The organism is Teichococcus coralli (genome assembly GCF_009829925.1).
Classification (GTDB): Bacteria; Pseudomonadota; Alphaproteobacteria; order Acetobacterales; family Acetobacteraceae; genus Pseudoroseomonas; species Pseudoroseomonas coralli.
Window position 1 is genome coordinate 280,424 of record NZ_SNVJ01000003.1, and the last position, 49,702, is coordinate 330,125.

The 49,702-nt window shown below is 69.8% G+C and carries 50 protein-coding genes, 2 tRNA genes and 1 pseudogene (1 of these 53 only partly in view); 32 read left to right on the forward strand and 21 right to left on the reverse strand.

The window, feature by feature from the left end:
* From E0493_RS05240 to E0493_RS05265, 6 genes are all read right to left on the reverse strand, one after another.
* A protein-coding gene (locus tag E0493_RS05240; RefSeq protein ID WP_160935862.1) for a pyridoxal phosphate-dependent aminotransferase crosses the window boundary here: on the reverse strand, positions 1-587 show its 5' end (the start). It extends 616 nt beyond the left edge of the window; only the first 587 of its 1,203 coding nucleotides appear in the window; the start codon lies at positions 585-587; its stop codon lies off the left edge, out of view.
* 107 nt (positions 588-694) lie between these two features.
* Positions 695-1,504, reverse strand: a complete 810-nt coding sequence (locus E0493_RS05245) for a DUF2189 domain-containing protein (protein WP_160935863.1) — start codon at positions 1,502-1,504, stop codon at positions 695-697.
* Positions 1,505-1,736: 232 nt separating this feature from the next.
* Positions 1,737-2,537 carry an ABC transporter permease subunit gene (locus E0493_RS05250; RefSeq protein ID WP_160935864.1) on the reverse strand — a complete coding sequence of 267 codons (801 nt, stop codon included), beginning with the start codon at positions 2,535-2,537 and terminating at the stop codon, positions 1,737-1,739.
* Positions 2,534-3,370, reverse strand: coding sequence for an ABC transporter permease (locus E0493_RS05255; RefSeq protein ID WP_160935865.1), 837 nt, complete (start codon positions 3,368-3,370; stop codon positions 2,534-2,536). The genes E0493_RS05250 and E0493_RS05255 overlap by 4 nt, the downstream gene beginning before the upstream one ends.
* Positions 3,370-4,425 carry an ABC transporter ATP-binding protein gene (locus tag E0493_RS05260; RefSeq protein WP_160935866.1) on the reverse strand — a complete coding sequence of 352 codons (1,056 nt, stop codon included), beginning with the start codon at positions 4,423-4,425 and terminating at the stop codon, positions 3,370-3,372. Before E0493_RS05260 ends, E0493_RS05255 begins: the two co-directional genes overlap by 1 nt.
* Positions 4,422-5,528, reverse strand: coding sequence for a polyamine ABC transporter substrate-binding protein (locus tag E0493_RS05265; protein ID WP_160935867.1), 1,107 nt, complete (start codon positions 5,526-5,528; stop codon positions 4,422-4,424). The genes E0493_RS05260 and E0493_RS05265 overlap by 4 nt, the downstream gene beginning before the upstream one ends.
* A 305-nt stretch (positions 5,529-5,833) precedes the next feature.
* On the opposite strand from E0493_RS05265, the gene E0493_RS05270 reads away from it, so the two are divergent.
* The 5 genes from E0493_RS05270 to E0493_RS05290 are packed head-to-tail and all read left to right on the forward strand — an operon-like array spanning position 5,834 to position 10,886.
* On the forward strand, positions 5,834-6,487 hold the full coding sequence (locus E0493_RS05270; RefSeq protein WP_160935868.1) for a hypothetical protein: 654 nt from the start codon (positions 5,834-5,836) through the stop codon (positions 6,485-6,487).
* Positions 6,488-6,538: 51 nt separating this feature from the next.
* Positions 6,539-8,989: a glycosyl hydrolase family 28-related protein gene (locus E0493_RS05275; protein ID WP_160935869.1), complete on the forward strand. Its 2,451-nt coding sequence runs from the start codon at positions 6,539-6,541 to the stop codon at positions 8,987-8,989.
* Positions 8,989-10,245, forward strand: a complete 1,257-nt coding sequence (locus E0493_RS05280; protein ID WP_160935870.1) for a hypothetical protein — start codon at positions 8,989-8,991, stop codon at positions 10,243-10,245. The genes E0493_RS05275 and E0493_RS05280 overlap by 1 nt, the downstream gene beginning before the upstream one ends.
* Positions 10,246-10,277: 32 nt before the next feature.
* Positions 10,278-10,649 (forward strand): phage tail fiber protein, encoded by a 372-nt coding sequence (locus E0493_RS05285; RefSeq protein ID WP_160935871.1) that lies wholly within the window; start codon positions 10,278-10,280, stop codon positions 10,647-10,649.
* Between the two features lie 45 nt (positions 10,650-10,694).
* Complete coding sequence (locus tag E0493_RS05290) at positions 10,695-10,886, forward strand: hypothetical protein (RefSeq protein WP_160935872.1); 192 nt, start codon at positions 10,695-10,697, stop codon at positions 10,884-10,886.
* A 45-nt stretch (positions 10,887-10,931) separates the two neighbouring features.
* Here E0493_RS05290 and E0493_RS23040 read toward each other — a convergent pair whose 3' ends face one another.
* A complete protein-coding gene (locus E0493_RS23040; RefSeq protein WP_202396915.1) occupies positions 10,932-11,096 on the reverse strand; it encodes a DUF6726 family protein in 165 nt (54 codons plus the stop codon).
* Between the two features lie 137 nt (positions 11,097-11,233).
* Between E0493_RS23040 and E0493_RS05295 the strand changes: the two genes are divergently transcribed.
* Positions 11,234-11,308 (forward strand) — tRNA-Thr (locus E0493_RS05295).
* A gap of 105 nt (positions 11,309-11,413) precedes the next feature.
* On the opposite strand, the gene E0493_RS05300 is transcribed toward E0493_RS05295, so the two are convergent.
* A complete protein-coding gene (locus tag E0493_RS05300; RefSeq protein WP_160935873.1) occupies positions 11,414-11,818 on the reverse strand; it encodes a hypothetical protein in 405 nt (134 codons plus the stop codon).
* Positions 11,819-12,038: 220 nt separating this feature from the next.
* Here E0493_RS05300 and E0493_RS23045 point away from each other — a divergent pair, with 220 nt between their 5' ends.
* The 10 genes from E0493_RS23045 (at position 12,039) to E0493_RS05345 (ending at position 18,671) form a co-directional block, all read left to right on the forward strand.
* Positions 12,039-12,212 (forward strand): hypothetical protein, encoded by a 174-nt coding sequence (locus E0493_RS23045; protein ID WP_202396916.1) that lies wholly within the window; start codon positions 12,039-12,041, stop codon positions 12,210-12,212.
* 85 nt (positions 12,213-12,297) lie between these two features.
* Positions 12,298-12,852, forward strand: coding sequence for a dCTP deaminase (gene dcd, locus E0493_RS05305; RefSeq protein WP_160935874.1), 555 nt, complete (start codon positions 12,298-12,300; stop codon positions 12,850-12,852).
* Between the two features lie 18 nt (positions 12,853-12,870).
* Positions 12,871-14,145 (forward strand): UDP-N-acetylglucosamine 1-carboxyvinyltransferase, encoded by a 1,275-nt coding sequence (gene murA / locus E0493_RS05310; RefSeq protein WP_160935875.1) that lies wholly within the window; start codon positions 12,871-12,873, stop codon positions 14,143-14,145.
* Between the two features lie 42 nt (positions 14,146-14,187).
* Positions 14,188-14,904, forward strand: a complete 717-nt coding sequence (gene hisG, locus E0493_RS05315) for an ATP phosphoribosyltransferase (RefSeq protein WP_160935876.1) — start codon at positions 14,188-14,190, stop codon at positions 14,902-14,904.
* Entirely contained in the window at positions 14,901-16,196 is a 1,296-nt protein-coding gene (gene hisD, locus E0493_RS05320) for a histidinol dehydrogenase (protein ID WP_160935877.1), read from the forward strand. Before hisG ends, hisD begins: the two co-directional genes overlap by 4 nt.
* A gap of 167 nt (positions 16,197-16,363) precedes the next feature.
* Complete coding sequence (infA, locus tag E0493_RS05325; protein ID WP_026033499.1) at positions 16,364-16,582, forward strand: translation initiation factor IF-1; 219 nt, start codon at positions 16,364-16,366, stop codon at positions 16,580-16,582.
* Complete coding sequence (locus E0493_RS05330) at positions 16,582-17,229, forward strand: Maf family protein (protein WP_160935878.1); 648 nt, start codon at positions 16,582-16,584, stop codon at positions 17,227-17,229. Before infA ends, E0493_RS05330 begins: the two co-directional genes overlap by 1 nt.
* Positions 17,214-18,317 (forward strand): ribonuclease E/G, encoded by a 1,104-nt coding sequence (locus tag E0493_RS05335; protein ID WP_160935879.1) that lies wholly within the window; start codon positions 17,214-17,216, stop codon positions 18,315-18,317. Before E0493_RS05330 ends, E0493_RS05335 begins: the two co-directional genes overlap by 16 nt.
* On the forward strand, positions 18,307-18,492 hold the full coding sequence (locus tag E0493_RS05340; RefSeq protein WP_160935880.1) for a DNA gyrase inhibitor YacG: 186 nt from the start codon (positions 18,307-18,309) through the stop codon (positions 18,490-18,492). The genes E0493_RS05335 and E0493_RS05340 overlap by 11 nt, the downstream gene beginning before the upstream one ends.
* A gap of 103 nt (positions 18,493-18,595) precedes the next feature.
* Positions 18,596-18,671: transfer RNA gene (locus E0493_RS05345), tRNA-Phe, on the forward strand.
* 151 nt (positions 18,672-18,822) lie between these two features.
* On the opposite strand, the pseudogene E0493_RS23850 reads toward E0493_RS05345, so the two are convergent.
* The 8 genes and pseudogenes from E0493_RS23850 to E0493_RS05385 all read right to left on the reverse strand — a co-directional run.
* Positions 18,823-19,809 (reverse strand): annotated as a pseudogene (locus E0493_RS23850) (site-specific integrase); the annotation flags it as partial.
* 242 nt (positions 19,810-20,051) lie between these two features.
* Positions 20,052-20,378 (reverse strand): DUF2190 family protein, encoded by a 327-nt coding sequence (locus E0493_RS05355; protein ID WP_160935881.1) that lies wholly within the window; start codon positions 20,376-20,378, stop codon positions 20,052-20,054.
* Between the two features lies 1 nt (position 20,379).
* Complete coding sequence (locus E0493_RS05360) at positions 20,380-20,601, reverse strand: phage head-tail joining protein (protein ID WP_160935882.1); 222 nt, start codon at positions 20,599-20,601, stop codon at positions 20,380-20,382.
* Entirely contained in the window at positions 20,598-22,376 is a 1,779-nt protein-coding gene (locus E0493_RS05365; protein WP_160935883.1) for a prohead protease/major capsid protein fusion protein, read from the reverse strand. The genes E0493_RS05360 and E0493_RS05365 overlap by 4 nt, the downstream gene beginning before the upstream one ends.
* Positions 22,366-23,757 (reverse strand): phage portal protein, encoded by a 1,392-nt coding sequence (locus E0493_RS05370; protein ID WP_160935884.1) that lies wholly within the window; start codon positions 23,755-23,757, stop codon positions 22,366-22,368. Before E0493_RS05370 ends, E0493_RS05365 begins: the two co-directional genes overlap by 11 nt.
* Before the next feature lie 4 nt (positions 23,758-23,761).
* Entirely contained in the window at positions 23,762-24,256 is a 495-nt protein-coding gene (locus E0493_RS05375; protein WP_160935885.1) for a hypothetical protein, read from the reverse strand.
* A gap of 366 nt (positions 24,257-24,622) precedes the next feature.
* Positions 24,623-24,874, reverse strand: a complete 252-nt coding sequence (locus E0493_RS05380) for a hypothetical protein (RefSeq protein WP_160935886.1) — start codon at positions 24,872-24,874, stop codon at positions 24,623-24,625.
* Between the two features lie 2 nt (positions 24,875-24,876).
* Entirely contained in the window at positions 24,877-25,122 is a 246-nt protein-coding gene (locus E0493_RS05385; protein WP_160935887.1) for a hypothetical protein, read from the reverse strand.
* A 129-nt stretch (positions 25,123-25,251) separates the two neighbouring features.
* Here E0493_RS05385 and E0493_RS05390 point away from each other — a divergent pair, with 129 nt between their 5' ends.
* Together E0493_RS05390 and E0493_RS05395 are read left to right on the forward strand one after the other, a co-directional pair.
* A complete protein-coding gene (locus E0493_RS05390; protein WP_160935888.1) occupies positions 25,252-25,413 on the forward strand; it encodes a ribbon-helix-helix protein, CopG family in 162 nt (53 codons plus the stop codon).
* A gap of 11 nt (positions 25,414-25,424) precedes the next feature.
* Positions 25,425-25,907 (forward strand): DUF2321 domain-containing protein, encoded by a 483-nt coding sequence (locus tag E0493_RS05395; protein ID WP_160935889.1) that lies wholly within the window; start codon positions 25,425-25,427, stop codon positions 25,905-25,907.
* Between the two features lie 69 nt (positions 25,908-25,976).
* Here the strand turns inward: E0493_RS05395 and E0493_RS05400 are convergent, their stop codons facing one another.
* From E0493_RS05400 to E0493_RS05415, 4 genes are all read right to left on the reverse strand, one after another.
* Positions 25,977-27,752, reverse strand: coding sequence for a phage terminase large subunit family protein (locus tag E0493_RS05400; RefSeq protein ID WP_160935890.1), 1,776 nt, complete (start codon positions 27,750-27,752; stop codon positions 25,977-25,979).
* Positions 27,736-28,293, reverse strand: a complete 558-nt coding sequence (locus tag E0493_RS05405) for a hypothetical protein (protein WP_202396917.1) — start codon at positions 28,291-28,293, stop codon at positions 27,736-27,738. The genes E0493_RS05400 and E0493_RS05405 overlap by 17 nt, the downstream gene beginning before the upstream one ends.
* Positions 28,280-28,447 (reverse strand): hypothetical protein, encoded by a 168-nt coding sequence (locus E0493_RS05410; protein ID WP_160935891.1) that lies wholly within the window; start codon positions 28,445-28,447, stop codon positions 28,280-28,282. The genes E0493_RS05405 and E0493_RS05410 overlap by 14 nt, the downstream gene beginning before the upstream one ends.
* Before the next feature lie 273 nt (positions 28,448-28,720).
* Entirely contained in the window at positions 28,721-30,544 is a 1,824-nt protein-coding gene (locus E0493_RS05415; RefSeq protein WP_202396918.1) for a VapE domain-containing protein, read from the reverse strand.
* 1,444 nt (positions 30,545-31,988) lie between these two features.
* Here E0493_RS05415 and E0493_RS05420 point away from each other — a divergent pair.
* The 4 genes from E0493_RS05420 (at position 31,989) to uvsE (ending at position 36,409) form a co-directional block, all read left to right on the forward strand.
* Positions 31,989-32,981, forward strand: coding sequence for a TRAP transporter substrate-binding protein (locus E0493_RS05420; protein ID WP_160935892.1), 993 nt, complete (start codon positions 31,989-31,991; stop codon positions 32,979-32,981).
* Between the two features lie 46 nt (positions 32,982-33,027).
* Entirely contained in the window at positions 33,028-33,534 is a 507-nt protein-coding gene (locus E0493_RS05425; protein ID WP_160935893.1) for a TRAP transporter small permease, read from the forward strand.
* Positions 33,531-34,850, forward strand: coding sequence for a TRAP transporter large permease (locus tag E0493_RS05430; protein WP_160935894.1), 1,320 nt, complete (start codon positions 33,531-33,533; stop codon positions 34,848-34,850). The genes E0493_RS05425 and E0493_RS05430 overlap by 4 nt, the downstream gene beginning before the upstream one ends.
* Positions 34,851-35,410: 560 nt before the next feature.
* Positions 35,411-36,409, forward strand: coding sequence for a UV DNA damage repair endonuclease UvsE (gene uvsE / locus E0493_RS05435; protein WP_160935895.1), 999 nt, complete (start codon positions 35,411-35,413; stop codon positions 36,407-36,409).
* A 106-nt stretch (positions 36,410-36,515) separates the two neighbouring features.
* On the opposite strand, the gene E0493_RS05440 is transcribed toward uvsE, so the two are convergent.
* Positions 36,516-37,691, reverse strand: a complete 1,176-nt coding sequence (locus E0493_RS05440; RefSeq protein WP_160935896.1) for a lactonase family protein — start codon at positions 37,689-37,691, stop codon at positions 36,516-36,518.
* A gap of 440 nt (positions 37,692-38,131) precedes the next feature.
* Here E0493_RS05440 and E0493_RS05445 point away from each other — a divergent pair, with 440 nt between their 5' ends.
* The 10 genes from E0493_RS05445 (at position 38,132) to E0493_RS05485 (ending at position 49,378) form a co-directional block, all read left to right on the forward strand.
* On the forward strand, positions 38,132-38,443 hold the full coding sequence (locus E0493_RS05445) for a hypothetical protein (RefSeq protein ID WP_160935897.1): 312 nt from the start codon (positions 38,132-38,134) through the stop codon (positions 38,441-38,443).
* A gap of 149 nt (positions 38,444-38,592) precedes the next feature.
* Positions 38,593-39,747, forward strand: a complete 1,155-nt coding sequence (locus E0493_RS05450; RefSeq protein ID WP_160935898.1) for a mandelate racemase family protein — start codon at positions 38,593-38,595, stop codon at positions 39,745-39,747.
* A 101-nt stretch (positions 39,748-39,848) separates the two neighbouring features.
* Positions 39,849-41,777, forward strand: coding sequence for an ABC transporter substrate-binding protein (locus E0493_RS05455; RefSeq protein ID WP_160935899.1), 1,929 nt, complete (start codon positions 39,849-39,851; stop codon positions 41,775-41,777).
* A gap of 14 nt (positions 41,778-41,791) precedes the next feature.
* Complete coding sequence (locus E0493_RS05460; protein WP_160935900.1) at positions 41,792-42,775, forward strand: ABC transporter permease; 984 nt, start codon at positions 41,792-41,794, stop codon at positions 42,773-42,775.
* Positions 42,776-42,785: 10 nt separating this feature from the next.
* Positions 42,786-43,919: an ABC transporter permease gene (locus tag E0493_RS05465; protein WP_160935901.1), complete on the forward strand. Its 1,134-nt coding sequence runs from the start codon at positions 42,786-42,788 to the stop codon at positions 43,917-43,919.
* 94 nt (positions 43,920-44,013) lie between these two features.
* Positions 44,014-44,598, forward strand: a complete 585-nt coding sequence (locus tag E0493_RS23050; RefSeq protein ID WP_456316342.1) for an ATP-binding cassette domain-containing protein — start codon at positions 44,014-44,016, stop codon at positions 44,596-44,598.
* A gap of 8 nt (positions 44,599-44,606) precedes the next feature.
* Entirely contained in the window at positions 44,607-45,689 is a 1,083-nt protein-coding gene (locus E0493_RS23055; protein ID WP_202396920.1) for an ATP-binding cassette domain-containing protein, read from the forward strand.
* Positions 45,690-45,807: 118 nt separating this feature from the next.
* A complete protein-coding gene (locus tag E0493_RS05475; RefSeq protein ID WP_160935902.1) occupies positions 45,808-46,821 on the forward strand; it encodes a sugar ABC transporter substrate-binding protein in 1,014 nt (337 codons plus the stop codon).
* Between the two features lie 12 nt (positions 46,822-46,833).
* Entirely contained in the window at positions 46,834-48,339 is a 1,506-nt protein-coding gene (locus tag E0493_RS05480) for a sugar ABC transporter ATP-binding protein (RefSeq protein ID WP_160935903.1), read from the forward strand.
* A gap of 10 nt (positions 48,340-48,349) precedes the next feature.
* Positions 48,350-49,378, forward strand: coding sequence for an ABC transporter permease (locus E0493_RS05485; protein WP_160935904.1), 1,029 nt, complete (start codon positions 48,350-48,352; stop codon positions 49,376-49,378).
* The last annotated feature ends 324 nt before the right edge of the window (positions 49,379-49,702 follow it).

Here is a 49,702-nt window from a genome sequence, read left to right on the forward strand (position 1 = left end):
TGGCGCAGCAGCACCTCAGCCAGCCCCTTCAGCTCGGCCTCGCTGTAGGCGGCGCCGGTCGGGTTGCAGGGGTTGTTCAGGATGAACCACTTGGTGCGGGGCGTGATCGCCGCCTCGAGCTGCTCGGGGGTGATCTTGAAGCCCTGGTTCTGCCCGGCGGAGACGATGACCGGCTTGCCCTCGGCCAGCGAGACGATGTCGGGGTAGGAGACCCAGCAGGGCGCCGGGATGATCGCCTCGTCGCCGGCGTCGATGGTGGCCAGCATGGCGTTGAAGATCACCTGCTTGCCGCCGGTGGAGACGACGATCTCCTCCGGCTTGTAGTCCAGCCCGTGCTCGCGCTTGAAGTAGGCGGCGGCGGCCTCGCGCAGCGTCCTGGTGCCGGAGACGTCCGTGTAGCGGGTCTCGCCGGCCTGGATGGCGCGGATCGCCGCGTCCTTGATGTTCTGGGGCGTGTCGAAGTCCGGCTCGCCCGCGGAAAGGCTGATGATGTCCTTGCCCGCCGCCTTGAGCGCCCGCGCCTTGGCGGTGATGGCGATGGTCTGGGAGGGGGCGATGCGGTCGAGCCGCTCGGCGGTCAGGTTCATGGTCGCAACGGATCCAGCACAGGAAGGCCGCGGACCCTAACGCCCGAACGGCGCCCCCGGCAACCCGCAGCGGGCTGCCGGGAGGCATTTCGGGGCGACCTGCCCCCTCAGTAGGTGACCACCTTGCGGTAGAGGTGCCAGGTGGCGTGGCCGAGCACCGGCACGGCCACCGCCAGCCCGACAAAGAGCGGCAGGCTGCCCAGCAGCAGCAGCACGCCGACGATGAGGCCCCAGAGCGCCATCGGCAGCGGGTTGGCGCGCACCGCGCGGATGGAGGTGCGGATGGCCGTGGCGGCATCGACAGCCCGCCCCTCGGCACCGCGGTCCAGCAGCATGGGGAAGGAGATCACCGTCAGCATCAGCACCGCCAGCGCGAAGAGGAAGCCCACCGCATTGCCGACGACGATCAGCGTGAGGCCCTCGGGCGTGCCGAAGAGCCGGTCGGCGAAGGCGCGGATCGAGGTTGGCTGCATGTCGCCGATGGTGGCGGCGTAGAGCGCCTCGGCCACCAGCAGCCAAACCACGAAGAGGACCAGCAGCATCGCCCCGAGGCCCAGGATGGAGCCGAAGGCCGGCGAATGGCGCACGTCCAGCGCGTTCACCCAGGAGACGGGCAGTCCCTTCTCGCGGCGGCGGCTCAGCTCGTAGATGCCGAGGGCGGCGAGCGGGCCGACCAGCGCGAAGCCCGAGATCACCGGCCAGATCAGCGGCATCAGCGCCCGCCCCGCCATGGCGTTGGCGGCGATCAGGCCGATGATCGGGTAGATGATGGCCAGGAAGATGAGCTGTGTGGGCGTGGCCAGGAAGTCGTCCCAGCCGCGCCGCAGGGCGTCCCAGACGTCAGCGGTGCCGATATGGTGGATGGAGGCCCGCTCGGGCGGCGAGGCGCGCTCCAGGGTCCAGACGGTGTCCATCATGTGTCCTCCCGTGCCGCTCACCGCGGTGGCGGCGACGTTGCGTTCGGCGGAAGGCCCGATGGCGGCCGGAAGCGACCACGCAGGTCGTCCACAGGAAAGATCATGGGGAATGGCCGGGCCGTTGCAAGCGCGGGATGAATCCAAATCCGGCCGGATCCGGGCCCGGTATCGGTTGGCGGCGCCTTGTTGCCGGGCTGCCACAGGGCCGTGGCGGGCGGAGCGGCGCCGCGGCTCAGCGGCGGCCGATCACGCCGCGCAGCAGCAGCAGCGCGCCCCCGGCCGTCGCCAGGGCCACCAGCAGGATGACCACCGCCAGGGCGTTGATCTCCGGGGTCAGGCCGAGGCGGAGCATGGAGAAGACGACCATCGGCAGGGTGGTGCCGGCGGGGCCGGAAACGAAGCTCGCCACCACCACATCGTCCAGCGAGAGGGTGAAGGCGAGCAGCCAGCCGGCCACCAGGCTCGGCGCCAGCAGCGGCAGGGTGATGGTGGCGAAGCTGGTGGCGGGGCCGGCGCCGAGGTCGCGCGCGGCTTCCTCCAGGTCCCGCTCCATCGTGGCGAGGCGAGCCTGGACCAGCACGGCGGCATAGGCGCCGCCAATGGTGGCATGGGCGAGCAGGATGGTGGTGGCGCCGCGCTCGGCCGGCCAGCCGGTGGCGCCCTCCAGCAGCACGAAGAACAGCAGCAGGGACAAGCCGATCACCACGTCCGGCAGCACCAGGGGGGCACCGGCCAGGGCGCCGAAGAGCGGCCGGCCGCGGAACGGCCCCTGCCGCGCCAGTACCCAGCCGATGCAGGCGCCCAGCGCCACCGCCAGGGTGGCCGCGCCCGCCGCGACCCGCAGCGACAGCCAGGCGGCCGCCAGCATGCGCTCGTTGCCCGCCAGCGCCACGAACCAGCGCCAGGAGAAGCCGCCCCACTGGAATGGGATGCGCGCGTCGCTGAAGGCATAGCCGGCCAGCAGCAGCACCGGCAGCCAGAGGAAGAGCAGGCCGAGCAGCAGGCCGAGGCGGGGGAAGGCCGAGCGCCTCACGCGCGCGCCTCCAGCCGCTGGAACAGATGGATGGGAACCAGCAGGGCGAGCAGCAGCAGCACCGCCAGCGCCGCCGCCGTGGGCCAGTCGCGGTTCTGGAAGAACTCCTGCCAGAGCACCCGGCCGACCACCTGGGCGGAGGGCGGGCCGAGCAGCTCGGGGATGACGTATTCTCCGGCCGCCGGGATGAAGACCAGCAGGAAGGCCGCCGCGGCGCCGGGGGTGGCGAGCGGGAGCGTGACGGTGCGGAAGGCGGTGAAGCCGTTGGCGCCGAGATCGGCCGCCGCCTCCTCCAGCACCGGCTCCAGTCGGGAAAGGCTCGCGTAGAGCGGCAGCACGGCGAAGGGCAGGTAGGCGTGCACCATGCCAAGGAAGAGCGCCGGCCAGGAGTAGAGCAGCGGCAGCGGCGTCTCGATGAGGCCCCAGGCCTGGAGCAGGTGGTTGATCCAGCCCTCGTCGCGCAGCAGGCCGATCCAGGCGCCGAGGCGCGGCAGGAAGCCGGTCCAGAAGGGCAACAGCACCAGCAGCAGCAGCGGCGCGCGCCATGCGGCGCGGGCGCGGGCCAGGCCGAGCGCCATCGGGAAGGCCAGCAGCAGGCAGAGCCCGGCGGTGGAGCCGGCCACCACCAGCGCCTTGCCGAAGGCGGCACGGTAGTAGGGGTCGCCCAGCACCAGGGCGAAGGCGTCGCCGTTCAGCCCCGCCACGCCGGGCAGGGTGAAGGGCGGCACGCCTTCCGCCGGCCAGGAGACGGAAAGCACCAGCACCACCAGCAGGGGCAGCGCGACCAGCAGGCCCAGCCAGAGGACGGGAACGAGCAGCGGCAGGCGGCGCATCAGCCGAGCAGCGGCACCACCGCGGCCGCCTCCCAGGCCAGCTGCACCGTGCTGCCGCGCGGCGGCGGGGCGCCGTCCTCCTCGGCATGGCCGACGCGCAGCACCGCGCCTCCGGGCATGCGCACCAGCAGCAGGCTGTCGTCGCCGCGGAAGGCCACCTCCTCGATGATGCCCGCGGCGGTGTTGGTGCCGCTGGCGCCGGGGCGGAGGGCGATGCGCTCGGGGCGAAGGGCGCAGGCGGTGGTGGCCGGCGGCAGGGGGCCGGCGGGGCGAAGCGTGCCGCCAAGCGTGGGGCAGTCCAGCCCCCCTGCTCCGTCGGGCTGGCCTTCCAGCACGTTGGCGCCGCCCAGGAAGCTGGCCACGAAGCGGGTGGCGGGCCGCTCATAGACCGCGCGCGGCGGGCCGAGCTGCACCAGCCGGCCCTGCTCCAGCACCGCCACGCGGTCGGCCAGCGCCAGCGCCTCGCCCTGGTCGTGCGTAACCATGATGAAGGCGGCGCCGGTCTCGCGCTGCAGGGCGCGCAGCTCGAAGCCGGTGCGCTCGCGCAGGCCGGCATCCAGCGCGCCGAGGGGCTCGTCCAGCAGCAGGAGGCGGGGGCGCTTCACCAGCGCGCGGGCCAATGCGACGCGCTGCCGCTGGCCGCCGGAAAGGCGGTGCGGCAGCCGGCGGTCGAAGCCCTCCAGGCCGACCATCGCCAGCGCCCCGGCGACCCGCCGGTCGCGCTCGGCGCGCGGCACGCCCTCCCGCCGCAGTCCGTAGGCGACGTTGCCCGACACCGTCAGGTGCGGGAACAGCGCGTAGGACTGGAACATCATGTTCAACGGCCGCGCATGCGGCGGCACGCCGGCCAGGTCACGCCCGTCGAACAGCACCTGCCCGGCATCGGGGGCCTCGAAGCCGGCGACCATGCGCAGCAGGGTGGACTTTCCCGAGCCGGAGCCGCCGAGCAGGGCCAGGAACTCGCCGGACGGCACGTCCAGGTCGAGACGGTCCAGCGCGACCGTCTCGCCGAAGCGTTTCAGAAGGCCGCGCAGCGACAGCAGCGGAGTGCTCAACGCCCGGCCTTGAAGCGGTTCCAGAGGCGGCTGCGGGCGCGTTCGGCCTGCGGCGAGAGCGCCTTCACGGTGAAGGTGCGGGCCAGCATTTCCGGCGTCGGGTAGACGTTGGGGTCCTCGCGCACCGCTTCGTCCACCATCGACGTCGCGGCGGGGACCGCGTTGGGGTAGTGCACCGCGTTGGTGATGCCGGCCATCACCCCGGGCTGCAGCAGGAAGTTGATGAAGCGGTGCGCCGCCTCCGGGTGCGGCGCGTCGGCCGGGATGGCCAGCATGTCGAACCAGAGCTGCGCGCCCTTCTTCGGCAGGACATAGCCGAGCCGGACGCCCTGCCCCGCCTCGTCGGCGCGCGCCTTGGCCTGGATGACGTCGCCGGAATAGGTCATCGCCACGCAGTATTCGCCGGTGGCCAGCGCATCGAGGATGGTGCCGCTGGCGACAATGGCGCGGACGTGGGGGCGGATGGCCTGCAGCGCCTCGCCGGCGGCCTGAAGGTCGGCACTCCCGGCGCTGTCAGGATCGCGGCCGAGCCAGTGCAGCACGCTGGGCAGCACGTCGGTGGCGGAATCCATCACCGCGATGCCGCAGCCAGCGAGGCGCTTCGCGTTCTCCGGCTTCAGCAGCAGGTCGAGGCTGTCGAGCGGGGCGTCGGGCAGCAGCTCGCGCACCTTGTCGGCGCGGATGCCGAGGCCGATCGTGCCGTAGAGATAGATGGCGCCGTGCTTGTTGCCGGGGTCGCTGCTCCCGACCTGGCGCAGCAGCGTGGCGTCCTGGTTGCCCCAGTTCGGGATTCTGGCGCGGTCCAGCGGCTTCAGCGCGCCGGCGCGCACCAGGCGGGAGAAGGTCGGCTCGCTGGTCGGCACGATGACGTCGTAGCCCGAATGCCCGGCGGAAAGCTTGCCCTCCAGCGTTTCCAGGCTGTCGAACACGTCATAGCGGACCTGGATGCCCGTTTCCTTCTGGAAGCGCTCCACGGCGGCAGGGTCGATGTAGTCCGACCAGTTGTAGACGTTCAGGACCGGCTCCTCGGCGCGGCCGGCCAGCGGCATGGCCGGCATGAGGGCGACGGCACAAAGGGCGGCCACGAGCAGGCGTCGGAGCATCAGGCAACTCCCGGGCGAGGGCGAGAAGGCCGCACGCTAGTGAAGCTTCAAGCCGGGGTCCATCACGGATGGCGAGGGCAAGCCAAATTTGCGCGGCTTGTGTAGGATTTTTTTCTTGACCATGCCCTCCTTCATCTATTAATTCCTATCGCATCAACGGGCGAATTGCGCCTGGTCCTCCCCTCCCGCCGTCATTTCCCCCCCTTCGCCCGGCCCTCCCCCAGGCCGGATGGAGCGCGCGCCTGCGCGCCGGGCGGCGGCACGCCCCGGACCCGCCCCCCTTCTCGCCTCTCCAGGAGACGCGCATGCCTTTCGATCCGCGTGGACTGTCCTCGCTCGCCAGCACGGACAGCTTCACCCTGTGGCTCTACGTCACCAGCGACACCCGTGCCGCGGTGCTGGCGCCCGGCTACTTCGCCAGCGTGACCGACCGCCTGCAGCCCGGCCATGTGGTGGTGCTGCAATCGGCGGATTCGCTGACCTTCCTGCCGGTACGGAGCAGCGCGGGTGTTGGCAACGGGCTGGTGCTCGACGCCTCGGCGCCGCCACTGCGGCTGAACGCCTACAGCGCCTTCGGCCTGCAGTTCAGCATGCCGCTCGTGACGGCGGTGACGCGCAGCGTGGCGCTCGATCCGGTGCCGACCGGCCTTTATGTCGGCCGCAGCTTCACGGTGGGGGCGCGCACCACGGGGCCGGTGACGACGCTGGTCTTCACCATGCTCAACGCGGCGGGGACGGTGATCGCGGGGCCGATCTCGGTGGCCGTCGCCTCCGGCACCGCCTCGGCCAGCTTCACCGCGCCCGAACCCGGCTCGGGCTACCGCATCCGCGTGGCCGATGCGCAGGAGCCGCTGGCGGCACAGACCTCCGCTTCCTTTGTCGTCACCCAGCCCCTCGCGCTGCTGACCGAGTCCGGCGCGACCATCACCGCCCAGCAGGGCGGCGAAATGCTGCTCTGAGCGCACCCGTCCGACCGTCCGCTCCCTTCCGCCGCAAGGATTTCCGCCCCCATGTCCGACAAGAAGATCAGTGAACTGCCCTATGCCGCCGCACTCAATGACGCGGACCTGGCGCCGGTGGTGCAGGGCAGCGCGAGCTTCGCCGAAACCCGCCGCGCCACCCTCGCCCAGCTGCGCACCAGCGTGCTGACCGAGCGGGCGTTGCATGTGCGCGACTTCGGCGCGGCCGGCGACGGCATCACGGACGACACCGCCGCGATCCAGGCCGCGATCGATGCGGCGGCGGCGCAGGGCGGCGGCACGGTGCGGATCGGGCCGCGCCGCTACCGGGTCGTGGCGGCGGAACTGGACGTGAAGGACGGCGTGTTCCTGCAGGGCCGGCCCGGCTCCGGCGGCTGGCGGCAGAACGGCGACTTCGCGGGCGTGCGCTATGCGCTCCTGCTGGACGCGGCGCGCACCATCCGCGTGCGCCGCAACGCCGGGCTCGACGGCATCGCCGTGCTGCGCGACGGGCTGACGCAGCCGGCCAGCCTGCGGCAGGGGCTGGACGCCGCCGCGGCCTTCGCCGGCACCGCCATCACCCTCGGCGACGGCGGCAGCGGCAACAGCGACGGCAACGGTGCCGACAGCCTGCTCACCCGCCTGCTGATCCTCGGCTTCAACTGGGGCATCTACAGCGACGGCAACGCCCGCGTGCGCATCCAGGACGTGCTGGGCGACTGCACCAACGGCCTCTATCTCGGCCGCTCCTACGACGTCTCGCGCATCAGCGCGGTGAACTGGCACCCGCTGATCACCACCTCGCGCAGCTGGTCCAACACGCGGCTGCTGATCACCGGCATCGCCAGCAACGGCGGCGGGCGGTTCCGCATCACCACCGCCACCGCGCACGGCCTTTCCAGCGGCGACCTGGTGAACATCGCCGAGGTGCGCGACTCCGGCGCGCCCGCCACCTATGGCCGCTGGGCCATCACCGTGGTGGACAGCACGCGCTTCGACCTGAACAACTCCACCTACAGCGCCGGCTGGACCTCAGGTGGCGCCGTCTATGTCAGCGCCAACCGGCGCGCCGGCGCGGGCTACGTGGTCTACGACTGCGACATGGCCACGCTGGAGAACTGCTTCGAGTACGGTCACGACATCGGCTTCGACGTGCAGGACCAGACGCATTCCTGCAGCTTCTTCAACATCGGCGCCGATGGCTGGGTGGACGCGGCCGATCCGGCCAGCATCGGCGTCCGCATCGCCGGGACGGCGCTGCGCACGAAGTGGGTGGGTGGCTTCCTCTCCTCGAAGGGCTGCTCGATCCAGGTGAACACCACCGGCGGCGAGCAGCACGAGGTGATCGGCGTCAACGTCACCGGCGGGGCGCGGCGCATCGCCGAGGTGCTGGGCGGGCAGCTTTCGCTGATCGGCTGCGACTTCACCGGCGCGCCGGGCACCGGCAACGTCACCGTCAGCGCCATCCACCTGGGCAATGGCGCGGGCAACCTGATCGTCGCCGGCTGCGACACCAGCTCCACCACCTTCACCGCCGACAACGCGGCCGCCATGCAGCGCCTGCAACTGGCCGGCAACCGCATGGCCGGCGCCACCACGACGCAGCGCATCGCCGCCGGGCGGGTGGAACTGGCCTCGGTCTCCTCGGCCGCGGCGATCGAGACCCGTCTCTCGGCCGATACGGACGGAGCGGTGAACATCCATCGCCGCAGCGCCAGCGCGGGCGCGCAGATCAAGCTCTACGGCACGGGCAACACCAACGCCGCCAGCTTCAGCATCAGTGGCACCGACTGCGTCTTCGCGGGGGACAGCGGCAACCTGAACCCGGCGCTGACGCTCGGCGGCAGCGGCATGACCCAGGCACAGACCCTGCGCCTGCGCCGCCTCTCCAGCAGCGTGGCGGCGAACGACCGGCTCGCGGTGCTGGAGGCCACCGGCAACAACAGCGCCGGCAGCGAGCAGGTCTTCGCGCGGCTGGTGACGGTTGCCGAAGCCGTGGCCAGCGGCGGCGAGGCCGGCGCGGTGGTGCTCGAAACCCGCTCCGGCGGCAGCGTGGCCGAACGCTTCCGGCTCGCGGCCAACGGCACGGTGACGCTGACCGGGCCGCTGGTGCTGCCGGCGAACCCGGCCACCAACCTGCAGGCCGCCACCAAGCAGTATGTCGACGGCCAGTTCACCGAGCGCCGCACGAGCACCCTGCTGCTCTCCGGCGCCACCACGGTGAGCCATGCCAGCCACAACGCACGCATGCTGATCGCGAACGGCGGCACCAGCCTGTCGCTTTCCTGGGCGAACACGGGCGACGGCTTCTCCTGCACCGTCATCAACCGCACGGGAGGCGATCTCGGCCTGACGCTTTCAGGCTTCACCAGCAACACGGCACCGACCAACAGCGACGGCTTCACCCGCATCCGCGCGGGCGGCGTGGCGACGCTGCTGGTCTATTCGCCGGACGGGGGCACAACGAAGATCTGCCAGCTGGCGGGGGCAGGAGCGCCCTGATGAGCATCGCGATCGGCCTGCCCGCCCTTGTGGCGGATCTGAATGCGCTGCGCGTCCTCGGCCCCGGCCATCCCGGCAGGGTCGTCGTGCAGCGGGGCGGCACGGCGCTCACCCTCGATCCGGCGGGCGCCTACCAGGCCGTCGGCAGCGATATGCCACGCTTCCAGGGCGCCGCGCAGCGCCTGCTGGTCGAGGAAGCGCGGACCAATGCCCTGCGCAACCCGCGTGGCGCCTATGCCGGCACGGCCGGCTTCCCGACGGCGAACCCGCCAGACTACTGGTACACCTACACCTCGCCGGGCGTGACCATCAGCTTCGTGGCGACGGGAAGCGAGGACGGCATCCCCTATGTGGATGCCGACATCGTCGCCACCAGCGGGGCCTATGGCTGCCGTGTCGTGTTCGAGGGCAACAGCCAGGTCGTCTGCGCACCCGGCCAGGTCTGGACCTCGAGCTTCTTCATGCGGCTGCTCGCGGGCAGCGTCGGCAACGTGTCCTTCACCCACCGCGTCATGGAGCGCGCCGCGAACGGCACCTTCATCGCTTCCACGGACATCGGCGCGAATGCGCCGACCGCGGCCCCGCTCACCACCCAGCGGGCACGCGCGACGCGCGCCATCGGCGATCCCTCGGCGGCGCGCATCGTCAACGGCGTGGACTTCAACGCAAGCAGCGCCTTCTCGGCGCGCCTGCGCTTCGGCCTGCCGCAACTGGAGCTCGGCGGTGTGGCGACCTCGCCGATGCTGCCCGCCGCCGGCAGCTTCGGGCCGGCCAGCCGGGCCGCGGACCTGGCCGTCTGGGCACCACCGGGCGGCTTCGGCGGCAGCGGCACGGCGGTCATCCGGGCGATGCTGCCCGCCGCCGCGCCCTTCAGCGCCAGCCAGGGGTTGCTGCAGATCGACGACGGCGGTGACGCGAACCGCCTGCTGATCCGCAACACTTCCGGCAGCGCCACCGTCCATGGCGTGGCCGACAGCGGCGGCAGCACGCTGGCGGCCCTGAGCGGCGGCAACATGACCGCCGGAACGCCCTTCCGCGCCGCCCTCGCCTGGGCACCGGGAGAACTGGCCTTCTGCATGAACGGCGGGGCGGTGCAGTCCGCCGCCATCAGCACGCCTGCGGGCCTGTCGCGGCTGCTCGTCGGCCATGGCTCCAGCGCGCTGACCCGAGCGGCGAACGGGGAGGTGGAGTTGATCGACTTCCGCCCCGCGCGGCTGCCCAACGCCATGCTGCAGGCGCTTTCCGCCGCGGCCTGACTTTTCCACCCTCAAGGCAAGGACCACCTTCCATGCCCATCCTGACCGATTACGCCCGCAACCTCCTGGGCCGCGCGCTTTGCGGCCGCGCCCCCGCCCTGCCGACCGCGATCTATGCCGCGCTCGGCACCGGCGGCACCGCCAGCGGCTTGAGCGGCGAGCCGGCCGGCAACGGCTATGCCCGCCAGCGCATGACCTTCACCGGCAACGGCCTGCAGCGGAACGCGGAAACCGTTCGCTTCGTGTTCAACGGCGCCGTGGGCACCCTCACCCATGTCGGCCTCTACGACGCCGCCTCCGGCGGCAACCCGCTGGCCTACGGCCTGCTGGCGCAGAGCGCGGCCATCACCGGCCCCGGCACCGTGACCATCGCCGCCGAGGCGCTGACGGTCGACAGCCAGTAGGCGCCCCCGCCGCCCCATTCTCAACCCGCCTCAGGAGCACCCATGATGGAAACCTGGATTCGCGTGCAGATCAGCCAGCCCAGCACCTGGCGTGGCCTCTTCCTGGTCCTGACCGCCGGCCTCGGCATCTCGATCTCGCCCGAGATGCAGAACGCCCTGCCGAACCTGGCAATCGCCGCGCTGGGTGTCTGGGAGGCGCTGCGCAAGGGCAACCGCTTCGGCGAGCCGGGCGCCTGACGGCCAGGGCGGCGGATGCTCTCCGCCGCCCGCACCGCCCCAGGGCTACGGATCGATGGCCGCGGCGCAGGCATCGGTTGGCACCGCGGCGGCATGGCCCACCAGCGGCACGATCTTGAGGGCGGCCGAGCCGATCCGGCAGGGCGCCGCAACGAGTCCGCAGCCGGAAAGGCCAAGGGAGAGGGCGAGGAGCAGAAGGGCCTTGCGCATCATCCCGCTCTAACGCCCCTGCAGGGCGAGGGATGCGCAGCGGGAACTGCCGCGCGCGAATAGCCGGCCAAGGCACAGAAAAGGGGTTGCGCCCGCTCCCTCCACGGCCTAGAGAGCGCCTCGCTTTCACCGCACCCGCTGCTGTAGCTCAGTGGTAGAGCACTCCCTTGGTAAGGGAGAGGTCGACAGTTCAATCCTGTCCAGCAGCACCATCTCCCCAGACGCCGTTCCAGGCTGGTTTTCCGGGTTCGGGAAGGCGCTTTTTTTTCCGGCGTGGTGAGTTTTCGGCGTGTTGGCTGGCGCCCTTGTGGCCTGCCTCAGCGGCAGCCCTCGCCTTGCCGCTCGAAGTTGAGCACGCGCCCGTCCCGCACCTCGAAGGTCACGACGCAGGGCTCCGCCGGCACCCCCGCCCCGCCGAAGCCGAAGCCGATGCCCGTCCCCACGCCGCCGCCATGCCCCCAGCTTCCGCCGCCGAAGCCAAAGCCGATGCTTGGACTGATGGAGGGCGCGGTGGCGCCGCTGGAAAGGTCATAACGCAGGAAGCGCCGCCCCTCGACCTCGTAGACCTGGTGCGGCACGCCGAGGCTGCTGACGAGCTGGATCTCCGGGCCGGCGACAAAGGTCGCCATGCGGCGGTCGAAATCCGCCGGGCTGGAGGCGGAGCAGGCCGAAAGCAGCATGGCGCCCAGCAGCGCAGCGGCGGAGATGGGGACTGCGCGCATGGTCGTGGCTCCCTGCCATTGGTGGCCTTCAGCAACGTTGCGCCGCCCGCGCGGGTTGCGCCGGCAGATGCCTGCGCGAGGCCTGCCACCCGCAGGCGGCAAAGCGCCCTCTCCCTTGCAGATTCAATGCCTTGACCGAGAAGCCTGCGTTTGATAGGCGCATCTCCGGCGGTTCACCCGATCGGCCGCAGCCTCTTGTCCAGGACGCGTCTGCCACGCCATGGCGAAGCCTCCCCCGCCCCCGTCCAGCGCTGCACAGATGGAACGCGAGGCGCGCCGCGCCGCCGCGCTGCGCGAGAACCTGCGCCGCCGCAAGGCCCAGAGCCGTGCCCGCGCCGAAGAGGCCGCGCCGGCCTCGCCGCCCGCGCCATCCCCCGAGCCCCCGAAGGGCTGACCACCCGCGAAGCTCCGGTTGCCCGCGGCCCGCCGCTGGGCTATCCCGGCCCGCCTTTGCCGCTGCCGCACGGAAGTCTCCGCCCATGTCCATCATGCCTGACAGCTGGATCCGCCGCATGGCGACGGAGCACGGCATGATCGAGCCTTTCGTGGAGAGCCAGCGGCGCGAGGGGGTGATCTCCTACGGCCTCTCCTCCTACGGTTATGACGCCCGCGTGGCCGACGAGTTCAAGGTCTTCACCAACGTGGACAACGCCCTGGTGGACCCGAAGAAGTTCGCCGAGGACAGCTTCGTCACCCGCCGGGGCGAGACCTGCATCATCCCCCCCAACTCCTTCGCCCTGGCGCATACCGTCGAGTACTTCCGCATCCCGCGCGACGTGCTGGTGATCTGCCTGGGCAAGTCCACCTATGCCCGCTGCGGGCTGATCGTGAACGTCACGCCGCTGGAGCCGGAATGGGAGGGGCAGGTGACCATCGAGATCAGCAACACCACCCCCCTGCCCGCCCGCATCTACGCCAACGAGGGCATCTGCCAATTCCTGTTCCTGCAGGGCGCGGGGGCGCCGGAAGTCTCCTACGCCGACCGCAAGGGCAAATACATGGGCCAGCGCGGCGTCGCGCTGCCGCGCCTGTAATCGAAAGGGAGCCAGCCCATGGACCGCATCCGCGTGCGCGGCGGCAGCCGCCTGAACGGCCGCATCGCCATCGGCGGCGCCAAGAACGCTGCCCTGCCGCTGATGGCCACCGCCCTGCTGACCGAGGAGGCGGTGATCCTCACCAATGCCCCGGCGCTGGCGGATGTCGCCACCATGGGGGGCCTGATCGCCCAGCATGGGCTGCGCGTGGAGCATGACACCGAGGGCCGCCGGATCATTCTGGACGGCGCGGCGAACCAGTTCGAGGCGCCCTATGACCTGGTGCGCAAGATGCGCGCCTCCGTGCTGGTGCTCGGCCCCCTGCTGGCGCGCTACGGCCAGGCCCGCGTCTCGCTGCCCGGTGGCTGCGCCATCGGCACCCGCCCGGTGGACCTCCACCTGAAGGGGCTGGAGCAGATGGGCGCGTTGATCGAGCTGGACGCCGGCTACATCAACGCCCGCGTGCCGGCCGAGGCGAATGGCGGCCGCCTGAAGGGCGCCCGCATCATCTTTCCGCAGGTCTCGGTGGGCGCCACCGAGAACCTGCTGATGGCCGCCGCCCTGGCCACCGGCACCACCGAGCTGGTCAATGCCGCCCGCGAGCCGGAGATCAGCGACCTCGCGCACTGCCTGCTCTCCATGGGCGCGCGGATCGAGGGCATCGGCACCGACCGTCTGGTCGTCAAGGGCGTGGACAACCTGCACGGCACCACCCACGCCATCCTGCCCGACCGCATCGAGGCCGGCACCTTCGCCTGCGCCGGCGCCATCACCGGCGGCGAGCTGCTGCTGGAGGGCATGCGGCTGGAACTGTTCGGCGCCTTCAGCCGCGCGCTGCGCGAGGCCGGCGTGGAGCTGGAGGAGGAGGCGGAAGGCGTGCGCGCCAGGCGGCTGAACGGGCTGCATGGCGTGGACGTGATGACCGAGCCCTTCCCCGGCTTCGCCACCGACATGCAGGCCCAGTACATGGCGCTCATGGCGGTTGCCGAGGGCGCCTCGATGATCACCGAGACGATTTTCGAGAACCGCTTCATGCACGTGCCGGAGCTGACCCGGATGGGCGCGCGGATCAACGCGCACGGCTCCTCGGCCATCGTCCGCGGCGTGCCGCGTCTTTCCGGCGCGCCCGTCATGGCGACCGACCTGCGCGCCTCCGTCTCGCTGATCATCGCCGGCCTTGCTGCGGAAGGGGAAACGGTGGTCAACCGCGTCTACCACCTGGATCGCGGCTACGAGCGCATCGAGCGCAAGCTGGCCGCGGTCGGCGCCGAGATCGAGCGCCTCCCCGGCTGAGGCCGGCATGACATCGCTGCGTTTCCGGTGATAGAACCAGACATGGACCAGCCCATCACCAACAGCCCCGCGGCGACCATGGACGAGGCCCAGCCCTTCGTCCTGGCCCTGCCCAAAGGGCGCATCCTGAAGGAGCTGGGGCCGTTGCTGGCGCGCACCGGCATCGTCCCGGCCAAGGATTTCTACGCCGAATCCAGCCGCCGCCTGCGCTTCGAGACCAACGACCCGCATCTCGACGTCATCCGCGTGCGCTCGTTCGACGTGGCCACCTTCGTCGCCTTCGGCGCGGCGCAGATCGGCATCTGCGGCGCCGACGTGCTGCTGGAATTCGACTATCCCGAGATCTACGCCCCGCTCGACCTGGGCGTCGGCCGCTGCCGCGTCTCGGTGGCCGAGCCGGCCGCCGGGGCCGGGCAGGACGGCATGGCCCGCCATTCCCGCGTTGCCGTCGCCACCAAGTACCCCAACATCGCCCGCCGCCACTTCGCGGCCAAAGGCATCCAGGCCGAGGTGGTGCACCTCAACGGCGCCATGGAGCTGGCCCCTTCGCTCGGCCTTTCCCGGCTGATCGTGGACCTCGTGCAGACCGGCTCCACGCTGAAGGCCAATGGGCTGGTGGAGACCGACGTGATCGCGCACATCACCTCCCGCCTGATCGTCAACCGCACCGCGCTCAAGACGCAGCCGGAGGCGATCACCGGCTGGCTTTCCCGTTTCCGCGCCGCGCTGGCCGCCATTGGGACCGAAACCACCGCATGATCCGCCTGTCCACCGCCCATGCCGGGTTCGAGGCCGAGTTCCGCACCCTGCTCGACCAGGCGCGCGAAACCACGGCCAAGGTCGATGCCGCCGTCGCCGGCATCATCGCCGAGGTGCGGGCGGAGGGCGATGCCGCCCTGCTGCGGCTCACCGGCCGCTTCGACCGCTGGGCTCCGGCCAGCGCCGACGGCCTGCGGGTGACGCCGGCCGAGATCGAGGCCGCCCGCGCCGCCTGCGCCCCGGCCCTGCTGGACGCGCTGGACCTCGCGGCCACCCGCATCGAGCGCTTCCACGCCGCCCAACTCCCGCGCGACGTCGAGCTGGACGACCCGCTGGGCCTGACGCTCGGCATGCGCTGGAGCGCCATCGAGGCGGTCGGCATCTACGTGCCCGGCGGCAAGGCGGCCTATCCCTCCTCCGTGCTGATGAACGCCATTCCCGCCCAGGTGGCGGGCGTGCGGCGGATCGCCATGTGCGTGCCGACGCCGGACGGCGCGCTGAACGACCTGGTGCTGGCCGCCGCGCACCGTGCCGGCGTCACCGAGATCTGGCGCGTCGGCGGCGCCCAGGCCATCGCAGCCATGGCCTGGGGCACCGCCAGCATCGCCCCGGTGGACCGCGTCGCCGGCCCCGGCAACGCCTATGTGGCGGAGGCCAAGCGGCAGGTCTTCGGCCGCGTCGGCATCGATTCCATCGCCGGCCCCTCCGAGGTGGTGGTGCTGGCCGATGCCAGCCAGAACCCGGCGCAGATCGCCATCGACCTGCTGGCCCAGGCCGAGCACGACGAAAGCGCCCAGGCCATCCTGATCACCACCAGCGCGCAGATGGCCCATGCGGTGGAGCACGCGGTGGAGGAGGCGCTCGGCACCCTCGCCCGCGCGGAGATCGCGGCCGAGAGCTGGCGCCGCCACGGCGCCATCATCGTGGTGCACGACTGGGAGGAAGGCGCCGCCCTGGTGGACCGGCTGGCGCCCGAGCACCTGGAGATCATGGTCTCGCAGCCCGGCCCGCTGTTCGACCGCATTCGCCATGCCGGCGCCGCCTTCCTCGGCGCGCATTGCCCGGAGGCGCTGGGCGACTACGTGGCCGGGCCGAACCACGTGCTGCCCACCGGGCGCACGGCGCGCTTCGCCTCCGGCCTTTCCGTGTTCGACTTCCTGAAGCGCACCACCTGGATCGCCGCCGAGAAGCGCGGGCTGGAGGCCATCGGCCCCGCCGCCGTGGCGCTGGCCGAGGCCGAGGGCCTGACCGCCCATGCCCGCAGCGTGGCGATGCGGCTGGGGCAGGGCTGAGCCCCGCGCTGTTGAAGAATCCGCGCGCGGGCGCCATTTCAGCGCCGAACAGAGACTCCCGGGGCGGCAGCCATGCTTGACCGGCCCGGCGTGGCCCATCATGGTCCGCCCCGCCCGCGCTTCCGCGTCCGCACCGAACCCGCCCCGCAGCACCAGAAAGAGGCCTGATGTCGAAAGAAGATATGATCGAGTTCAGCGGCCAGGTCGTTGAACTCCTGCCCAACGCCATGTTCCGCGTGAAGCTCGACAACGACCACATGGTCCTCGCCCATACCAGCGGCAAGATGCGCAAGAACCGCATCCGCGTGCTGGCCGGCGACCGCGTGAACGTCGAGATGACGCCGTACGACCTGACCAAGGGCCGTATCACGTTCCGGTTCAAGTAATGCCCATGGCGGGCCAGCCGGCGCTCGAGGCCGCGGCGGCCGAAGCCGCACCGTCCCCCTCCGCGCCCGCCCGCCCGCCGCTGGTGCTGGCCAGTGGAAGTCCCAGGCGCCTCGACCTGCTGCGGCGGATCGGTGTGGTGCCGGCGCGCGTGCGCCCTCCCGAGATCGACGAGTCCCCGCTGGGGCAGGAACTGCCGCGCCAGCTCGCCACCCGGCTCTCCGCGGCCAAGGCGCGCGCCGTGATGGCCGCCGAGCCCGCCGCGCTGGTGCTGGCCGCCGACACGGTGGTGGGCGCCGGCCGCCGCATCCTGCCCAAGGCCGAGACCGAGGCCGAGGCGCGCGCCTGCCTGGCCCTGCTCTCCGGCCGCCGCCACCGCGTCTATACCGGCGTGGCGCTTGGCCTGCCCGACGGCCGGCTGCTGACACGGCTGGTGGAAAGCATCGTGACCTTCCAGCGGCTGACCCCGGCGCAGGTCGAGGCTTACATCGCCGGTGGCGAATGGCGCGGCAAGGCCGGCGGCTACACCATCCAGGAATCGGCCGAGGCTTTTGTCCGTTTCCTGTCCGGCAGCCATTCCAACGTGGTCGGGCTGCCGCTGCACGAAACCGCCCAGCTGTTGCGCGGCATCGGATGGCTGCGCCCCTGATCCTCGTCTCCTGCTCCCCCGGCGAGCAGCGCACCGCGCTGCTGCGGGAAGGACAGCTCGAGGCTGCCTTCATCGAGCGCCCCGCCCGCCCCGAGGGGATCGGCCACCTGCATGTTGGGCGCCTCTCGGCGCGCGCGCCCGCCATGGCCGGCGCCTTCGTGTTGCTGGCGGGTGGCGAGACCGGCTTCCTGCCCGACTCCGATGGCGCCAAGGGCCGCACCGAGGGCGAATGGCTGCGTGTCGCCGTGACCCGTGCGGCCCAGGGCGGCAAGGGGCCACGGCTGGCCGTTCGCGCCGGCCCGGCGGAAGGCCCGCTGCGCCTGCTGGCCCGCGGCCCGGACGCACCGCTGCGGCTGGCCGCGCAGCACCCCGGGGCCGAGCTGCGCACCGACAGCCCGGCCTGCGCCGCCCGGCTGCGTGCCGCCCTCCCCGCCGGTGGGGTCACGCTGCTGAGCCGCCCCGCCTTCGACGACGCGCTTGAAGACGCCTTCGCCGCCCTGGCCGCGCCGGAGGTGCCGCTGCCGGGCGGTGGGCGCCTGATCATCCACCCGACTCCCGCCCTGGTTGCCATCGACATTGATGCCGGCGGCGCGGCGGGGGGCCGCAATGCCGCCTCGCACCGCGCGCTGAATGCGGCGGCCTTGGCGGCGGCCGCCCGGCAGATCCGCTTGCGCCACCTTGCCGGCGCCATTCTGGTGGACATGGCCGGCATGCCCATCGGCCGCCGCAAGGACCTGCTGCCCGGCTTCGAGGCCGTGGCGCGGCAGGACCCGATGCTGCGCGTGGTGGGCCTGACCGGCCTTGGGCTGCTCGAGTTGCAGCGACGGCGCGTCCACACGCCGCTGCACGAGGTGCTGGGGCTGCCCCCCTCGCCGCTCAGCCGCGGCCTGGCGGCGTTGCGGCGGGGCGTCCGCGCCGCTGCGGCGCGGCCGGGCGCGCGCCTCACCCTCACCGCCTCTCCCGGCGTGCTGGCGGCTCTTGAGGCCTGGCCCGGCGCGCTGGAGGAATTCCGGCAAGCGGGCGGCCCGCTGCACCTGCGGCCCGATCCGCTCTGCCCTCCCGGCCAGGAGGATGTCCATGCCGAATGAGAAGCCCGATCCGCCCCGCCCAGCCCGCTGCCCCGTCTGCGGCAAGCCAGCCGAGCCGGCCTTCCGGCCCTTCTGCTCGGCACGCTGCAAGCAGGTTGATCTCGGCCGCTGGCTGAACGGCGGCTACGCCATTCCTGGCGCCCCGGCCGAGCCGCCGGAGGAGGGCGAGGCCTAAGCCAGGTTCGTAACAATGGCATTTCCCTGCTGGACAGGTGCCGCGCCTTCCGGTATCTCGCGGCTCCACCAACGGTGGCTCCGGAAACGGTGCCGCAGCATGGGCCCAGATAGCTCAGTTGGTAGAGCATGCGACTGAAAATCGCAGTGTCGCTGGTTCGATTCCGGCTCTGGGCACCATCCATTTGCTATCGCCTTTGTTTTCAGAGACTTGCGATACGCTTTTGTCCCACTCCGGCCCCGCCAGGCTAGAGTGGGACTTTTCGTTAGCGGGCTTCGCCGCAACGAGGCGGGAGAAAGCGCTCTCCGCCATCACCTTCTGCGCCGCAGCGCGGGTGTATCGGTCCACCTCCTTCAGGGTGCGATGGCCAGTGACGGCCATGATCTCATGCGCCGAGCATCCCAGCTCGGCCAAACGCGCCGCCGCGGCCTTGCGCAGGCCATGCGGGGAGCAGAGCGGCAGGCTGGCCGCCCGACACCAGGCGCGAAATCGATTGCCGAAGGTTTCCGCCGAGTAGGGCGTGCCCTTCCCGCTCACCAGGAAGGCCAGCTCTCCGGTTGGCGTGGCGTCGATGATCCGCTGCAACTCCGGGATGATCGGCAGTTGCAGGCGCACCGGGCGCTTGCTCCGGTTCTTGTGCTGCGTGAAGTGGAGCCAGCCATCCCGCACATGCTGGCGGCCAAGCTGCACCACGTCGCTGCGGCGCTGGCCGGTATAGAGCAGGAGCGCCAGGGCCAGACGGGGCTGCGTACCCACCGGATACTTCGCCTCGAACTGCGCCACCTCCTCCAGCGTCCAGGCGTGGAAGCCCTCGCTGCTGCCCGGAAGATAGGCGACCTTCAGGGCGGGATTGTCGTCCACCAGCCCGAGTGTCACCCCATACCGATAGGCAGCCCGCAGCGCCTTCAGGAGGCTGTTAGCGGCCTCCGGGGTGTCGGCCTTGCTGTCGCGGGTCTGCACCAGGTGGCGGGGCTCCAGGCGGCCCGCCGGCTTGGTGCCGCGCTCCACCCGGAAGCGGTCGAGGATCTGGCGCCGCACCCGCTGGGAGCGCTCGTCCATGCGGCGGAACTCGGCGGACTTGTAGTAGGCGACGCAGAGCGCATCCACGCTGCCGGGCAGCACTGCACCCACGAGTGCGGGCTTCGGCTTTGGCTTGGCATCCAGCGCCCGGCGGTACTCGGCATCGAAGGCATCGCTGCCGGGTTCCTCATACAGGCGCACCTTCGGCTTTCCCGGCTGGCGCAGGTAAACCCGCACATTGCCGTGGCGATCCGTGTCCCGAATGACGAAGCGATAGCGCCGCGCGACCTTGATCATGGTTCGTCCCAGGGGTTCGCATCACCGTCACCGGGAAGCGCTGAGAAAGCCACTTCCAGCGCCCGGCGGTCCCACACCTTCCGCGAGCCGATCCGCTTCGGGCCAGGCATCCGCCCATCCTGCACCATCTGGTCAAAGGTCGTGGTGCTGATGCCCAGGAATGCCGACGCTGCCGCCCGGCACAGGCCGAGCGGCTGGAGCGTCGGAGGAAGGGCGTCGTGGCGAGGCAAGGCGAGCCGCTGTCAGAAGCTGCCGTTGAGCCGCACGGCCGCCGTGGCATCTGCGCTGGCGGCGGTCTCCACGGCCACGCCGATCCGGGTGTTCCCCGTGGCGGTCTTGGTAACAACCTTCGCCGTGTTGTCCCAGAACAGCGCGTCACCCACGGAGAGGGCGCCGGTCGCCTTGGGCAGGGTGAAGACGCCAAAGGTGGCGATGTCCACCGTGGCGCCGCTGGCGGCATCCTCGGCGGCCACTCCGAAGATGGCGCCCAGCAGGACGCCAGCTCCGGAGGTCACGGCGTAGGGGGCGGCCACCGTCAGGTTCTCGCCGCGCTGAACGTAGTTGTGCATTTCACAGTCCTTTCGAGGTACGGAAGAGGATGGTCTGGGGAGGCGTGACGCCCTCCGCCGTGGCAATCAGCTCATTCACGGCATAGAGGGCGCGGGCCAGTTCAAGGTCGCTGCGGTACTCCACACGCCGGCCATCCGACGTTTCCACCGCACGAACCCCGGAGAGCCGGGAGCGCATCAGCGCGTCCCGCTCCTCCTTCAGCCTTGCAAGGCTGTCACTCATGCGCCGGCGTTCCGATAAGCGCCACGCCAATCCACGGCGCCGCAGCCGAAGTCGAGGACCACACGGAACTCGCGGGCCAGCACGTCCCACCCGTCGCGGGTCGCGAGTTGCGGCCCCTGGGCGCTGGAGAGGTAGGCATATTCAAAGACGGTGGAGACCGCCGGGTCCGCGAAGACGTACCAGGCGCCGGCCGGGAGCCGGGACTCCACCAAGAGCGTCAGCTTGCCGCTGAACGGGTTCTGGTCCGCCACGGTGCCGGCCGCCAAGTCCGCCAGGATCTGCTCGGCCAGGGTCTCCAGGTCGGGCGCTACCAGCAGGAAGCGCGGGGTGACGTTGATGGGGCTGGAGCCGTCGAGACCCTTCTGCGTCCGCATCGCCAGGCGGGCGGCGCTGAGAGTGGAAACGTTCAGGGTGCCACCCGTGGCGGCGAGGTTGCCGTGGTCGGCGTGGAACAGGCGCTTGCCGTCCCCCATGACCGGACCGGCGCCGCTGGACTGGATCAGCAGATTGACGAGCTGGTCCGCCTCGGTGTCCGCCGCCGCGCGCCCCATCATGGTCGCCCACTGGCCGAAGGCGCCCAGGTCGTCGTTGATGATCGCCTTGCGGGACAGCGCGAACATTCCGCCGAAGGTGTCGAGGGTGTAGCCCTCGGTAGCCTCGCCGGTCGTCAGGGCCTTGATCTCGCCCATCTCGTTGACCGGCTTCAGCTTGCCGAACTCCCCGATGCGCAGCAGGGAGACGGGGCGGAAGTCGCTGGCGTTGCGCTGGCGCGCGAGCTGGCGGAGGGGCGTCTGCGCCGCCTGATAGGCCGGCAGGAGCACCCGGTTGCCCACGCCCGTCAGAAGATTGGGAAAGTCGCTGAGGGTGTGCGCCGCCGCGCGGGTCAGCACCTCCTCCCGGCTCAGGCTGCCGACACGCTCACCACGGGCCGCCAGGAGGGCGCGGGCGCTGTCTGCCATCCCCAGGCCCATGTACGGGCGGGCCGCATCGCTGGGTGTCTGGCCGGTCAGGTTGGCCGCCAGGGCCTCGGCCATGCGGGTGACGAGCACGGCGGGGTCGTCGTTGGACTGGCCCACCTCGATCCGCTGCGTCTGGATGGTGCCGCCGCCGCGGCGCACCAGTTCCTCGAAGGCGGCGCTGCGGGCCTGATCCACGGTCGCGGCCTGATCGATCAGGGCGTCCGCAAAGGCGGCGTCGAGGCCGGAGACGTTGGCGATGCTGCGGATCTGCTGGTTGATCTCGGCGCGGTTGCCGGTCTCGACCGTCTGCGTTTCGGTTGCCACAGGGGCACTCCTCACTGAAGCGCCGGGATCAGCCGGCAGGGGAACAAAGGAAATCTCGCGCGGCGTCCAGGAGACGGCGGTGCGGGTGCGGGTGCCGTTGGCAACCGCGTCCTGCCAGCGGTCCACGCTGTAGCCGACGCTGACGTGCCGGATGACGCCATCGCGCACGTCCTGCACGATGGGCTGCACCTCGGCGCGGGTGCTGAAGCGGATGGTCGCCCACCCTTCCCCGCTCTCCACGCCCGCCTCCTGCACCACGCCCAGCACGTTCCGAAGATCGCGCTGCTGATGCGTGTCGAGGACGGACGCGCCGCGCAGATGGTCAAGCCGCACATGATCCGGCGCCAGGCTCAGGACTTCGCTGAACGGGCCCTGCGCATCGCGGCGGTTGACGGCGGCTCCGGTGCTCCAGACCACGCGCACCGTGCGCGCAGCCTCGTCGAAGGATTCGGGCTGGATCGCTGCGCTGCGCGTCAGCAGATCAACCGGCATTCTGCTCTCCTGTGTTGGCGGTGAAGCGCAGACCCAGGCGAGCCTCGCGCTGGCGGTCGGCGGCAATCTCGGCGTCCAGCGCCTCCGCGTCGTAACCCAGCTCCGCGATGGCCTGCCGGCGGGACTTCAGGCCAGCGGCAATCATGGTCGCGGTGGCTTCGGCATCCTTCGCCGGATCAATCCACGCCATCGGCGGCGGGTAGAACTCCGCATCGAGCCAGGCTTCCGGGTTCGTCTCGAAATCCGGCGCGGCGATCTGGCCCGAGAGGATCAGCGTGGCGACGAACCGGCGCCACACAGGGCGCACGAGCTGGTGGACGATGATGCCGTGCTGGATGGGCTCGATGCGCTGGCGGAAAGCGACCATGCCGGCGCGGAGACTGCTGTAATTCGCGTTGCTCAGGTCGCCGGTCAGCAGGTGCTCGGGGATGCCCAGCCCGGCCGCCACGGCGCGGAGCTGCGAGGCGGCAAAGGCGGCACCCTCGGCCATCTGCGCCGGGTTGCTGAACTTGATGTCCCACCCGCTCGGCAGATAGCGCAGCGTGCCAGGCTCTAGGCCGGTTTCCATGACGCTACCCGCCTGCGTGCCCTCGAAGGCGGCTCCCCCGGTGCCGTTCTGGTCCACCAGGAAGCCCGCGTGCATGGCCTGGATCTTCGCGGCCATCAGCGCGGCATCGCTGAATTGGTCATGCTCGTGCAATAGCGAGAGGACCGGCGCCAGCCAGGAGATGCCGCGCACCTGCCCCGGTGAAAGCGGGCGGTAGAGATGCACCATGTCGGCGGCGGGGATGCGAACGGTGTTGGTGCGCGTCTCGAAGGCGGCGGTCGGGTCTGAGGTGAAGACGTGGTAGGCGACGCGCCGGCCGTTGCTGTCGAACTCGATGCCGCCAACCACGCGGGCGCCGCCGCCCAGCTCGCGCGTGTCGGCCAGGTCAATCATCTCGGCAGGCAGCGCCTGCACTCGCAGGCCGGAGCGCGTCGGGATCAGCCGCGCGAACGCCTCGCCGCATTCGATCATGGTCTGCGTAAGAAGCGCCTGCTGCCCGTAATGGTCGCTGGCGCCATCAGCGTCCGCTTGAACCGTCCAGCGGTCCCAGGCGGTTTGCAGCGCGGCGCGCACGGCAGCGTCGGGGTGCTTGGAGGTCGGCTTGATGCCGTAGCCGGTCAGATGACTGACCAGAGCGGAGACGCCCGCGATGGCGTGGGGATTGTTGCGCGCGAAGTAGAGCGCCCGGCGGCGCACCGGCTCAGCGGCGGCGAGAACTTCCGGATTTATCGGTCCGAAGCTCGGGGCCGCGCTCCACCGCCGGCCGCCACCCGCCGCGTCAAAACGGCGCGTCGAAGGCTGCGGCAGGATGCGGCGGAGGAGATCGCGGAGCATGGGGTTAGTCGAGGCCCATCTCGCGCAGCGTCGTATCAAGGCGGCGGTGCATCTGGCCGATGTCGATCATGACCAGGATGCGGGCGGGCCCCTTCTGGTCGTCTTCTCCCGTGATGAGCAAGGCGGCCTTGGCGTAGTCAAAGGAGTGGAGCGAGAGAGGGCGATCACTCTCGTCCTCATCAAGCGATCCATCGCCAAAGAGCACGAGCATGTCCGCCCCAGAGCGGGAGTTAATCCCCCCCGGCCCGAAGTCTCGGCCAATGCGCGCGATCTGTGCGGCCTTGCCGATGCTGAAGCCGCTGCGCTTCGCCTCAGCCATCACGCATGCCTCGAAGATGTCGAGCTTGCCGAAGCGCGACCACGTGTTCTGCGCCTCGCGGAAGATGGGATGGAACAGGCCGCGGTTGCGCCACTGGCGGAAGTTGTCGGGGGTGAGGCGGTAGTCGGTCACCTGAGTGACGATCTCGCAGACTTTTCCGGCGGTGACGTTCAGCGACATGGGTGCCCCCTCTTCAATGCGGATAAGATATTCGCTTCGTCGCGCGAGGCAAGGAAAATCGAATGAGTTATCCGTTTTTTGGTGCGAAGTAGGCGTGCGGATGCTAAAAGGCTCCTGCTGCCCCGTCCGCCGGACAGCGGGGGCGGCACTCCTGAGATCGACGAACGATGGCGACTGGCCCGGCGGGTGACACCCCGCCGGGCCGCTTTGTTTACGGGGCGGAGACTATCCGCACCCCAGCCGGGGCGAGCCGCCGCTTGATGCGGGCAAGGCGCCACTGATTGACGACGATCCGCGCCTGCCAGAACGAGATCAGGGCGCGGAGGCACAGGTTGATGGCAGCGCGGCGAAGAAGGCCCAAGAGGCTCAGGAACATGCCGCGGCTCGGGTCGTGATGCCGCCAGCAGCCACCCAGAGCGGCCCCATGTGGGCGTCCGCCTCTCTATGCAGTTTGCTCAGGAGGTCCAGGAGAAGGATGAACTGCCCCTCCAGTTCCCGCCCCATCCTGTCCCCGTGCTGCTCCACGACCAGCTTCAGGAGGTTTAGGGCGGGTTCCATCTCGCAAAGGGGAGAGGATAGGCCGTCGTAGTGCTCGCGGAACTTCTCGCTAATCGCCATCGTCAGAGCACTCCCCCAATGATCACGCCGATGGAGAAGGCGCCCAGCGCGTTGACCAGGGCGAACCCGACCAGCGCGGCGCTGCCGGGCCTCCACGGCTCGGCGGGCTGCTCCGGCGGCGGAGACCAAGGACGGTCGGGGTTCGGCCAGAGGAAGCCCCGGATTGGCGGCAGCGTGCCGGTGGCGAGATACGCCAAGGCACGCTGCGCGAAGGTGGGGGCGATTGTGGTATGGATGGCTTCAGCCATAGCCTGCTGACCCTTTTTCAGCGGGTTGTGGTTAGGCCGGGCGAGGAGGTGCGAACTTCTTGCCCGGCCGCTCACACTCTCTTACAATGTCCACAACGCGGTCAACTGATTTGTAAGAGGATGTGAGAGATGGCCAAGGCAGCCGTCCTATCGTTCCGCATCAACGACGACACAAAAGAAGCAATCACTCGTGCGGCTGCCGCCGAAGATCGCAGTGTGTCCTACTTGGTAGAGCGCATCTTGCGCAGTTGGCTGGAGGAGCATGGATTCCTCGCCAAGGCCGCTGGATAGGGAACCCGGCAATGCGTGAAGGCTACGACGTCATGCAGGTTTGCGTGAACGGACATCAGATCAACAGCTCGGCGCAGTCCATGCCGCAGTTCAATCAACCCTTCTGCGACCAGTGCGGCGCGGAGACTATCACGGCTTGCCCTGAATGCAGGACGCCAATTCCAGGCTATTACTACGCGTCTGGCGTCCTCTCGGTATCGCGTGTTCCGGTACCCAATAATTGCACGCAGTGCGGCGTGGCTTATCCATGGCGGCAGGCTACATTAGCGAGTGCGGTAGAAATATTTGAACTGGAGTTGGACGGCCAAGACGCATCCGACGCGGCTGCACTTCTCCCCTTGATCGCTTCTGATAATCCTCGAACCGAGGTTGCAGCTCTGAAGCTGAAGCGCCTGATGTCGAAGATGGCAAAACCTGCGTACGACATCACTATCAAGGTCATCAGCGATTTAGCTTCTGAGACGGCGAAGAAGACGTTTGGGATGAAGCCTTAGTCCTTCGTTACCTCGCCCGGATGTCAGGGGCGGGAGTTTCCTCTCCCGCCCTTCTCTCCACAGTAGTGACTACCCCTCTCCCTCTAACCACCGCGACCTGATTACCGAAGGTGCCGCCTGCGTCTCCACTCCCCGCATCTCCTCCTCCCGCTGGTCGAAGTGCAGCGTCACGCCATGGCGGGCCGCGAAGGCATACACCAGGCAGTCCAGCGCCTCGGCCCGCGCCCCTGGCTTCCGCTCGAAGCGCCGCGCCGGCTGGCCGCGGACGTATCGGACCACCTTCCGCTCGCTGCAAAGCTGCTCGAAATAGACGGGCTCCAGCGTGTCGCTGAACCGGATGGACTGACCACGCGCCAGACGGCTCATGATGGTGGTCTTGAGCCCGTCCACGCCGATCAGGAACAGCCTGCCGCCCTTCACCTTCCCGGCGGATGCCTGGATCGCTGGGCGGCTCCCGAACACGCCCTTGCCGGCCATCACGCGGCGGCCAAGGCGGGGAAAGCAGAAGGCATAGACCTTCTCCGTCCAGTCGCCGTCGCCGCTGTCCACCACCGCCGCGTCCACCTTCAGCCAGCCGCCGTTGGCGTGCTTCCAGCGGGTCCGTAGCAGCTCCTCCAGCTCGGCCCAGGTCGCATCATCATCGGGCGTGCCCCAGATGATCATGTGACCCAGCACCAGCGCCTCGTCCCGGCTCCAGCCGACAAGCGACACTTCCAGCCGGTCATCCTGCACGTCCACGCCGGCCGTCACCGCCAGCACCTCGGCCGGGATGGCGTTGAGGCTGAACGGCTCCACTCGGCTCAGGAGCGCCGTCTCGTCCAGTTCCTCGCCGGCCTCCCGCCAGCCTTGCGCCAGGATGGTGTTGACGAAGGTCTGCAGCTCGTCGCTGTCATCCTTTGCCGTCAGGAACTCCTCGGCCAGCTTCGCCCAGGAGGCATTTGCCAGCAGAGAGACCAGCGCGTTGAGGCGGAACCCCGCGTGTCCTGCCACGCCCGGCCTCGTTGCCCGCCAGCGTCCCGCCTCCACCATGCCCGGCTTGTGCCGCTCCGCCACCAGCTCGCGGCAATGCGGGCAGCGGAAGGCGGCGGTGGCCGGCGCGTCGGTCTCCCATTCGATATGCGACCACTGGATTTCCGTGAAGGCGCCGCAGGCCGGGCAAGGCACCTCGAAAACCCGCTGATCGCTCGCCGCATAAGACCGCAGGACGTTGCTGGTCTCCTCCAGGAGCGGCGTGGAGCCCAGGACGATTTTGCGGTTGGCGAAGGAGAGCGTCCGGCGCTCGGCCAGGCGGATGCTGGAGCCCTCCTTGCCCGGCTCCATCGCGTCGGCCTCGTCAATCAGCAGCACCCGGACGTTGTGCCGGCGCAGGTTTCGGGGTGCCTTGGCCGCCACCACCTTCAACGAACCACCCGGAAAGCGCCGGCTCAGGAGCGTGTTGCGCCCGCCTTCGTCGGTGTCGGCCGCCAGCAGCCCGCGGAGGACCGGAGACGCCTCGAAGATCGGCTCCACGTCGCTGACGATGTAGTCCCGGCAGTCGGCCTCGGTCGGCAGCAGGGCCAGGATGGGCGCCGGCTCGTTGGCCACGAAAGACGCCATGGCGCCCGTCAGGAGCGTTGTGAAGCCCACGCGGACGGACTTCACCAGCGTCACCCGCTCAATGCCGGGGTCCGAGATCGCATCGGCAATCTCCCGCTGATAAGGCCAGAGGCGCACCGCGCCAGGCAGCGCAGAGACGCCCTCCGGGAGCCGTAGGCTGGTCTCCATCCACTCCGAGAGCGCCAAGCGCGGGGGCGGGATCAGGGCCCGCAGCGCGCGCTTGCGGACGGTCTCAAGCATGCTCGTCATTGCCAGCCTCCGTCAGGGCATCCCGGATCTCCCGATCAATCGTCGCCACGTCATGGGGCGTCAGGTGCCCAAGGCGCTGCTGGCACCGGCCCGGCACCCCCAGCATCCGGCCACGCAAGCCGCGCAGGATATCGGACCATTCCCGCTCAACCTTCGCCGCCTCCACCAGGTCGGCCGTGAGTTGCCCATTCTTCAGCGCCAGGTGGTCGGCCCGTTCCTTGGTCTCGCGGATGCGCTCGCGCGTTAGCTCGGAGCCGGCGGAGTGCTCGCCACGGGCGGCTGCGGCTTCGCGGAGATGCTCAGCGTAGTTCCCGATGCTGGCCCACAGGTCATAGGAGCCGTGACTCAGCTTCACGGCGATTTCCCGCTTGGCCAAGTCGCGGATTGCCCGCTCTGAGAGCCGTAGCCGGGCGGCCAGTTCAGCGCCGCTCACGGAAACGGCAGCCTCGCCCTCGGGGCTTTCGCGGGGGAAATGACGGGGTCCGAACCCCCGCGATTGGTTTTCGTGGGAAGGACCCGCGATGGTCTCAGGTCTGGCCATGTCCGGCCTCCAGTTCCCGCTTCGCCTGTAGGGCTGCGGCCAGGGTGGGATAGATCAGGGGCAGACGGTGCCCAGGCACGGCCAGCGCTGGGCGGGGTTCGCCCTCACGGTCGGCAGCGTCCGGCAGCAGCAGCACGCGCACGGGCTCGCTCATGCCGGCCTCCAGGCTCGCGCCAAGCGGCGCAGCTCGTGCGCCACCTCCGCCTTCTCCAGGTGAAACTGCTCAGGGTCTCGGCGGTCAGGCGCGAGCCGAACCACGCGCCGCGCCAGGGCTTCCAAGTCCTGACGCACTGACGCATCTGACGCAGATTCCCCTACGTGTTCTCGCGCGGGGGCAGGTGCGCGCGTTCCCCTCCTGTCCTCCCGTGATAACTTCCCCAAACCTCGTAGGGAAAAGTGCGTCAGGTGCGTCAGTGCGTCAGGTGCGTCAGCCATTGGACGCCCCCTTGCTCGGCACCCAATTGCGCTCTCCGTTGTTCCCTCGGGCGCCGCGTTCCCATTGCAGGCGCTCAAGGATGGCAACGATCCGCCGCTGATCTGCCGTGCCAATCTTTGCCGTCTCGATGGCCAGCGCACCCCGCGCCAGCGCAAGCACGGTGGTCTGGCGTTTGCCGGGCAGCCACTCGCGGATGGCCTCCTCCCACGCGTCCGCCTCGTAACGGGCCTCCTGCTCCTTGCGGATGTGCTCGGCCTCAAAGTTCCGATCCGGCCACCAGGCAGCGCCCTTGCGGTAGAGCGCCACGGCTTCGGCAAAGAGCTGATCCCGGTCCCGCTTCAGCGCCTCCACGGCAAGCGCGGTGCCCACCTTCACGGGCCAGAAGCGCCGCCCGCCGGTCTCGTCGCGCAGGTATGCTGCCTTATTCGTGGTGCCGATGAACACGCACTGGCGGGGCTCGATCACGTCTTTCCGGCCATAGCTCGGCCGGTACCGCTCCACCGGCCGAGTGATGAACGCCTTGAGGGCGGCGGCCTCCGCCTTGTCGAGGGCGCTCATCTCCGCCACCTCGATCAGCCATTTGCCGTTGAGGTGCTGGCTCACGTCCTTACCGCCGCGGATATCCGGCAGGTTGTCGCTGAACCATTGGCCGCCCAGGATGCCGCAGGCAGTGGACTTCATTGCCCCCTGCGCCCCCTCCAGCACCATCATGTAATCAGCCTTACAACCTGGCTCGAACACACGGGCGACCATGGCCACCAGGAACATGCGGCCGATGCCGGCGGTGTAGTCGGTCTTCTCGGCGCCCAGGTAAGTGTGCAGCCAGGTCGCCAGTCGTTCAGTGCCGTCCCACCGCAGCCCGTTCAGATACTCCTGCACCGGGTGGAAGCCACGCTCGCGGGCGCGCAGGGCCACGGCTTGATGCACGGTATCCTTCGACACCCGCTCAAGCCCCTGCCGCTGCAGGAACTCCTGGATGGCCGACACGTCCGCATCCTGGATGGGACGAGCATCCTCGGCCGGGCACAGGCTGGACGGCACCGGCTTGGCCAGGATCTCCGCGCGGAGCATCTGGTCATAGGCCAGAAGCTCCTTGAGCTGCGGGTCACTCCGCAGGGCCAGCATCGTGTTCGCCAGGTTGGAGCGAGGCTCGCCTTCCCGGTCGGTCTGGCAGTGCTCCAGCCAGGCGGGCGCGTCCTGCGGCTCCTCGGTCGCCGCCCCCAGCTTTGAGCGGGCCGACGACACCGCACGAGGAATGTCGTCATACCGCTTCTGCCAGCGGTCGGGCTCTGCTGGCGTGTTCCGCGCGGCTTGTGGGATGCTGTGATACAGGCCCCGCAGTGTGAGCACCGCCTGAGCGTCCGCCATGCCGCCCTTGAGGTAGCGCATGGCCAGCGTGCGGGTGCAGCCGTGCATCTCGACGCCAGACAGGAGGTTGGCGACCAGCTCGGCCATGTCCCGCGTCTCGCCGGCCGCCTGCTCTCCCGTGCTGCCGGCGGGGTTCGGCTCGCTCTGCGCCTTGGGTGTCCAGATGTTTTCCAGCTCGTCCGCTTCGTCGATCGGCTGGCCATCCACCAGCGCGACGACGTGGGACGGATTGGAACGGACAGAGCCGTAATAGTAGCTCTGGCTCAGTGTCCAGCTCTCGGGCGCCAGGATGCCCCGAAACAGGCCGTTGAGGCGGCCCATCAGGTGGTCACGCTGGTCCGGCCGCAGCTCGGCGGAGGCTGGGCACAGCACCCGCCAGCGCGGCGAATCGGCCGTGTGGCTGGGGCTGGTGTAGATCATGCCAAGGATGCCGGCCTTCTCCAGCACCTCCACCGCTTCCTCGGGCGTGACCTTCCCGCCGTCGTAGTCGGCCTCGATGCCCGAAATGGCCAGCAGGTTGCCGTCATGGCGCAGGCTGTTCTTGTCGGTGCGAGCATCCCCGAACCGGGCCAGCTTCAGCCACGGCAGCTTGCCCTTCTCCCGCTTCGTCTCCAGCCGGATCGTCTCGGCCAGGGTCCGCAGGGTGTAGGTGCGCTGCTGCTTCGTGCTGGCGCCGAAGTCGAAGAAGTGCGTTACCTCGAAGGACAGGTCGAGGCCCCTTCCCGCTTGCTCTCCCGCGGTAAAAGTGGGACTTTCGGCTTCAGAAGACTGTTGAAATTCCTCAGCTTTGTTATAGTCCCACTGGTCGACAGTGTACTGATTTACCGGGACTTCTTGAGCCCGGCTCTGGGCACCATTTCTCCTCGCGCGATGCCGCCCACCAACCCATCGCGCCGGTGCGACGTCGCTCCGCTCAGGCGCACCATTTTCCTTCTGTCAGGCCAAGCTGCTCAGCCATTTCGTGAGCGTCGCGGTCGCGGCGGCTGGACGGATTCCGCCGAAACGCGCCAGAGGCTGGCCGAAGCCGCTTTCCGCATGCGGCCTGAAGCGTCTCCATAGCCTTCCGCTCCCCTGCGGATCGGCCGCGGCCATCCGGGCGCAGCTTGCATCAACACCGCGGCCCTGGTGCGGCCACCTCGGGCTTCGCCGCGGGCAGAGCATGCTCGCCGGAGAACCTTGCACGCAGGCGCTGGCGAGCTGCCGAATGGTGGAACGCATGTTGCGGAGCAGTGCATCCCCAAGCCAGGCCTGACCGCAGCCTCGTTGCTCAGCGGCTTCCTTTGGAGCCAAATGCCTGTTCACGCCGCTTCACCAGGCAATGAGGGGCGGGTGAAGGCTCAGGCGGCCGCCAGTTGCCTCCTTGCCGCACACCAGAAGCCGCCGCCCCTTCTGCAGCGCCTATCGCCACCCTGGCGATGCCGAGGCAGCGCCGGCCTCCGACCCCTTCATCGTCCTCAGCCATAAGGCCATCGCTTCTGCGCGCTCTCTGTCCTGGCGCCCCATGGAGAAACTCTGGCCACCACGTCGCCGGGGGCATCCTGGTGGCATCGCGGATGGGCCTGGTTCCGGCGCGGGAGGAGGGCGAGAGTTCCTGGCCGCGTTCCGATTCCCGCGAAGCTCGGCATGTTCGATCCGATGCGGGAGATGCCGACCCGCCATGACGACGAAGCTGCGCCGACCCTGTCCGTCTCGCCTTCAAGCCTGCGCTTCCGCTCCCTGGCCGGCAGCCTGGAACCGCGCCACACGGCAAGCCGGATACCCTGCGCCAAATAGAACATTATAAGAACAATATCGCGGTCCATTTCCGCGGTTTCGTTTCTGTTTGCTATCAGTCTAGTCTCCTCCCCAAGCCTTCGAACGTAGGGCCATCCAATAGCCGGGGAGAACGACCATGGACCGCAGGACGCTGCTTGCCGCCACGATGGGCATCACGGGCTTCGCCATCACCGGGCGGGCACAGGCGCAGGCCATCACGCTCAATGGTGCCTCGCAGTTCAACGACGAGCACGCCTTCACCCGCAGCCTGGTGCGCTTCGAAGAACTCGTGAAGCAGTACTATGGCAAGCCCATCAACTTTGTCCTCCACAAGAACAGCAGCCTGGGTCTGGAGAAGCAGTACTTCGAGTACATGTCGCAGGGCCGTGCCGTGGACTACGGCATCGTCTCGCCGGCCCACATGTCCACCTTCTCGCGCGCCGCGCCCTTCATCGACGCCCCCTTTCTGTTCCGCGACCTGGCGCACTGGAACAAGGTGCTGGACCAGGACATGCTCAAGCCCATCGCCGACGAGTTGGAGAAGCGCGCGCGGGTGATGCTGATCGGCTATGCCGGCGGAGGCGTGCGCAACATCTTCGCAAGCCGCCGGATCGAGAACATGGAGGCGCTGCAAAGCCTCAAGATTCGCGTGCAGGGCGCGCCGATCTGGAGCCGCACCTTCGCCGCCGCCGGCATGTCACCCACCGTCATCGCCTACAACGAGATCTACAACGCCATCCAGAACAACGTCATCGAGGCCGGCGAGAACGAGGCGGCCGGCGTCGAGCAGATGCGCTTCTATGAGGTCGCCCCGAACCTGGCGATGACGCAGCACGCCATCACCATCCGCCCGCTCTGCTTCTCCGTCGCCACCTTCGCGCGCCTACCGGCCGACCTCCAGGCGGCCATCCGCCGCGCCGGCCCGGAGGCCGCGGCCTATGGGCGGCAGATCGAATCGGGCGAGGATGGGCAGAAGCTCGCCTCCCTGGAATCCGCCGGACGGCTGAAGCGCGTCCCCTTCGCCGAGCGCGACACGCTGCAGCAGAAGGTGGCGCCCGTGCTCGCCGCCTATGCCAAGGAAATCGACGCAGACCCCATCATGCGCCGCATCACCGAGGCGACGAGCTGAGGGAAAAGACCGCCGCCATCCTTCTTCCCTCGAGCCGGACGAACCGATGACTGAATCAAGACGGGCGGGGCCGCTGCGGCACCTCGCCGACGCCTACGCGGCGCTGCTGCGGGGGCTGCTGGGCCTTTGCGTGCTGGTGCTGGTGTTTCCCGTAAGCCTTCAGGTGTTCTCGCGCTACACCGCCCTCATCCCGCACTACATCTGGACCGAGGAGATGGCGCGCTTCGCCCTGGTCTGGATGGTGATGCTGGGCGCGATCCTTGCGGTGCGCGAGGGCACCCACTTCATCGTTGACGTGTTTCCGCTCCTCTCGCCGCGCGCGAACGCGGTGATGGAGCTGGTCTCCGGCAGCTTCGTCCTGGTGATGGCGGTGGTCTTCCTTGTCTGGGGCTGGGAGTTCACCGAGTTCGCCTTCTACCGCATCAGCGAGATGGCGGAGCTGCCGCTCTGGCTGATCCATGTCGCCTGGCCGATCGCCGGCTTCTCCTGGGTGCTGTTCATGGGCCAGCGCATGGCCGATGCCTTCACGCTGCTGCGGGGAGGCGCCGCATGAACGGCAACATCCTCTCCGCCGGCACGGCGGCGGCGCTGATGTTCGGCGTTTTCTTCGGCTTGATGGCCCTGCGCGTGCCGGTGGCCTTCTGCCTCGGCCTGGCCTGCCTGCCGATCATGCTGATCGAGCCGCACCTCTCCCCGGCGCTGCTGGTCCAGGAAACCTTCAACGCCTACAACAGCTTCATCCTGCTGGCGGTGCCGTTCTTCCTGCTCACCGCCAACCTCATGAACATCGGCGGCATCACCGACAGGCTGATGCGCCTGGCCCGTGCCATGGTTGGCCACTTCCCCGGCGGCCTCGCGCAGATCAACGTCGTGCTCTCCTTTTTCTTCGCCGGCATCTCCGGCAGTTCCACCGCCGACGCGGCCAGCCAAAGCAAGATTTTCATCGAGGCGCAGCGCAAGGAGGGTTATGACGACAGCTTCTCCGTCGCCATCACCGCCGTCTCCGCGGTGCTCGCCGTCATTATCCCGCCTTCCATCCTGATGATCGTCTGGGGCGGCGTGCTGAGCGTGTCGATCGGCGCGCTGTTCCTCGCCGGCGTGGTGCCCGGGCTGCTGATCGCCGGGGTGCAGATGGCCACGGTGCACGCCTATGCGCGACGGCGCGGCTATCCCACCTACCCGCGCGCCACGCTGCGCGAGCTGGGGGTGGCGCTGTTTGTCTCGCTGCCGGCCTTGACCACGCCGTTCATCATCATCGGCGGCAAGCTGTTCGGGTGGTTCACCGCCACCGAATCCGCCTGCATCGCGGTGCTCTATGCGGGCGGCCTGTCGCTGCTGATCTATCGCGAAATGGACATGAAGGGCCTCTGGGCCGCCTTGCTCGACTCCGGCCGGCTGGCGGCGGTGGCGCTGTTCTGCGTCGGGACCGCCAGCGCCTTCGGCTGGCTCCTGGCCTATTACGAGATCCCGAAGGTGCTGCTTTCCGGCGTCGAGGCCTGGGGAATGGGCCCGCTCGGGGTCGGCCTTTTCGTTGCCGCGGTGTTCCTGATCACCGGCTGCTTCCTTGATGCCATTCCTGCCATCATCATCGTGGGCAGCATCCTGCAGCCGCTTGCCATCTCGACCGGGATCGATCCCGTGCAGTTCGCCATGATCGGCATCGTCTCGCTCGCCTTCGGGCTGGTCACCCCGCCCTACGGCCTGTGCCTGATGATCGCCTGCTCGGTAGCCGGGATGCGCATGGCGGACGCCCTGAAGGACACCTTCATCATGCTGCTGCCCATGCTGGCGGTGCTGCTCCTGATCATCGCATGGCCGGCGGTGGTGCTGTTCCTGCCCAGCCTCGTCTCGCCGGAATTCCTGAACTAGAGCAGATCCCGTTCCGATGGCATCATCGGGGCGGGTGAAGATGCTCGTCGAAACAAACGGCTAGAGCATTTCCCGCGGGCTAGGGCGAACGGAAAATGCCCTAGGGCGGAGCGGCCCGGCATCGCCGGTCCAGGCTCCGCCTCGGCGCTCGCTGGGCCATGGCCGCCATCGCGCGGAACAGGGCGGGAAGCGCCTCCGGGGGGCAGCGTCCGCAGCAGGAGGCGGGCGCCGCAGAGTTTCGCCGGCCCTGGCCGGAGGCAGAGGCTCCGGCCAGAAACTTTGCCCTGCTCCGGCGCCTCTTATGCCCGGGACCGGCCCACAGCAGGCGAAGGAGGAGTGCGCAGCCCCATGTCCGAGCGGAGCGAAGGCAGAGAGCGGCCAAAGGGGGGCGGGCAGGCGCCTGACGCATCCGAGTGGCAGGCCCGCCCTGCAGAAGCCGCGCCTGGAGCCGGAAGGCGGCTGCGGGCGTGAGCGCGCCTGGCATCGCCCGCCCGGGGAGCGGGCCCGCTGCCGGGAGCGCCGGCCCTGCGCCGCTCCGGCTCGGCTTCCCGGTGAAGCTGATGGGCGACCCTGAAATCAAGAGCAACGATACCCGGCGGTGGCAGCAAGACCCGCATCTGAAGGTCTCCCTGGAGTACATGGACCGGGCCTTGGACTACCTGGACAAGCACGACATCCGCATGTACCGCCTGTCGTCGGACCTGGCGCCTTATGCCACCCACCCGGACATGCCGCAGTTCCACACGATGGTGCGCGACAGCGATGCGGAGCTGCGCGCCTTCGGCGCCAAGGCGCGGCGCCTCGGCATCCGGCTGAGCTTCCATCCCTCGCAATACGTGGTGCTGAACAGCCCGGACCCGCAACTGGTGGAAAAGAGCATCTGGGATCTCAGCTCCCAGGCCGAGATGCTGGACCGCATGGAACTCGGGCCCGAGGCCGTGATGGTGATCCATGTCGGCGGCACCTATGGGGACCGTGCCGCCGCCAACGCCCGCTGGGTGGAAACCTGGAACGCCCGGCTTCCCGAGCATGTCAGGCGCCGGCTCGTTCTGGAGCATGACGACCTGCGCTTCTCCGTTTCCGACATCCTGTGGATTCATGAGCGCACCGGCGTGCGGCTGATCTTCGATCATCAGCACTTCTGGTGCCTCAACCCGGACCGGCTGGAGCTGCGGGAGGCGCTGGAGCAGGTCCTGCGCTCGTGGCCGCCCGGTCAACGCCCCAAGGTGCATTTCTCCTCCCCCCGCACCGAGATGCGGGAGTTGAAGCGGAAGGATAAAGGCACGGGAAGGCAGAGGACGGTGCTGGTACCGCCCGTGAACACCGGCCACGCGGATTTCTGCAATCCCTTCGAGTTCATCACCTTCATGCGCACCGCCGGGGGGCTGGAGTTCGACGTGATGCTGGAGGCCAAGGTCAAGGACCTCGCGCTGCTTCGCCTGCGCGCCGACCTGCTGCGGTACGCACCGGACATCGCGCAGCGCTTCGGGCTTGATCCCGCCGATGCGGCCGACCTCCTGGCGGATGCGGAGGCGGCGCTTCCGGAAGAAGCGGAATAGCGCCTCGGGGGCGGGGGCGGGCGAGGCGGGAGACCTGGGCGCGCCGGATTTCGGTCGCCGCATGGCGCCGGAGCGGTGGTGCGCCTCGCGCCAGGGCCGCAGGCTTTCAGGCTTGAAGCAGGCCCACCCAGAACAGGGCCGCGCGGCCAACATCGAGGTCATGCTTGAAGAGGAATTCGAGCCGCCCGTCGGGCAGGACGCTGAACAGCGCCAACCCCGCGGAGACCTCTTGCGCGGCGCTCCCGGCGTGAAGCAGCCGCGGGCGCGAACTCGCCGCCACGAGAAGCTGCCCTCGGCGGTCGAGCGCGAAGCTCCGCACATGCGCGCCGCGCGGATCCACCCGCTGCACCGCTTCCAACGCGCCGCTCGCAGGGTTGATACGGAAGACCACGATGTTGTTCTCCCCGCCGAGCTGCCGTTGCCCGCCGTCCTCGTCGAGGATCCAGTCGCTGCGGTTCGCGACATAGAGGAACCGGCCATCCGCGCCGCAGCGAATGGCACCGGCGGCCTGACGGGGCATGACCGCGCCGGCGAGCGTGCCGGCCGAGCACAGGGGGCGCTCCGAGAGCCTGCCCTCCGCAAGGGCGAAGCCCTGCACCAGGTTCTGCCGCTCGACGGAGACGAAAAGCCGGGAGTGGCCGGGATGGACGTCCAGGTGCCGCGGGCCGAACCCGTATCCGCCATCCGGCGCCACGCTTTGCGAAGGCGCGAGCCTGCCATCCTCCCATTCGAACACCAGAAGGGCACCCGGATCCTCCGGGCGCCCGGCCGTCGCGTCGTTGCCGCGGCAGACCAGAACCACCTGGCGGCCTCCGGGCAGGACGCGCACCTGATGGGCATAGTGGCCGAACTGCAGGCCGGCGGGCTGCGGAACAGCAGCGCCGATCGTGCCATCCTTCTCCAGGCGATGCACCAGCAGCAGGCTCGGATCGTTGCAGGCCGTCAGGAGGTATCGGCCGGAGGCATCCACCGTGAGGTGGATCGGCCGCGTCGGCAGCGGCGCCGGAGGGCCGTGCGGCGACAGCGTGCCGGCCGCGGCGTCAAACCGCAGCGCGGTGAGCGCATGCCGCTCTCCCTGCGCCTCCCCGCTCCGGTCGCTGGAAGCCACATAGAGAATGGGCTGATGCGGATGCTGCCAGGCATACTGCACCGCTGCCGGCAGGGTGATGCCGCCACGCGGGAGCAGCGCCGCCCGTCCCGCCGCCAGTTCGAAAAGGACCAGGGTGGAACCGACAGCGGCGGCGAGGAACAGCGGATCGGGCGCCGCGGCGATGGCGCTCATGCCTTCTGCCCACCGGCACACAGCCGCGCTCGCACGGCAACGCGCCTCATGCGCGGCAGGACATCGGCCAGCACCAAAAGGTGATGCCCGGAGCAAGCGGTGGGGCACCGGCGAAGCGGCCTCGAGGCCGCAGCGGCCTGAGCGCCTTTGGCCAGCGGCGGAGCCCGCCTGCAGGCCTTCAGGCCAGGACCGCTGGAACCCACCACCTGCTTCGGCATCGCGTTGCCTTCCCTTGCTCCGCCGTTTCGAACCGGCCTTGCATCGTTTCCCGGATCCCGGCACGATATACGATGACCTGACAGGCAATGAAGCAGGCAATAGCGGGAGGAGGCCGGGAATCCATGCCTGGACGCTGCTATCTGTTCGTCCTGTTACCCTTACCCTTGCACATGGGCGGCATGCCGGCCTGCCGCGCAGCCCTTGCGGTGGCGCCCTAGGCCATGGCCTCGCGGCAGCGCATCCTGATCACCGGCGCCGCCGGCCGTATCGGGCAATCGCCCGCCTTCCTGCCGCCACGCGCCGGCAGGCGTTTCCGCCTGCTCGACCGCCCGGCGGCGGCGCTGGCGGACCGCGCACTGGCCGCGCGGACGAGCAGCCATCCACCGACCTCTGGCTGCTCGGGAAATCTTGCCAATCCCAGGCTGGAGCCCTGCGCGGCAAGGCGGGGCGACGCCCCACGCGACGCCACGCGGCCGGCGACCCTGGCGCCACCCTCACCGGACACGCCGGCCGGAGGGCGCGTGGCCGGCTAAGGGCCGCCGGGACCGGGACGGGGCCAGCCGCATGGAGGGCTGGAGCACCTCCCGGACGTCTGCTCGCCGCCGGTGGTCGCCGGCGACGGCACAAGGAGCGGCCCGGGCAGCACCGCGCCTGCCCGCCGGCCTCGGGAGGAACGGAAAGCATGAAAATCGAACACATCGGCGTCCGCGTCTTCACCCACACGACCAAGAAGGAGCGCGACATCGATGGCCACACCCATCCCGGCCCGGCGCGGCAGACCCGCAGCGCGCTGCTGACCATCACCGCCGATGACGGCAGCGAGGGCCATGTGGTGGGCTCGCCCGAGCTGCTGCGGCCGCATCTGCTGGACAGCTTCATCCGGCCGACCCTGCTGGGCCAGGACCCCTTCCTGCGGGAGAAGCTGTGGCTGGCGCTCACCCATTGGCAGCGCGGCAGCACCGGCCAGCTCACCGACCGCACCGTCTCGCTCGTCGAGCTGGCGCTCTGGGACCTCGCCGGGCGCAAGCTCGGGCAGCCCGTCTGGAAGCTGATCGGCGGCTATCGCGACAAGGTGCCGGCCTATGGCAGCACCATGTGCGGCGATGAGATCCCGGGCGGCCTCGCCACCCCGGAGGATTATGGCCGCTTCGCCGAGCAGCTCATCGCCAAGGGCTACAAGGCGATCAAGCTGCACACCTGGATGCCGCCGGTCAGCTTCGCTCCCTCCGTCGCCATGGACATCAAGGCCTGCGCCGCGGTGCGCGAGGCGGTCGGGCCGGACGTGCCGCTGATGCTCGACGCCAACCACTGGTACAGCCGCACCGAGGCGCTGGAACTCGGCCGCGCGCTGCAGAAGCTGAACTACTACTGGTTCGAGGAGCCCATGGAGGAAAGCTCCATGTCCTCCTACGCCTGGCTGGCGCAGCAGCTCGACATCCCCGTGATCGGGCCGGAGAGCGCCGCCGGGCGCGGCCATGTGCGCGGCGAATGGATCAGGGCCAATGCCTGCGACATCCTGCGCACCGGCGTGCACGATGTCGGCGGCATCACGCCGGCGCTGAAGAACTGCCACCTCGCCGAATCCTTCAACATGGACTGCGAGATCCATGGCGGCGGCGCGGGCAACCTGACCGTCGCCGCCTGCATCGCCAACGGCCGCTGGTACGAGCGCGGCCTGCTGCACCCGCATTACGACTACGACGAGGTGCCGGAATACCTGCACAGCCTGCCCGACCCGATGGACGAGGAGGGCAACGTGCACCTGCCCACCAGGCCCGGCCTCGGCGAGGCGGTGAACCTGGACTGGGTGCGCGAGCACACCGTGTCACAGCACTGAAGCGGCGCGGGGCCGGCGCGGCATGAGGCCGGCCCCGCGAGACGGACTGGCGGAAAGCGTGACCGGAGGCGCACCAAGCGCCCCGGCGGGAGGAAACGGCGATGCAGACCAGGAGAGAGATCCTCGGCGTGACCGGCGCGGCGCTGTTTGTCGCCGGCGCGCCGCGCGCGCAGACGGCATCCGCGGGCTTCAAGGAGGCCCCTGCCCTCGCCGCCCGCGTGCAGCGGGGCGAGTTGCCGCCGGTGGCCGAGCGCGTCGGCGCGGAGCCGATGGTGGTGAAGCCGCACGAGCGCGTCGGGCGCTACGGCGGCACCATCCGCAGCGCGCTGCGCGGCGGCGGCGACCACAACGCCATCCTGCGGCTGGTGGGCAACCAGGGGCTGGTGCGCTGGAACCTCGCCATGTCCGAGGTGGAGCCCTGCGTCGCGAAGGCCTGGACCGTCAGCGACGATGCCAGGACCTATACCTTCGCCCTGCGGCGCGGCATGCGCTGGTCGGACGGTGCGCCCTTCACCGCTGAGGACATCCTGTTCTCCTGCAACGACCTGCTGCTGAACAGCGATTTCACACCGACGCCGCCGGCGCGCTACGTCAATGGCGGCAGGCCGATGCAGGTGGAGAAGCTTGACGAGGCCACCGTGCGCTTCACCTTCGCCGCGCCCAACGGCCGCTTCCTGCAGGAACTGGCCACGCCGCTCGGCCAGCATCCCGTGCTTTACCAGAAAGCCTATTGCTCGCAGTTCCACCCGGCCTATGCCGACCCGGCGAAGCTGCAGGCGTTGCTCCAGCAATCCGGCCTGAAGGACTGGACCGCGCTGCTCCGCCAGCGTTGCGGCGACATCGAGATCCCGGCCCGGTGGCAGAACCCCGGCCGGCCGACGCTCGATCCCTGGACCACGGTGGACCCCTACACGGGCGGCGCCACCCGCGTCACGCTCCAGCGCAACCCGTACTTCTGGCAGGTGGACAGCGCCGGCAACCAGCTCCCCTATGTGGACGGGCTTTCCCTGCCGGTGATCTCGGACATCGAGACCATCCTGCTGCGCGCCATGGGCGGCGAGCTCGACCTGCAGCTCCGCCACATCATCCAGGTCCAGAACCGCCCGGTGATGGAGGAGAACAAGGCGCGCGGCCGCTACGAGATCGTGGACCTGCTCAGCACGCAGTCCAACGTCTGCGGCCTCTGGTTCAATCAGACGGCCAAGGACCCGCGCCTGCGCGAGCTGTTCCGCAACAAGGACTTCCGCATCGCCGTCAGCGACGCGCTGAACCGGCAGGAGATCATTGACAGCATCTATCTCGGCCAGGCGGAGCCCTACCAGGTCGGGCCGGTGCCGCAGCATCCCTATTATAACGAGCAGCTCGGCACGCAGTACATCGCCTACGACAAGGCCGCCGCGGCGCGCCTGCTGGACGGCATCGGGTTGACCCGCAAGGACGGCCAGGGCTTCCGCCTCTGGCCGGACGGCAAGCGCGTCTTCTTCACCGCCGACGTTTCCGTCTCCGCGCCGGACCAGGTGGACGCCGCGAACCTGATCAAGCGCGACCTCGCCGCGGTGGGGCTGGAGCTGGGCATCAACACCATGGAGCGCTCGCTCTTCTACGAACGCGCCCAGCGGAACGACCACGAGATCGGCATCAGCAGCGTCAGCGGCGGGCTCGACGCGCTGCAGGAGCTGCGCGCCATCGTGGCGGAACACTCGCTGGACAGCCGGCAAAGCCTGGAATGGCAGAAATGGTTCGAGTCCGGCGGCAAGCTGGGCGAGGAGCCGACCGAGAGCATGAAGCGCCGCTTCGCGCTGCTCACCCGCTGGCGCGAGACCGGCCGCCCGGAGGAGCAGGCGCGGCTGTTCCGCGCAATGCTGCAGGAGGCGGCCGACGCCTTCGAGATCGTCGGCATCGGCCGGCCGCTCGGCGTGCCCGGCATCCGCGCCGCCAGGCTGCGCAACGTGCCGAGCCCGATGATCGATTCCTGGAGCTATCCGACGCCCGGCGCGACGCTGCTGCAACAGTATTTCTACGCGGCCTGAGCGGGAGGCCCGCCATGCTCCATTTCATCGGGCGGCGCCTGCTGGCCATGGTGCCCTTCCTGTTCCTCACCTCGGTCACCGTCTTCACGCTGATCCAGCTGCCGCCGGGCGACTACCTCTCGAACTACGCCGCGCAGCTCGCCGAAAGCTCGGAGACGGTGGACCAGGCCACGCTGGAGAACCTGCGCCAGCGCTACGGCCTCGGCCAGCCGCTGCCCGTCCAGTACCTCAAATGGATCGGCGGCGTGCTGCAGGGCGATTTCGGCCAGTCCTTCGAGTGGCAACAGCCGGTCTGGCCGCTGATCCGCGAGCGGCTTGGCCTGACCCTGCTGGTGACGCTCTCGGCGCTGATCTTCACCTGGGCGGTGGCGCTGCCGATCGGCATCTACTCGGCGGTGCGGAAGTATTCGCTGGCCGACTACCTCTTCACCTTCATCGGCTTCGTCGGCCTCGCCGTGCCCGGATTCCTGCTCGCGCTGGTGGTGATGTATGTGGCCGTCACCTGGTTCGGGCAGAGCGTCGGCGGGCTGTTCTCCGAGCAGTATGAAGGCGCCCCCTGGAGCCTCGGCAAGGTGCTCGACCTGCTGGCGCATCTCTGGATCCCGATGGTGGTCATCGGCCTTTCCGGCACGGCCAGCCTGATCCGCATCATGCGGGCCAACCTGCTGGACGAGCTGAACAAGCCCTATGTCGAGACGGCGCGCGCCAAGGGGCTGCCGGAATGGAAGCTGCTGCTGCGCTACCCCGTGCGGGCGGCGCTGAACCCCTTTGTCAGTACGCTGGGCTGGATCCTGCCGCACCTGGTCTCCGGCTCGGTGATCGTGGCGGTGGTGCTGAACCTGCCGATCGCCGGGCCGCTGCTGCTGCAGTCGCTGCTGTCGCAGGACATGTACCTGGCGGGCGCCTTCCTGCTGCTGCTGTGCTGCCTGACCGTGCTGGGCACGCTGCTTTCCGACATCCTGCTGGCGCTGCTCGATCCGCGCATCCGCTTCGAGTGAGGGCCGCCGCATGAGCACCTCCACCGCCGCCGCTCCGCCCCCCCTGCCCACCAGCCGCCTCGCGGACGCGCTCTCGCCGCGCCGATTGATGTGGCTGCGCTTCCGCCGCCATCGCCTGGCCATGCTGGGCCTGGTTGTTGTCCTGCTGATCTATCTCGCCGCCGCCTTCGCCGAGTTCCTGGCGCCGATGGATCCGAACCGTGCCGCGGCGCGCTACGCGCTGCATCCGCCGCAAAGCGTCACCTGGTTCGAGCACACCGGGGAAGGGCTGCGCTTCCGCCCCTCGGTGCAGGCCTACCGGATGGAGCGCGACCGCCGCACCCTGCAGGCGCGCTTCGTGCCCGAGCCGGACCGGCGCATCCATCTCCACCTGTTCGGCGAGGGCGACCCCTACCGCTTCTGGGGCCTCATCCCGGCGAACCGCCACCTGCTGGCGCCCGAGCAGCCCACCGACCCCGTGTTCCTGATGGGCGCCGACCGGCTCGGCCGCGACGTGCTCTCCCGCACCCTCCACGGCGCGCGGATCTCGATGACGGTGGGACTGGTGGGCGTGGCGCTGAGCCTGCTGCTCGGCGTCGGCATCGGCGGCCTCGCCGGCTACTACGGCGGCCGCACCGACTGGGTGGTGCAGCGCCTCACCGAATACATCATTTCCCTGCCCACCATCCCGATCTGGATGGCCCTGGCCGCCGCCGTGCCGCGCGACTGGCCACCGCTGACGGTCTATTTCCTGATCACCCTGATCGTCTCGCTGATCGGCTGGACGGAGCTGGCGCGCGTGGTGCGCGGGCGTTTCCTGAGCCTGCGCACGGAGGATTTCGTCACCGCCGCGCGGCTCGACGGCTGCTCGGAGTTGCGGGTGATCTTCCGCCATATGCTGCCCTCCTTCGCCTCCCACATCATTGCCTCCATGACCCTGGCGATCCCGATGATGATCCTGGCCGAAACCTCGCTCTCCTTTCTCGGGCTGGGCCTCCAGCCACCGACGATCTCCTGGGGCGTGCTGCTCAAGGAGGCGCAGAACATCCGCTCGATCGCGGCGGCGCCCTGGCTCTTCCTGCCCGGCGCGGCGGTGGTGGTGGCGGTGCTGGCGCTGAACTTCCTTGGCGACGGCCTGCGCGACGCGGCCGACCCCCATGCCTGAGGGCGTGATGCAGGTGCCCGCCCGGCCGGCGCCGCTGCGCCCGCCGGTGCTGGAGGTGCGCAACCTCACCATCGGCTTCCCACTGCGCCAGGGCATGCTGCGCGCGGTGGACGGGGTGGACTTCAACCTGCATGCCGGCCGCACCCTTTGCCTCGTCGGCGAGAGCGGCAGCGGCAAGAGCGCCACGGCCCGCGCCCTTCTGCGCATCGTGCCGCGCCCCGGGCTGATCGAGGCGGGCTCGATCCTCTATCGCGGCGCCGGCGGCGAGGTGGACATCGCCGCGCTCGATCCGGGCGGCCGGCCAATGCGGGCCATCCGCGGCGGCGAGATCGCCATGATCTTCCAGGAGCCGATGACCAGCCTTTCGCCGCTGCACACCATCGGCTTCCAGCTCGTCGAGGCGATCCGCCTGCACACCCGCCTCGACCGCCGCGCCGCCCGCGCCCGCGCGGTCGCGTTGCTGAACCGCGTCGAGGTGCCGCGCGCCGAGGCGGCCTTCGACCGCTATCCCTTCGAGTATTCCGGCGGCATGCGCCAGCGCGCCATGATCGCCATGGCGCTGGCCTGCAATCCGACGGTCCTGATCGCCGACGAGCCCACCACGGCGCTCGACGTCACCACCCAGGCGGAGATCCTCGACCTGATCCGCGAGTTGCAGCGTGNGAGATCCTCGACCTGATCCGCGAGTTGCAGCGTGATCTCGGCATGGCCGTGCTGTTCATCACCCATGACATGGGCGTGGTGGCGGAGATCGCCGACGAAGTGGCGGTGATGCATCGCGGCCGCCTGGTGGAGCACGGGCCGGTGGAGGATGTCTTCCTGGCGCCGCAGGCGGCCTATTCGCGCATGCTGATCCAGTCGGTCCTGCGGCTGGAGGAGCCGGCGCCGCAGCGCGCGCACCGGGCGGAGCGGCTGGAGGCGGCCCCCGTGCTGCTGAAGGTGGAGGGGCTGACCAAGGTCTTCGCGCCGCGAAAGGGGCTGTTCCGGCGCGGCGGCGAAGCCGTGCAGGCGGTGGCGGGCGTGCAGCTCGACCTGCGTGAGGGCGAGACGCTGGGCATCGTCGGCGAGAGCGGCTCGGGCAAGACCACGCTGGGGCGCTGCATCCTGCGCATTCTGGAGCCGGAAGGCGGCAGCATCCTGCTGCGCCGGCGCGACGGAGCGGTGACCGAAGTGCGCGGACTCGACCGCGCCGGCCTGCGCCACGCGCACCGCGAGATGCGCATGATCTTCCAGGACCCCTACGGCTCGCTCAACCCGCGCATGACGGTGGGCGAGGTGGTGGGCGAGCCTTTGCTGGTGAACGGCCTCCTCTCCGGCGAGGCCTTGCGCCGGCGCGTCGGCGAACTGCTGGAAATGGTGGGCCTGCCGGCCGCCGCCGCCGAACGCTACCCGCACGCCTTCTCGGGCGGCCAGCGGCAGCGCATCAGCATCGCCCGCGCCGTCGCCCTGAACCCGAAGCTGATCGTGGCCGACGAGGCCACTTCGGCGCTGGATGTCAGCATCCGCGCGCAGGTGCTTGACCTGCTGCTGGACATGCAGGAGCGACTCGGCCTGAGCTTTCTGTTCATCAGCCACGACATCGGCGTCGTCCGCTATTTCTGCGACCGCATGGCGGTGATGTACCGGGGCCGCATCGTCGAGACGGGGCCGACGGAAAGGGTCTGCTCGGCCCCCGAACATGGCTATACGCGTGCATTGCTTTCGGCCGTTCCGAGCGCCGATCCGCGGCGGCGTGGCCTCGGCCGACGGTCTCGCTACCGTGATGGATGACGGGCGGGCGGGACCGCCGCCTGCCCTGACCCCGGCAGTTGCATTGGCCTCGCGTAATGATGCAAGCTTTCCGCGCCACGCGGCGGCGACAAGGATCGCCCGGGAAGGGAAGAACGTCATGGACAAGGAAGTTCCGCCAGCCGGCGGTCGCCGTGGCTTGCTGCAGGCGGCTGCCGCTGTCCCTCTGCTGGGCGGCCTCGGCGTCGCCCCGGCGCTCGCGGCCGAAATGGGCCGCTCCGAGCGGCCCCTGCGGGCCGCGTTCTCCAATGCCGGGCTGCAGGCCACCTGGTGCGCCCAGGGCAAGGCGGCCGCGGAGTACTGGGGCAAGCTCTTCAACGTCGACGTCACCTGGTTCGACGGCGAGCTGAACGCCACGCGCCAGCGCGGCGCGATCGACAACATGGCCTCGCAGAAATGGGACTTCGTGGCCATCCAGGCCTTCGGCATCGGCACGCTCACCACGCCGGTGCGCCGGATGATCGACGCCGGCGTGCCTGTCATCGACATGGACACGCTGATCGCCCCGCTCGAACAGCTCAACGTGCACAGCTTCCTGGCGCCGGACAACGAGTTCATGGGCGCGTCCGTGACCGAGGCGCTGATGCAGGCGATCGGCGGCGAGGGCACCATCATCATGACGCAGGGCGCGCTGGGCCATACCGGGGCGCAGGGCCGCGCGCGCGGCTTCGAGTCCGTGGTGAAGCGCTACCCCAAGGTCGAGGTGCTGGACACCACGCCGGGCGACTGGGACGTCACCAAGGTGGCCCGCATCTGGGATACGCATCTCACCAAGTATCCCAAGATCAGCGCCGCCTATTTCCACAACGACGACATGGCGCTTGCCGCCTACAACGTCATGCGGGCGAAGGGCCGCACCGACATCAAGATCGGCGGCTGCGACGCCATGCCCCCGGCCCTGGCCGCGGTCATGGACGGGCGCATGCACGCGACGGTGCGCAACCCCTCCTGCCGTATCCATGGCGGGGCGATCGTCGCGGGCGTGGCCGCGGTGGTGGGCGGCGAGAAGACCGGCGACGAGGGCATCCCGAAGCATGTGATCACCGACGGACCGGTGGTCACCAAGGCGAATGCCGCCGGAATGGCCTGGATGCAGAAGCACTTCCTGATCTAGCCGGCGCACCGCATGCAACCGGAGGCGGGCCCCCTGCTGGAGCTGCGGGGCGTTTCCAAGCACTTCGCGGGCGTGACAGCCCTCGGCGGCGTGGACTTCACCCTTGACCGGGGCGAGATCCACGGACTGGTCGGCGAGAATGGCGCCGGCAAGAGCACGCTGATGAAGATCATCGCCGGCGTGCATGCGGACTATGAGGGCGAGATGCGCCTCGACGGCCGTCCCGTGCGCTTCCGCAGCCCGCGCGACGCGCTCGCCGCCGGCATCGGCATGGTTCATCAGGAACTGTCCATCGTGCCGGCCCTGTCCGTCGCGGAGAACGTCCTGCTCGGCGCGCAGCCGGTGAACCGGCTCGGCCTCGTGGCGTGGCGGCGTATGCGGGCGCAGGCGCGCGAGCAGCTGGAGGCGCTCGGCATCCGCGTGGACCTGGCGGCACCGGCCGGATCGCTGCCGCTCGGCCAGCAGCAGATGATCGAGCTGGCGCGCGTGCTGATGTCGGGCGCGCGCATCCTGATCCTCGACGAGCCGACCTCCGCCCTCTCGCCGCCCGAGGTGGAACGGCTTTTCGCGCTGCTGGAGCGGCTGCGGCAGGGCGGCCGCAGCGTCGTCTTCATCTCGCATTTCCTGGACGACATCCTGCGAATCTCCGACAGCGTCACGGTGTTCCGCAACGGCCGGCGGGCCGGCAGCGCGCCCACGCGGGAGGTCGGCAAGTCCTGGCTGATCGAGCGCATGATCGGCGCAGGGCATGAGCGGCTGGAGGAAAGCTATACCGAGGCGGTGACGCTGCCGCCGCCCTCGGCGGCGCCGGTGGTGATGGAGGCGGAGCGGCTGACGATCGCCGGCCTCTTCGAGGATGCTTCCCTGCATCTGCGCGCCGGCGAGGTCCTGGGCATCTACGGCTTCATGGGCTCGGGCCAGCTCGAGCTGGCGCGGGCGCTCGCGGGCAAGCTGCCGCTGGAGCATGGCTCGGTGCGGGTGGATGGCCGCCCGGCCCGCCTGCGCGGCGGCACGCCGGCCGCCAAGCGGGCCGGCATCGCCTTCGTGCCGGAAAGCCGGCGGGCCATGCTCTTCGCGCAGGAGCCGGTCTACCGCAACATCACCATCGCCATCCTGGAACGCATCGGCCGCATCCTGCTGCACCCCAGGGAGGAGCGCCGCATCGCCGAAGGGCATGTCCGGGCGCTGGGCGTGCGGCCGCCCCGCGTGGACCTGCCGGTCGGCCAGCTCTCGGGCGGCAACCAGCAGAAGGTGGCGCTGGCGCGCTGGCTGACGCACCTGCCGCGCGTGCTGCTGCTGAGCGAGCCGACCCGGGGCATGGATGTGGGCGCCAAGGACGACGTGGTGCGGATCGTGCGCGGCCTGCGGGCACAGGGCGTCGGCATCATCGTCTTTTCATCCGAGCCGGAAACGGTGCTCTCGCTGGCCGACCGTATCCTGGTGATGCGGCGTGGCGGGCTGGCACAGGAGTTCGCCGGCGAGGCGGTCGGCAAGGACCGCCTGCTCGCGGCCGCATGAAGGAAGCCCGATGTCCGCACCCCTGACCGAGCCGACGCGCCTGCGGGAGCCGCTCTGGCGGCGCCTGAGCGGGCAACTCCGCAACCTGGCGCCCTTCGCCACCCTGCTGGCGCTGGTCGCCCTGTTCAGCGCGCTCAGCCCGTCCTTCGCCACCATGGCCAACCTGGGCAACATCCTGCAGCAGGTCTCGATCACCGCGATCATCGCGGTCGGCCTCACCTACGTCATCCTGTGCGCGGAGATCGACCTCAGCGTCGCCAGCGTGGCCAACGCCACCGGCATCCTGCTGGCCTTCTTCACGCTGCAGGACGCCAGCGTGAACATCGCCAACCTGCCCCTTCCCGGCCCCCTTGCGGCGCTCATCGCGCTGCTGGGCTGCCTCGCGCTGGGCGCCATCACCGCCTTCGGCGTGACGCGGATCGGCATTCCCTCCTTCATCATGACGCTGGCCATGCTGCAGATCGGCAATGGCATCGCCGCCCTGCTGGTGCGCGGGCAGATCGCCTACAACGTGCCGGAGATGATCCTGACGCTGGGCAGCGGCTCGCTCGGCCCGGTGCCCTGGATCGTGGCGGTCGCGGCGCTCGTGCTGCTGCTCGGGCACCTGGTGCTGACCTACACGCGCTTCGGGCGCTACATCTACATGGTGGGCGGCAACCGCGAGGCGGCGGAGCACTCGGGCGTCAACGTCAAGGCGGTGGTGGGCGCGGTGATGATCGTCTCCGCCGCCTGCTCCGGCCTCGCCGGCATGCTGGGGGTGGCCTATTTCGGCAGCGCGCAGCAGAATCAGTTCGACAACTACCTGCTCGACGCGATCGCCGCCGTCGTTGTCGGCGGCACCAGCCTGTTCGGCGGCCAGGGCGGCATCGGCAACACCATTGTCGGCCTTCTGGTGCTGGGCGTGCTGAACAACGGGCTCGACCATGTCCGCATGGACAGCTTCCTCAAGATCCTGATCCGCGGACTGGTGCTGTTGCTGGCCCTGGTCATCAACGTCTACGCCCAGCGGCTGCGGAACCGGCAGCGCAGCGCGACCTAGCCTGACAGTTCACCTCCCGCGCCGGCCCTGCCTCCCCGGCCAGCGACAACTCGGTTCGTGAAGCGGGTCCGGCGGCGGGGCCGGCGCCTCGCGGTCGGCGGCGCGGCGCGGGCAGGGCCTTCAACCAGGCGCACGGGCTTGGCCGGATCGCACGGTGCCATTCCGACGCCCGCGCTTCCCGCACGGGTGCCCACGACGCCGGGATCGAGGCGCGGTTGCGCTCGATGAAGGGCATGGAGGCTGGCCACGCTCCAGTGTCTCTAGAGCAGATCCCATTCCGCTGGCATCGCCGGGCCGGGTGAAGATGCTCGCCAAAACAAACGG

Bases quoted from the DNA above. Each gene is read 5' to 3' on its own strand.
- E0493_RS05285 (WP_160935871.1), top strand. From the start codon at position 10,278: ATGCCCATCCTGACCGATTACGCCCGCAACCTCCTGGGCCGCGCGCTT.
- E0493_RS05450 (WP_160935898.1), top strand. From the start codon at position 38,593: ATGAAAATCGAACACATCGGCGTCCGCGTCTTCACCCACACGACCAAG.
- E0493_RS05425 (WP_160935893.1), top strand. From the start codon at position 33,028: ATGACTGAATCAAGACGGGCGGGGCCGCTGCGGCACCTCGCCGACGCC.
- E0493_RS05270 (WP_160935868.1), top strand. From the start codon at position 5,834: ATGCCTTTCGATCCGCGTGGACTGTCCTCGCTCGCCAGCACGGACAGC.
- E0493_RS05255 (WP_160935865.1), bottom strand. From the start codon at position 3,370: ATGCGCCGCCTGCCGCTGCTCGTTCCCGTCCTCTGGCTGGGCCTGCTG.
- E0493_RS05475 (WP_160935902.1), top strand. From the start codon at position 45,808: ATGGACAAGGAAGTTCCGCCAGCCGGCGGTCGCCGTGGCTTGCTGCAG.
- uvsE (WP_160935895.1), top strand. From the start codon at position 35,411: ATGGGCGACCCTGAAATCAAGAGCAACGATACCCGGCGGTGGCAGCAA.
- E0493_RS05335 (WP_160935879.1), top strand. From the start codon at position 17,214: ATGGCTGCGCCCCTGATCCTCGTCTCCTGCTCCCCCGGCGAGCAGCGC.
- E0493_RS05385 (WP_160935887.1), bottom strand. From the start codon at position 25,122: ATGGCTGAAGCCATCCATACCACAATCGCCCCCACCTTCGCGCAGCGT.
- E0493_RS05430 (WP_160935894.1), top strand. From the start codon at position 33,531: ATGAACGGCAACATCCTCTCCGCCGGCACGGCGGCGGCGCTGATGTTC.
- E0493_RS05485 (WP_160935904.1), top strand. From the start codon at position 48,350: ATGTCCGCACCCCTGACCGAGCCGACGCGCCTGCGGGAGCCGCTCTGG.
- E0493_RS05360 (WP_160935882.1), bottom strand. From the start codon at position 20,601: ATGAGTGACAGCCTTGCAAGGCTGAAGGAGGAGCGGGACGCGCTGATG.
- E0493_RS05245 (WP_160935863.1), bottom strand. From the start codon at position 1,504: ATGATGGACACCGTCTGGACCCTGGAGCGCGCCTCGCCGCCCGAGCGG.
- E0493_RS05440 (WP_160935896.1), bottom strand. From the start codon at position 37,691: ATGAGCGCCATCGCCGCGGCGCCCGATCCGCTGTTCCTCGCCGCCGCT.
- E0493_RS05410 (WP_160935891.1), bottom strand. From the start codon at position 28,447: ATGAGCGAGCCCGTGCGCGTGCTGCTGCTGCCGGACGCTGCCGACCGT.
- E0493_RS05400 (WP_160935890.1), bottom strand. From the start codon at position 27,752: ATGACGAGCATGCTTGAGACCGTCCGCAAGCGCGCGCTGCGGGCCCTG.
- E0493_RS05445 (WP_160935897.1), top strand. From the start codon at position 38,132: ATGGCCTCGCGGCAGCGCATCCTGATCACCGGCGCCGCCGGCCGTATC.
- E0493_RS05355 (WP_160935881.1), bottom strand. From the start codon at position 20,378: ATGCACAACTACGTTCAGCGCGGCGAGAACCTGACGGTGGCCGCCCCC.
- E0493_RS05405 (WP_202396917.1), bottom strand. From the start codon at position 28,293: ATGGCCAGACCTGAGACCATCGCGGGTCCTTCCCACGAAAACCAATCG.
- E0493_RS05365 (WP_160935883.1), bottom strand. From the start codon at position 22,376: ATGCCGGTTGATCTGCTGACGCGCAGCGCAGCGATCCAGCCCGAATCC.
- murA (WP_160935875.1), top strand. From the start codon at position 12,871: ATGGACCGCATCCGCGTGCGCGGCGGCAGCCGCCTGAACGGCCGCATC.
- E0493_RS05390 (WP_160935888.1), top strand. From the start codon at position 25,252: ATGGCCAAGGCAGCCGTCCTATCGTTCCGCATCAACGACGACACAAAA.
- E0493_RS05275 (WP_160935869.1), top strand. From the start codon at position 6,539: ATGTCCGACAAGAAGATCAGTGAACTGCCCTATGCCGCCGCACTCAAT.
- E0493_RS05300 (WP_160935873.1), bottom strand. From the start codon at position 11,818: ATGCGCGCAGTCCCCATCTCCGCCGCTGCGCTGCTGGGCGCCATGCTG.
- E0493_RS23040 (WP_202396915.1), bottom strand. From the start codon at position 11,096: ATGCGCAAGGCCCTTCTGCTCCTCGCCCTCTCCCTTGGCCTTTCCGGC.
- E0493_RS05280 (WP_160935870.1), top strand. From the start codon at position 8,989: ATGAGCATCGCGATCGGCCTGCCCGCCCTTGTGGCGGATCTGAATGCG.
- E0493_RS05460 (WP_160935900.1), top strand. From the start codon at position 41,792: ATGCTCCATTTCATCGGGCGGCGCCTGCTGGCCATGGTGCCCTTCCTG.
- dcd (WP_160935874.1), top strand. From the start codon at position 12,298: ATGTCCATCATGCCTGACAGCTGGATCCGCCGCATGGCGACGGAGCAC.
- E0493_RS05265 (WP_160935867.1), bottom strand. From the start codon at position 5,528: ATGCTCCGACGCCTGCTCGTGGCCGCCCTTTGTGCCGTCGCCCTCATG.
- E0493_RS05370 (WP_160935884.1), bottom strand. From the start codon at position 23,757: ATGCTCCGCGATCTCCTCCGCCGCATCCTGCCGCAGCCTTCGACGCGC.
- E0493_RS05290 (WP_160935872.1), top strand. From the start codon at position 10,695: ATGGAAACCTGGATTCGCGTGCAGATCAGCCAGCCCAGCACCTGGCGT.
- E0493_RS23045 (WP_202396916.1), top strand. From the start codon at position 12,039: ATGGCGAAGCCTCCCCCGCCCCCGTCCAGCGCTGCACAGATGGAACGC.
- E0493_RS05340 (WP_160935880.1), top strand. From the start codon at position 18,307: ATGCCGAATGAGAAGCCCGATCCGCCCCGCCCAGCCCGCTGCCCCGTC.
- E0493_RS05455 (WP_160935899.1), top strand. From the start codon at position 39,849: ATGCAGACCAGGAGAGAGATCCTCGGCGTGACCGGCGCGGCGCTGTTT.
- hisD (WP_160935877.1), top strand. From the start codon at position 14,901: ATGATCCGCCTGTCCACCGCCCATGCCGGGTTCGAGGCCGAGTTCCGC.
- E0493_RS05465 (WP_160935901.1), top strand. From the start codon at position 42,786: ATGAGCACCTCCACCGCCGCCGCTCCGCCCCCCCTGCCCACCAGCCGC.
- hisG (WP_160935876.1), top strand. From the start codon at position 14,188: ATGGACCAGCCCATCACCAACAGCCCCGCGGCGACCATGGACGAGGCC.
- E0493_RS05330 (WP_160935878.1), top strand. From the start codon at position 16,582: ATGCCCATGGCGGGCCAGCCGGCGCTCGAGGCCGCGGCGGCCGAAGCC.
- E0493_RS05420 (WP_160935892.1), top strand. From the start codon at position 31,989: ATGGACCGCAGGACGCTGCTTGCCGCCACGATGGGCATCACGGGCTTC.
- E0493_RS05375 (WP_160935885.1), bottom strand. From the start codon at position 24,256: ATGTCGCTGAACGTCACCGCCGGAAAAGTCTGCGAGATCGTCACTCAG.
- E0493_RS05380 (WP_160935886.1), bottom strand. From the start codon at position 24,874: ATGGCGATTAGCGAGAAGTTCCGCGAGCACTACGACGGCCTATCCTCT.
- infA (WP_026033499.1), top strand. From the start codon at position 16,364: ATGTCGAAAGAAGATATGATCGAGTTCAGCGGCCAGGTCGTTGAACTC.
- E0493_RS05395 (WP_160935889.1), top strand. From the start codon at position 25,425: ATGCGTGAAGGCTACGACGTCATGCAGGTTTGCGTGAACGGACATCAG.
- E0493_RS05480 (WP_160935903.1), top strand. From the start codon at position 46,834: ATGCAACCGGAGGCGGGCCCCCTGCTGGAGCTGCGGGGCGTTTCCAAG.